The organism is Paenibacillus sp. J2TS4, assembly GCF_018403245.1.
In the GTDB taxonomy this organism is placed as follows: domain Bacteria; phylum Bacillota; class Bacilli; order Paenibacillales; family NBRC-103111; genus Paenibacillus_L.
In genome coordinates this window covers 1-57,671 of sequence record NZ_BOSH01000010.1, presented here as the reverse complement: position 1 = coordinate 57,671, position 57,671 = coordinate 1, and the positions used below count along the sequence as shown (strand labels likewise).

Annotated in this window: 51 protein-coding genes (1 of these 51 running past the window's edge); 34 read left to right on the top strand and 17 right to left on the bottom strand. The window is 48.2% G+C overall.

Features of this window, described 5'->3' with window-relative positions; genetic code table 11:
* Positions 1-931, top strand: partial view of a nicotinate phosphoribosyltransferase gene (locus KJS69_RS19845; protein WP_213585537.1) — the 3' portion only. Its footprint begins 530 nt before the window's first position; only the last 931 of its 1,461 coding nucleotides appear in the window; the start codon falls outside the window, past its left edge; its stop codon occupies positions 929-931.
* A gap of 36 nt (positions 932-967) precedes the next feature.
* Here KJS69_RS19845 and KJS69_RS19840 read toward each other — a convergent pair whose 3' ends face one another.
* The gene (locus KJS69_RS19840) at positions 968-2,113 is read right to left on the bottom strand and encodes a conserved virulence factor C family protein (RefSeq protein WP_213585536.1); all 1,146 of its coding nucleotides are present in this window, start codon (positions 2,111-2,113) and stop codon (positions 968-970) included.
* Positions 2,114-2,293: 180 nt separating this feature from the next.
* Positions 2,294-2,986: a YhcN/YlaJ family sporulation lipoprotein gene (locus KJS69_RS19835; RefSeq protein ID WP_213585535.1), complete on the bottom strand. Its 693-nt coding sequence runs from the start codon at positions 2,984-2,986 to the stop codon at positions 2,294-2,296.
* 284 nt (positions 2,987-3,270) lie between these two features.
* Between KJS69_RS19835 and coxB the strand changes: the two genes are divergently transcribed.
* From coxB to KJS69_RS19775, 12 genes are all read left to right on the top strand, one after another.
* A complete protein-coding gene (gene coxB / locus KJS69_RS19830; protein ID WP_213585534.1) occupies positions 3,271-4,278 on the top strand; it encodes a cytochrome c oxidase subunit II in 1,008 nt (335 codons plus the stop codon).
* Between the two features lie 70 nt (positions 4,279-4,348).
* Positions 4,349-6,190 (top strand): cytochrome c oxidase subunit I, encoded by a 1,842-nt coding sequence (gene ctaD / locus KJS69_RS19825; RefSeq protein WP_213585678.1) that lies wholly within the window; start codon positions 4,349-4,351, stop codon positions 6,188-6,190.
* A complete protein-coding gene (locus tag KJS69_RS19820) occupies positions 6,191-6,802 on the top strand; it encodes a cytochrome (ubi)quinol oxidase subunit III (RefSeq protein ID WP_213585533.1) in 612 nt (203 codons plus the stop codon).
* A 4-nt stretch (positions 6,803-6,806) separates the two neighbouring features.
* Entirely contained in the window at positions 6,807-7,121 is a 315-nt protein-coding gene (locus tag KJS69_RS19815) for a cytochrome C oxidase subunit IV family protein (protein ID WP_213585532.1), read from the top strand.
* Positions 7,122-7,327: 206 nt separating this feature from the next.
* The gene (locus tag KJS69_RS19810) at positions 7,328-8,248 is read left to right on the top strand and encodes a cytochrome c oxidase assembly protein (RefSeq protein ID WP_213585531.1); all 921 of its coding nucleotides are present in this window, start codon (positions 7,328-7,330) and stop codon (positions 8,246-8,248) included.
* A gap of 15 nt (positions 8,249-8,263) precedes the next feature.
* The gene (locus KJS69_RS19805; RefSeq protein WP_213585677.1) at positions 8,264-8,734 is read left to right on the top strand and encodes a DUF420 domain-containing protein; all 471 of its coding nucleotides are present in this window, start codon (positions 8,264-8,266) and stop codon (positions 8,732-8,734) included.
* Positions 8,735-9,026: 292 nt separating this feature from the next.
* Positions 9,027-9,770 (top strand): hypothetical protein, encoded by a 744-nt coding sequence (locus KJS69_RS19800; protein ID WP_213585530.1) that lies wholly within the window; start codon positions 9,027-9,029, stop codon positions 9,768-9,770.
* A gap of 30 nt (positions 9,771-9,800) precedes the next feature.
* A complete protein-coding gene (locus KJS69_RS19795; protein ID WP_213585529.1) occupies positions 9,801-10,196 on the top strand; it encodes a GntR family transcriptional regulator in 396 nt (131 codons plus the stop codon).
* A gap of 13 nt (positions 10,197-10,209) precedes the next feature.
* Positions 10,210-11,136 (top strand): ABC transporter ATP-binding protein, encoded by a 927-nt coding sequence (locus KJS69_RS19790; RefSeq protein WP_213585528.1) that lies wholly within the window; start codon positions 10,210-10,212, stop codon positions 11,134-11,136.
* Positions 11,117-12,019 (top strand): ABC transporter ATP-binding protein, encoded by a 903-nt coding sequence (locus KJS69_RS19785; RefSeq protein ID WP_213585527.1) that lies wholly within the window; start codon positions 11,117-11,119, stop codon positions 12,017-12,019. The genes KJS69_RS19790 and KJS69_RS19785 overlap by 20 nt, the downstream gene beginning before the upstream one ends.
* Positions 12,012-13,286 (top strand): ABC transporter permease, encoded by a 1,275-nt coding sequence (locus KJS69_RS19780; RefSeq protein WP_213585526.1) that lies wholly within the window; start codon positions 12,012-12,014, stop codon positions 13,284-13,286. Before KJS69_RS19785 ends, KJS69_RS19780 begins: the two co-directional genes overlap by 8 nt.
* Positions 13,287-13,709: 423 nt before the next feature.
* Positions 13,710-13,856, top strand: a complete 147-nt coding sequence (locus KJS69_RS19775; RefSeq protein ID WP_213585525.1) for a hypothetical protein — start codon at positions 13,710-13,712, stop codon at positions 13,854-13,856.
* Here KJS69_RS19775 and KJS69_RS19770 read toward each other — a convergent pair.
* Positions 13,850-15,232: an extracellular solute-binding protein gene (locus tag KJS69_RS19770; protein WP_213585524.1), complete on the bottom strand. Its 1,383-nt coding sequence runs from the start codon at positions 15,230-15,232 to the stop codon at positions 13,850-13,852. The genes KJS69_RS19775 and KJS69_RS19770 overlap by 7 nt on opposite strands.
* Before the next feature lie 427 nt (positions 15,233-15,659).
* Here KJS69_RS19770 and KJS69_RS19765 point away from each other — a divergent pair, with 427 nt between their 5' ends.
* The 10 genes from KJS69_RS19765 (at position 15,660) to KJS69_RS19720 (ending at position 26,788) form a co-directional block, all read left to right on the top strand.
* A complete protein-coding gene (locus KJS69_RS19765) occupies positions 15,660-17,150 on the top strand; it encodes an aminotransferase class III-fold pyridoxal phosphate-dependent enzyme (protein ID WP_213585523.1) in 1,491 nt (496 codons plus the stop codon).
* Positions 17,147-17,890, top strand: a complete 744-nt coding sequence (locus KJS69_RS19760) for an amidohydrolase family protein (RefSeq protein WP_213585522.1) — start codon at positions 17,147-17,149, stop codon at positions 17,888-17,890. Before KJS69_RS19765 ends, KJS69_RS19760 begins: the two co-directional genes overlap by 4 nt.
* Positions 17,890-18,705 carry an amidohydrolase family protein gene (locus KJS69_RS19755; RefSeq protein WP_213585521.1) on the top strand — a complete coding sequence of 272 codons (816 nt, stop codon included), beginning with the start codon at positions 17,890-17,892 and terminating at the stop codon, positions 18,703-18,705. The genes KJS69_RS19760 and KJS69_RS19755 overlap by 1 nt, the downstream gene beginning before the upstream one ends.
* A 191-nt stretch (positions 18,706-18,896) precedes the next feature.
* Positions 18,897-19,124 carry a hypothetical protein gene (locus tag KJS69_RS19750; RefSeq protein ID WP_213585520.1) on the top strand — a complete coding sequence of 76 codons (228 nt, stop codon included), beginning with the start codon at positions 18,897-18,899 and terminating at the stop codon, positions 19,122-19,124.
* 122 nt (positions 19,125-19,246) lie between these two features.
* Entirely contained in the window at positions 19,247-20,620 is a 1,374-nt protein-coding gene (locus KJS69_RS19745; RefSeq protein ID WP_213585519.1) for an extracellular solute-binding protein, read from the top strand.
* Positions 20,621-20,914: 294 nt separating this feature from the next.
* Positions 20,915-21,259: a PadR family transcriptional regulator gene (locus KJS69_RS19740; RefSeq protein WP_213585518.1), complete on the top strand. Its 345-nt coding sequence runs from the start codon at positions 20,915-20,917 to the stop codon at positions 21,257-21,259.
* Complete coding sequence (locus tag KJS69_RS19735; protein ID WP_213585517.1) at positions 21,260-22,018, top strand: HAAS domain-containing protein; 759 nt, start codon at positions 21,260-21,262, stop codon at positions 22,016-22,018.
* A gap of 433 nt (positions 22,019-22,451) precedes the next feature.
* Positions 22,452-22,664 carry a hypothetical protein gene (locus KJS69_RS19730; RefSeq protein WP_213585516.1) on the top strand — a complete coding sequence of 71 codons (213 nt, stop codon included), beginning with the start codon at positions 22,452-22,454 and terminating at the stop codon, positions 22,662-22,664.
* 4 nt (positions 22,665-22,668) lie between these two features.
* Positions 22,669-25,416 (top strand): DEAD/DEAH box helicase family protein, encoded by a 2,748-nt coding sequence (locus KJS69_RS19725; RefSeq protein WP_213585515.1) that lies wholly within the window; start codon positions 22,669-22,671, stop codon positions 25,414-25,416.
* A 958-nt stretch (positions 25,417-26,374) separates the two neighbouring features.
* Positions 26,375-26,788 carry a hypothetical protein gene (locus tag KJS69_RS19720; protein WP_213585514.1) on the top strand — a complete coding sequence of 138 codons (414 nt, stop codon included), beginning with the start codon at positions 26,375-26,377 and terminating at the stop codon, positions 26,786-26,788.
* Between the two features lie 60 nt (positions 26,789-26,848).
* On the opposite strand, the gene KJS69_RS19715 is transcribed toward KJS69_RS19720, so the two are convergent.
* Complete coding sequence (locus tag KJS69_RS19715; RefSeq protein ID WP_213585513.1) at positions 26,849-27,535, bottom strand: stalk domain-containing protein; 687 nt, start codon at positions 27,533-27,535, stop codon at positions 26,849-26,851.
* 353 nt (positions 27,536-27,888) lie between these two features.
* On the bottom strand, positions 27,889-28,761 hold the full coding sequence (locus KJS69_RS19710) for a LysR family transcriptional regulator (RefSeq protein WP_213585512.1): 873 nt from the start codon (positions 28,759-28,761) through the stop codon (positions 27,889-27,891).
* A gap of 226 nt (positions 28,762-28,987) precedes the next feature.
* Between KJS69_RS19710 and KJS69_RS19705 the strand changes: the two genes are divergently transcribed.
* Positions 28,988-29,968: a DMT family transporter gene (locus tag KJS69_RS19705; protein WP_213585511.1), complete on the top strand. Its 981-nt coding sequence runs from the start codon at positions 28,988-28,990 to the stop codon at positions 29,966-29,968.
* 71 nt (positions 29,969-30,039) lie between these two features.
* On the opposite strand, the gene KJS69_RS19700 is transcribed toward KJS69_RS19705, so the two are convergent.
* From KJS69_RS19700 to KJS69_RS19660, 9 genes are all read right to left on the bottom strand, one after another.
* Complete coding sequence (locus KJS69_RS19700; RefSeq protein ID WP_213585510.1) at positions 30,040-31,638, bottom strand: response regulator; 1,599 nt, start codon at positions 31,636-31,638, stop codon at positions 30,040-30,042.
* A gap of 3 nt (positions 31,639-31,641) precedes the next feature.
* On the bottom strand, positions 31,642-33,492 hold the full coding sequence (locus tag KJS69_RS19695) for a sensor histidine kinase (protein ID WP_213585509.1): 1,851 nt from the start codon (positions 33,490-33,492) through the stop codon (positions 31,642-31,644).
* 111 nt (positions 33,493-33,603) lie between these two features.
* A complete protein-coding gene (locus KJS69_RS19690) occupies positions 33,604-34,494 on the bottom strand; it encodes a carbohydrate ABC transporter permease (RefSeq protein WP_213585508.1) in 891 nt (296 codons plus the stop codon).
* A gap of 33 nt (positions 34,495-34,527) precedes the next feature.
* Entirely contained in the window at positions 34,528-35,478 is a 951-nt protein-coding gene (locus KJS69_RS19685) for an ABC transporter permease (RefSeq protein ID WP_213585507.1), read from the bottom strand.
* A gap of 139 nt (positions 35,479-35,617) precedes the next feature.
* The gene (locus tag KJS69_RS19680; protein WP_213585506.1) at positions 35,618-37,288 is read right to left on the bottom strand and encodes a type 2 periplasmic-binding domain-containing protein; all 1,671 of its coding nucleotides are present in this window, start codon (positions 37,286-37,288) and stop codon (positions 35,618-35,620) included.
* Between the two features lie 251 nt (positions 37,289-37,539).
* Positions 37,540-37,707 carry a hypothetical protein gene (locus tag KJS69_RS19675; RefSeq protein WP_213585505.1) on the bottom strand — a complete coding sequence of 56 codons (168 nt, stop codon included), beginning with the start codon at positions 37,705-37,707 and terminating at the stop codon, positions 37,540-37,542.
* Between the two features lie 34 nt (positions 37,708-37,741).
* Entirely contained in the window at positions 37,742-38,203 is a 462-nt protein-coding gene (locus KJS69_RS29745; protein WP_249730627.1) for a WGxxGxxG family protein, read from the bottom strand.
* 690 nt (positions 38,204-38,893) lie between these two features.
* On the bottom strand, positions 38,894-39,826 hold the full coding sequence (locus KJS69_RS19665) for an aldo/keto reductase (protein WP_213585504.1): 933 nt from the start codon (positions 39,824-39,826) through the stop codon (positions 38,894-38,896).
* A gap of 13 nt (positions 39,827-39,839) precedes the next feature.
* Positions 39,840-40,850, bottom strand: coding sequence for a Gfo/Idh/MocA family protein (locus KJS69_RS19660; protein WP_213585503.1), 1,011 nt, complete (start codon positions 40,848-40,850; stop codon positions 39,840-39,842).
* A gap of 113 nt (positions 40,851-40,963) precedes the next feature.
* Here KJS69_RS19660 and KJS69_RS19655 point away from each other — a divergent pair, with 113 nt between their 5' ends.
* From KJS69_RS19655 to KJS69_RS19640, 4 genes are all read left to right on the top strand, one after another.
* A complete protein-coding gene (locus KJS69_RS19655) occupies positions 40,964-41,818 on the top strand; it encodes an AraC family transcriptional regulator (protein WP_306434421.1) in 855 nt (284 codons plus the stop codon).
* Positions 41,819-42,028: 210 nt separating this feature from the next.
* A complete protein-coding gene (locus KJS69_RS19650; RefSeq protein ID WP_213585502.1) occupies positions 42,029-43,042 on the top strand; it encodes a Gfo/Idh/MocA family protein in 1,014 nt (337 codons plus the stop codon).
* A complete protein-coding gene (locus KJS69_RS19645; protein ID WP_213585501.1) occupies positions 43,039-44,028 on the top strand; it encodes a Gfo/Idh/MocA family protein in 990 nt (329 codons plus the stop codon). Before KJS69_RS19650 ends, KJS69_RS19645 begins: the two co-directional genes overlap by 4 nt.
* Positions 44,029-44,056: 28 nt before the next feature.
* The gene (locus tag KJS69_RS19640; protein ID WP_306434420.1) at positions 44,057-44,491 is read left to right on the top strand and encodes an SLC5/6 family protein; all 435 of its coding nucleotides are present in this window, start codon (positions 44,057-44,059) and stop codon (positions 44,489-44,491) included.
* Here the strand turns inward: KJS69_RS19640 and KJS69_RS19635 are convergent.
* Positions 44,450-45,559 (bottom strand): ROK family protein, encoded by a 1,110-nt coding sequence (locus KJS69_RS19635; RefSeq protein WP_213585499.1) that lies wholly within the window; start codon positions 45,557-45,559, stop codon positions 44,450-44,452. The two genes, KJS69_RS19640 and KJS69_RS19635, sit on opposite strands and share 42 nt — an antisense overlap.
* Before the next feature lie 113 nt (positions 45,560-45,672).
* Positions 45,673-47,169: a sodium:solute symporter family protein gene (locus KJS69_RS19630; protein ID WP_249730626.1), complete on the bottom strand. Its 1,497-nt coding sequence runs from the start codon at positions 47,167-47,169 to the stop codon at positions 45,673-45,675.
* A 942-nt stretch (positions 47,170-48,111) separates the two neighbouring features.
* Here KJS69_RS19630 and KJS69_RS19625 point away from each other — a divergent pair.
* The 6 genes from KJS69_RS19625 to KJS69_RS19600 all read left to right on the top strand — a co-directional run bounded on the left by KJS69_RS19625 (position 48,112) and on the right by KJS69_RS19600 (position 54,777).
* On the top strand, positions 48,112-49,017 hold the full coding sequence (locus KJS69_RS19625; RefSeq protein ID WP_249730633.1) for an ABC transporter permease: 906 nt from the start codon (positions 48,112-48,114) through the stop codon (positions 49,015-49,017).
* Between the two features lie 16 nt (positions 49,018-49,033).
* Complete coding sequence (locus KJS69_RS19620) at positions 49,034-49,918, top strand: carbohydrate ABC transporter permease (RefSeq protein ID WP_213585497.1); 885 nt, start codon at positions 49,034-49,036, stop codon at positions 49,916-49,918.
* A gap of 88 nt (positions 49,919-50,006) precedes the next feature.
* The gene (locus tag KJS69_RS19615; protein WP_213585496.1) at positions 50,007-51,650 is read left to right on the top strand and encodes a type 2 periplasmic-binding domain-containing protein; all 1,644 of its coding nucleotides are present in this window, start codon (positions 50,007-50,009) and stop codon (positions 51,648-51,650) included.
* 142 nt (positions 51,651-51,792) lie between these two features.
* A complete protein-coding gene (locus KJS69_RS19610) occupies positions 51,793-51,945 on the top strand; it encodes a hypothetical protein (RefSeq protein ID WP_213585495.1) in 153 nt (50 codons plus the stop codon).
* A 501-nt stretch (positions 51,946-52,446) separates the two neighbouring features.
* Positions 52,447-53,277 carry a helix-turn-helix domain-containing protein gene (locus KJS69_RS19605; RefSeq protein WP_213585494.1) on the top strand — a complete coding sequence of 277 codons (831 nt, stop codon included), beginning with the start codon at positions 52,447-52,449 and terminating at the stop codon, positions 53,275-53,277.
* Positions 53,278-53,286: 9 nt separating this feature from the next.
* On the top strand, positions 53,287-54,777 hold the full coding sequence (locus KJS69_RS19600) for a glycoside hydrolase family 5 protein (protein WP_249730625.1): 1,491 nt from the start codon (positions 53,287-53,289) through the stop codon (positions 54,775-54,777).
* Positions 54,778-54,991: 214 nt separating this feature from the next.
* Here the strand turns inward: KJS69_RS19600 and KJS69_RS19595 are convergent, their stop codons facing one another.
* Positions 54,992-57,148 carry a HelD family protein gene (locus KJS69_RS19595; RefSeq protein ID WP_213585493.1) on the bottom strand — a complete coding sequence of 719 codons (2,157 nt, stop codon included), beginning with the start codon at positions 57,146-57,148 and terminating at the stop codon, positions 54,992-54,994.
* Positions 57,149-57,671 lie beyond the last annotated feature (523 nt).

Genomic DNA, 57,671 nt, shown 5'->3' with positions numbered 1-57,671 from the left:
GGCTGGTTTTGACGGAACGTCCAACATGCTGGCCGGGATGAAGTTCGGAATTCCGACGAAAGGGACGCATGCCCACGCCTGGGTACAGAGCCATCCCTCCGAGGAAGACGCGTTTGAACGATTTGCCGCCGCCTTGCCGCAGCAGGTTATCCTTCTTGTAGATACGTACGACACACTTAAAAGCGGGGTGCCTAACGCCATCAAGATTGGCCTTAAGCTGAAGGAACAGGGAAAGCGGCTGTTAGGCATCCGGTTGGATAGCGGAGATCTGGCCTACCTGTCTATACGGGCGCGCAAGATGCTGGATGAGGCAGGCTTGCAGGAGGTCAAAATTACTGCATCCAATGACTTGGATGAGAATACGATTTTTAACCTTAAGGCGCAAGGGGCCCAAATAGACTCATGGGGTGTGGGAACCCAGCTGATTACTGCCGGAGACCAGCCTTCGCTTGGCGGGGTTTACAAGCTGGTGGCCCGAGAAGTGGATGGAGAGTATATACCCGCCATTAAAATATCCGGCAATCCCGAGAAAATCACGACTCCCGGCATTAAAGAAGTATATCGGATCATTAATCGCTCAACAGGCAAGGCGGATGGAGACTATATTGCATTGCAGGAGGAAGACGAGGTTCAGCAGGGGAAGGATGTTAAACTGTTCAATCCGACCCATACGTTCATCCGCAAGACCGTGTCCAACTATGATGCGGTGCCCATGCTTAAACCGATATACATAGAAGGAGAACAGGTATACTCTCTTCCCGACCTGGGACAAATCCGCAAGCATCATAAAGAGCAATTGAGATTATTCTGGCCGGAATATTTACGGAAGCTTAATCCGGAGCTGTATCCAGTTTCATTAAGCCGGAAATTATGGGATATGAAGATGGAGCTGATAGACAAGCATCTGGCCGGGAAACAGCCTCCTGAATGATTCAGGACCGGCTGTTAACCGGTCCTGAGAGTAACATTATTCGCGGGAGCGATTGGTCATCTGCTGCCAGACGGAACCGAGAGCGGCTTCTCCGCCCTCGATTCGTTCAATGGCCAGATGGATCTGCATGCTCACCTCGAATTCCGGGTCGTCCTTGGCTGCCTTCAAAGCGGGCAAGGCGGTATCGTCTCCGGTTTCGTAGAGGAAGCGGGCAGCGCGCCAGCGGACGAGCTTGTTCCGATCCTGCAACGCTTCCGCCATCGGACCGATAGCGGCTGGATCACCCAAGTCCGACAGAGTATCGCCCGCCGTTCTGCGGACGGCCACGGTGGCGTCCTTCAATGCCTTGAACAAGAGAGGCATAACTTCCGGGCCTCCAATATCGCCGAGGTATACGGTAGCCAGGCGGCGGATCGACATTTGAGGGTCATCCAATACGCGGGCTAGCTGGGGAATCGCTTCTTCGGTCGGCTCGATTCGTTCCAGTGCGGCGTAACGGATTCGCCAATCCTCGCTGTTCATAGCCGATGCCAGCTCGTCCAGAGAGGCGGCTTCTTCCGTTACCGTATCTCCCGGCGCTTGCTGGACGGCTTGCTCGATCAAGGCTTGCAGCCGCTCCGAATCATACGCCGCGTCATATTCCCGGACGATTTCTTCGAGAACGTCCTTAAGCTCTCCGTAGCGAACGCCCTGCTCCTCCAATTTACGTTCTTTAATTAAATTGGGTGAAGCGAGTCCGGCAGTCATCGCCGCCTGGGAGAACCGTTCGGGAAGCGCAGCCCGCTGCTCCTCTGTGCCGCTGCTTACGCGAATTTGCATCGGGATTCCGCGGAACGACTGCACCAGCACCTTGACTTCGCCATAAGCAGGAGCTGCCTCATCGGCGGATACGGCTTCGGCCAAGGGGCTGGCGGCCGCTTGGTCGCTCTCTCCGATAATTTCTCTCGCCTGGGCAAGGATGCGCTGCCAGTCTCCTCGCGGATGGCGGTCTATGGCAAGAAAGTCGGAGGCGTGGTACAGGCCGGTGACTCCTTCAATGTCCAGCAGCTGCCGCAGCACCTCGGGAGCCTTGGATTTATCGGCGGCGGTATATTCCTTGCGGATGCCGTCGGGAAGCTTTTCATCCAAATTGATTTTCATCGAATTAGGACTTGGAGTAGGTTCTATGGAAATGATTCTCATCAAAGGTTACCTCCTTGCATCCAATGGGTATTCATTATTAAATGATACCATATTTTCGCCAGATTACCCGAATAGGAAGCTAAATTCAGTTAAATTTTTGAAAATATCTACTATATAAGATAGGTAATCTGTGCGAATTGGATCAGGGGTCAATGGGTGTACGAACCGGCAGCCTGCCGATTAACGTACCGGTTTGTTATCGTCACGGATGAACAACTGCTTGACGGTAGTATTGAACTGCTCCACGTAACTGTCGAGTGGATAGCCTTTCCAGCTTTCTTGGGCATAAGTGTTCATTTGGTTAATAAAATCGCGATTGGCCGAAATGTAAACCTGCTGTACCGATGGGTGGGCTTCCCGGATTTTGTTCGCGATGGTTTGCTTGAAGCCATGGGCTAACCGGTCAGGTTCTTCTACCGTGTCATAATTGTTAATGCCTGTCGCCAAGTCATTAGGGTTGGCATACTGGTTAAACGTAAACGGATTATACCGGCCCAGTGAAGTGCCTGAATTATTCGTTTCCTTACGTTCGCTTGTACTGCCGGTCGTTCCCGTTGCTGAATTGTCGACGAGGATGGCGCAGTAAGCATTGTGGTCGGTCAGCATGACGATGGCGCTGTTCACTCCGTCCAGCGACTCGACTTCCCGAGACAGCTTCTGGCTGAAGACCAGGCTGCTGTTATTATGAAGTGCCGTACTCTGCTGCTGGATACCGTAAGTCCGGTTACCTTGTTCGGCACGTGGAACTTCTTTGCTGCTGCCGTAATTGTTCGCGTTCCTGCGGTCCGCATTGAGATCGTAACAGCCGCTGGTCAAGACGACCAGAATGGCGATCATAGCAAAATATAAAGAGCGATTCAAATGAATATGCATGATTTTCCTCCTTGTTGCGAATAATCGTTGTATAGATAGGATGAGTCAGGAAGTTTAATTTATGCCAGGAAGCTAACGGGAAAACCTGTATAAACAAAGCCGGCTCTCCCTAAATGCCTGAAGACGAAAACCGTGTCGTGGCAAGGATTTAGAACATTGTGTGAACTTTCCTAGGAAGATTGACAAACCTTTATAACGAATTTATAGTTAATACGTATTAGGTTTCTTGACACGGTGCGCATCCATGGTGATAGCGGTTAAAACAGAATTGGGGTTGATAAAAGATGAATCGTTGGAAATTTGTATGGCGTCTAATGCCCCTTTTGGCGGTATTGGCGTTTTTGCTGACCGGATGTGGTGAACCTAACCTTTCCGCGCTTGATCCTAAAGGGCCTGTAGCAAGAGAACAGTTGTTCATGATCAAGCTCAGCATCGGAATCATGATATTCGTGTTTGTGGTCGTTATTTCCATCTACACGTATGTTTTGTTGCGCTTTTCCAAGCGTAAGGGTGACAAGGATATCATTCCTAAACAGGTGGAAGGAAGCCACTTGCTGGAGGTTATCTGGACCGTTATTCCGATCATTCTATTGATCATTCTCGCGGTTCCTACTGTCACTTATACTTTTAAGCATTCCGAGGATTATACTCAGAACGATGACGTCCTCCAGGTTAAAGTGACCGCGCATCAATTCTGGTGGCAATTCGAGTATCCTCAACATGGAATTGTTACGGCTCAAGATCTCGTCATTCCTGCGGGACAGAAGGTTTCGTTCCAGGTGACCGCTTCGGATGTGAACCACTCCTTCTGGGTGCCTGCGCTGGGTGGAAAAATTGACACGAACCCTGGCATGATGAACGTCAGCCATTTGGAAGCCGATGAACCGGGTATCTACCGTGGTAAATGTGCTGAGCTTTGCGGAGCCTCTCACGCCTTGATGGACTTTAAAGTGGTTGCGAAGACGGAAGCCGATTTCTTGGATTGGATTGAGGCCATGAAGAAACCTGCAACGATTACCGCTGATGCTGCTCAAGGAGAGCAAATTTTCAAAGATAACTGTTTAGCTTGTCATGCGGTTGGAGCGGATGGCTTAAGTATGGGGCCTAACCTGACAGGGTTCGCTGACCGCGAGTTGATTACGGGTATCCTGGAACATAATGACGAGAACCTAAAAGCTTGGATTCGCGATCCTCAGGCGGTCAAACCGGGCAATAAGATGCCTAAGGTTAATTTGACGGAGGAACAGCTGGATCAGCTTGTCAAATACTTAAATCAGTTAACGTTGAAATAGCGGACAGCTTTGAAAAAAGGAGGTTACCACGTTGGCTCAGTCTCATGCGGTAAAACGTTACACAGGCTTAATGGATTGGATCACAACGATTGACCATAAAAAAATCGGGATTCTGTATTTCCTGGCAGGGGGAATGTTCTTCCTGATCGGCGGATTGGAAGCCCTCTTGATCCGGATTCAGCTTCTTTACCCCAATTTGGAAATATTCGTTGGAGGCACGTTTAACCAATTAATTACAATGCATGGTACGACGATGATTTTCTTGGCGGCCATGCCTATGCTCTTAGGATTTATGAACGCGATCGTTCCGCTGCAAATCGGTGCTCGCGACGTTGCTTTCCCATTCTTGAACTCTCTTGGATTCTGGTTGTTCTTCTTCGGAGGACTGCTTCTGAACTTGAGCTGGTTCATGGGAGGAGCGCCTGACGCTGGGTGGACGGCTTATGTTCCGTTGTCCACGGACACCAGCTTGTTCGGAGTCGATTTCTATGTTCTTGGATTGCAGATTTCCGGTATCGGTACGCTGATTGGAGGAATTAACTTCCTCGTTACGATCGTGAACATGCGTGCTCCGGGAATGACTTACATGCGGATGCCGCTTTTTACTTGGACCGCATTTATCACTTCGGCATTGATTTTGTTTGCTTTCCCTGCAGTTACTGTAGGCTTGGTTCAGTTGATGTTCGACCGTCTGTTTGACGGAAACTTCTTTAACGTAGCCAAGGGAGGAAATATTGTTCTTTGGCAGCATATTTTCTGGATTTTCGGACACCCTGAAGTTTATATCCTGATCCTGCCGGCTTTCGGGATTATATCTGAAGTCGTCAGTACTTTCTCGAAAAAGAGACTGTTTGGATATAGTTCCATGGTGTTTGCAACGATCTTGATCGGTTTCCTTGGCTTCATGGTTTGGGTTCACCATATGTACACTGTAGGTATGGGACCTGTAGCTAACTCGATCTTCGCGGTAGCGACGATGGCCATTGCCGTACCGACTGGGATCAAAATCTTTAACTGGCTGTTTACAATGTGGGGCGGACAAATTCGCTTTACAGCAGCCAACCTGTGGGCAGTCGGTTTTATACCGACCTTCTTGCTGGGTGGAATGACCGGGGTAATGCTTTCCGTGCCTCCGGCCGACTTCCAGTATCACGACTCTTATTTCGTTGTAGCTCACTTCCACTACACTATTGTAGGGGGAATGATGTTCGGTCTCTTCTCCGGATTTTACTATTGGTGGCCTAAGATGTTCGGTCGTATGCTAAATGAAGGACTGGGCAAGCTGCATTTCTGGACATTCTTTATCGGATTCCATCTGACATTCTTCCCGCAGCACTTCTTGGGCTTGATGGGAATGCCGAGACGGGTTTACACCTTCCTGCCAGGGCAACAGCTCGAACTGGGTAACTTCCTGAGTACGATAGGTGCCATACTAATGGGTGTTGGTGTAGTCGTATTTATATTGAATATTATTATTGCAGCTATGAAACCCGCAGATGCGCCTGCCGATCCTTGGGATGCACGCACTCTGGAGTGGACTATTCCGTCCCCTGCTCCGGAATACAACTTTAAACAAACTCCGCTTGTACGTGGTTTGGACGCATTCTTTAAGGAAAAAATGGCTGGTAACAAAGAGATGACCCCGGCAGAACCGTTAGGGCCAATTCATATGCCGTCTCCATCAATTCTTCCGTTTATCATGTCCGTTGGACTGTTCATAGCGGGTTTCGGATTTATGTTTGCACGGTATGAGTTTAGTACCAGCTTGTGGAACACACTATTTGGAAATCACATTATAGCGATTTTCGGCCTTGCAATTTTCTTCCTCTGCATGATTATTCGTTCGTTTAAAGACGATCCGGGTTGGCATATTGAACTGGAAGAACTGCAAGAAAAGGGAGGTAAGGCTTAAATGGCAAATCACATGAACGGCACACTTCCTGCCCAACCGGAAAAAGCGACCCTTGAAGGAAAAAACAAGCTTCTGGCCTTCTGGTTTTTTCTAGGGGGCGAGACGGTTCTGTTCGGAACCTTGTTTGCGGGATTCATTGCTCTCCGCAACCAGGTTCCGGAGGGGCCAACCGCAGATGAAATTTTCAAACTGGGTATGGTCGGAGTCGCGACTTTAATCCTCTTGACGAGTTCGTTGACAAGTGTTTTAGCGATGATGGCCATGCATAAGCACCAGGTCAAAGCGATGCTTGGTTGGCTGATCGTAACGGTTGTTCTCGGATTATCCTTCCTGGGTTTGGAAATTTACGAATTTGTAGAGTATGTCCATGAAGGCCATACCTTTACAAGCAGCGCCTTTGGTACGGCCTTCTATACTTTGGTCGGATTCCACGGAGCGCACGTTATCTTCGGGATCATCTGGATTTCCCTGTTGATTATCCAAGGCTATAGGAAAGGGTTAACGGTAGTTACAGCACCCAAGTTTTACGTGGCCAGCTTATATTGGCACTACGTTGACGTCATCTGGGTATTCGTCTTTACGGTAGTTTATCTAATGGGAAAGGTGGGTTAAACGGATGAGTACAGAACAGCAAAATTCTGCGATCAAAACACGTCATCGCGTAGAAGGCCCCAAAAACCATTACATTACCTATATTGTATCCATAGTTTTAACGATGCTTGCCTTCGCTGCCGTTATTTACGGCGGGCTAAGCAAAGCGTTTCTTGTATCTTTCCTCATCCTGCTGGCTGCCGTTCAAGCGGTTTTCCAATTAGCCGTCTGGATGCATATGAAGGATAAAGAGCATACGTTTCCGATTATAGGAATTATTTTCGGAGTTATTTTCGGAATGTGTGGAGTTGTAGCAGCTTTGTTTTGGATTTGGTGGTAAGGTTTATAGGGAGGAGAGGCGGATTATACTTCAACGTACCGCCTCTCCTTCTTTAAAATTATAGAATGTATAAAAATCGTTATTGGTAAATTTCGACGGTAAACGCAGACATTCCTGAATAGAGATCAAGAACATCGCAGGCGTTTATCCTTGAATACTCAAGCAGATTGAATTTTGTAAACTGGACTATAAGGGGGCTAAATCCCGTGCCGAATACAGGACATATCCATCACCAAAACCCGGATTTCTTCGCCTTGTGGAGACCTGACATCTTTCTGCTCATGGTTCTGGTCGGAATCGTCTACTTTTATTTCATGGGACCAGGACGTAAGCTGTTTGCAGAATCCGAACCAGTCAGTGGAGGAACGAAAGCATTAATGATTACTGCGCTTGGCGTGTTTTATATTGCGCAGGGAACTCCGATTAATTTTTACGGACACAGCTTTTTGTTTAGTTCTCACATGCTGCAGATGTCATTAATTTACCTCGTCTTCCCGCCTTTGTTTTATCTGGGCCTTCCACATTGGTTTGTTAAATCGATTATAGAAATTAAGTGGATCAAACCTTGGCTTTACCGGGTAACTCATCCTCTTATTAGTGTAATCATATTTAATGCTTTGTTTTCTTTCTACCATATCCCTACCATTTTTAACTACATGATGGAATATCATGGTCTCCATCTCATCTATCATTGGGTACTAATGGTAACTGCCTTCCAGATGTGGTTTCCGATCTTTGTCAAAGATCCTAAGTGGGCCAGAGTCAACGGTCTTCAGAAGATGGTGTATATGTTTGCCAACGGCGTATTGCTGACCCCGGCTTGCGCACTGCTGATCTTTACTCAAGTATTGGTGTACGATGTATATGTAGGAGCGCCGCAAACGTTATCCTTCCTTCCACCGATAGACGATCAACAAATGGGCGGAGTCGTGATGAAAATTATGCAGGAGATCGTCTATGGAATTGTTCTGGCCTATAGTTTCTTTGAATGGTATCGCTCGGAAAGGAAGAAGGAAGAACAACTGGACCTGGACATGATGGAAGCCCTACGACCTATGCAGAAATCGGAAGCATCGGAATCTCGGGATTCTGCTGTATTAAAGCCTAATCAAGTACCATCATCATAATATTAATGGGACGGGATCGAATTGAGCATTCTACTTCCAACAATCAGTACAACTTTCATTGCTATTAGTGCCATATTAGTAGCTATAGGCTGGTATCACATTCGTCAAAAAAATCGGTTGGCGCATGAACGGTTTATGGTTTCCGGGGCTATTTTTGCCCTTGCTTTTTTTATTGTATATATGTCCAGAACAATCTTTGCCGGAAATACGGCCATTGCGGAGAGCACTCCGGATTTGGTTAAAACCTTCTATTATATTTTCTTGTTATTTCACATTACTCTAGCTACTGTTTCCGCCGTATTTGGTCTGGTTACTCTTACGCTAGCTTTTAAGAAGAACTTCGCCAAGCATAGAAAAATCGGCCGCTGGACGGCCGTCATGTGGCTTGTAACAGCTCCTACCGGAATCTTCGTCTATACACTGCTGTATATTATTTATCCGGGCGGAGAAACGAAGCCAGTGATTGATGCTATTTTTGGTTGGTAATCAAATAGGGAGAGTCCTGAAGATCTGCATGTTAATAGGTGCAGATCTTTTTTGTATGGTTAAAGCTATATAAATTGAACTAAAGAATTCGTAGATCATGGAGTGGAGAAAGAAAGATGCTTAGTGCCACATATATAGACTTAATATCAAAATAGGGGAATGATGGAAAAACGGAATTAAGTATTGCACAATAAATCCCAAGTGAGTATACTGTATATGAAGATATACACAGTAAGCACAATGAAAGATTAATGTTACAGGTTATAAGAATGACAGGGAGAGGGGAAAATCTTTGGCCAGGGCTCAATTATGGAAGAATGTACAATTTTTAATTAAATATGAAAGCAGGCGAACCGGCTGGGGATGGTTTTGGACGGCCATTATCTTTTCATGCTTCGCCTTGACTGCTATTTCGTTATTAAACAACATCAGGGCCGATGACAGTAATTTTAGCCGAATCTTTAATCGATTTGTGACTGACCTTTTTTTTATGTCGATCATGGGTTCTCTAGGATTTACTTTCCTCTCCAAGGACTACAGGTCGAGCTGGTGGAAAAGAAATACGATTTCTAAAAAGCTGGTGTTGATGAGAAGTCTGCCGATTACTGTTGTCGAGATCGTTCTTAGCCGGGTGGCTGTTTTACTGATGACTTTAGTTATAATAGGCTTTTGTTTCTTTTCGGTTATTTATGGTCTGGGACAATGGGGGGCTCTCCCGCTTAGTGGAACGGAGTACATCCGATTTGTGTTCATCTGGCTTGGCTATGCATTAGCCTGCGGCGGCTTCTATATGTATATGGAATTTGCGCTTAAAGAAAAGGTCTACGTTATATGGTGCTTCATCCTCGTGATAGGCTTTATCTTAATTGCAGCGGGATTGCAGTGGGTCGGCATTAATTTGGTCGAGGGAAGTATGGAGCTTGCTCAACATTACGGCATAGCTATCCCTTTGATTAGTGTCCTGAGCGGCAGCTTGATCCTAGCGGGCTGTTCCTGGATCTCCGTTCGCAAGCTGGAACGTCGTGAATTGGGATAGAGGGTTGGAGAAGGGATTGGAGGTGGAGGGATGCGAATCCCGGTCACGATATCGAACGATAGCGGCAAGCCCCTCTATCATCAAATAAAGGAACAACTGAGGGCGATGATCTTGAGTGGAAATTTGCCTGAAGGAATACTGCTGCCCTCGATCCGGGAATTTGCCGCGGATTTGTCCTGCAGTGTCATTACGATCAGACGGGTCTATCAAGATCTGGAGCAAGAGGGCTTGCTGTATACGAGGCAAGGGACAGGTACTTTTGTAGCCAAGGTAGGCTATGTGCAGCGGGAAAGGTTTCGCAATGCAGCAGTGTATGAAGCTTTTCGCAATGCGGTGGAGACCGGAAGACAGGTGAACTGCACAGACGAAGAGATGAGGGAGATATTGAATAGTTTGCTGGAAGAGACAGATCTAATCGATGAGTAAGGAGAGAAGGCTGATGAATACGGTATTGAACGTTTCGGGGGTTCAGAAGCAGTATGAATCCGGGTTTGCCCTGGGGCCGCTAAGCTTTGTTCTCGATCAAGGCTACATTGCAGCTGTAGTCGGGCCTAACGGGTCCGGCAAGAGCACGCTGTTCAAGATGCTGATGAACCTGGTGAACCCCGATCAAGGCTCGATTTCCTTATTTGATAAAGGATATCCGCAGGACGAGACAGATATCAAGCGCCGAATAGGTTATGTTCCCGAGCTGTCCGAATGGGATGACAGTTGGAAGAAGGCCCGGGATACGATTCATTTCTACTCCCATTGGTTTCCGGGCTGGGACGAAAGACGGCTCCAGAGGCTGATGGATCGATTCTCACTAACTTCAGATCTTTCTTTCAAGGGAATGTCCAAAGGGGTCCAAAGAAAGCTCTCCATAGTATTGGCGATGGCACACGATCCCGATCTTCTGCTTCTGGATGAGCCTTCGTCCGGGTTGGATCCTTTTGCCTCCCGCGTGATGATCGATGAAATTCAGCGGTACATGGATTCGGGAACCAAGTCCGTATTAGTCGCCACCCATATTATGGAAGAGGTTAAAAAGCTGGCGGATTACGTCATCTTCCTCTCTTACGGAAGTCTGCTGGGCATTTTTGAGAAAGACACTCTATTGGACGAATGGAAGGTCATCTGGGCGGAGCAGTTCCCTCGACAGCCGAAGTCGATTCCGGGCTTGGTAGAAATAACCGGTACGGGACCTTACCAAATCATTACCCGTTCGTTCGAGCCCACTCGACACGGCTTATCTGAAGAGGGGATAACCATTATCAAAACCGAGGCACTGGAACTGGATGAAATCTTATATTATTTATTGCATTCACAGGAAAGTTCAGCCATAAGGGAAGGGGAGAAGAGCAATAATGAACCAATTGGAAATTGATCAAATCAAAAAACACTTTGGCGACCATACCGCTGTTAACGGAATCAGCCTTGAAGTAAGAGAAGGGGAAATTTTTGGACTACTAGGGGGTAACGGAGCGGGCAAAACAACAACGATGAGGATGGTATTGGGTCTGATCCTTCCGGATAGCGGTCGAATTATGTGGAAGGGGCAGCCTTATCATGACGGTCTTAGACAGTCTATGGGCTATTTACCGGAGGAGCGAGGGCTGTATCCGAAGATCAAAGTAAGCGAGCAAATTGTATACTTGGCGGAATTAAGAGGGATGTCGAGGAAAGAGGCTGACAAAAAGCTTAAAGAATGGCTTGATAAATTTGAAGTCCCGGAATATTACAATAAAAAAGTGGAAGAGCTGTCCAAGGGGAATCAGCAAAAAATCCAATTCATCGCTGCGGTTATCCATAATCCGGATATTCTCATTCTCGACGAGGCTTTTAGCGGACTGGATCCCGTTAACGTGGAGCTTCTCAAGAAAACCGTATTGGAGCTGAGGAACGAAGGGAAAACCATTCTTTTTTCCAGCCACCGGATGGATCATGTGGAGGAGCTTTGCCAGAACATCTGTATTCTGCATAAATCGAATGTAGTGCTTAAGGGAAATTTAAGGGAGATTAAGAGCACGTTCCCGAAGGAGAGAATTATTCTGGAGACGGACAAGGAAGTTCAAGGTTTAGAAGGCATTCAAGGAGTAACCGCAGTCCACCAACGGGAAAACGGGTTGGAAATCCGTATTTCCGATATCCAATCGGCTCAGCCCATATTAAAAGCTGCGATGGAGCAGGCTAACGTGTCCAGATTTCAGGTTATGGAGCCTACCTTAAACGAAATCTTTATCAAGAAAGTAGGTAGAGAGCATGAGTAATATGATGAGCGTGGTCCGTTTTACATTCAAGAATCGGTTCTTAGCGAAAGCGTCCATTGTCTCTACGATCATCTTTGTTGTATTAATCAGCGTAGTGATTAACCTGCCCTTTATTATTTCATTATTTTCCTCCGACGATACGACCAGCATCGGAATAACGCAAAGCGGCAGCTATTCTGAGCAAATGGCGGCTTCCTTGCAGCAGGAAGAAGAGAAAATAAAGATCGTGCTGCTGCCGGATGCCGGTTCTCCGGAAGCCAATCTGCAGCAAGCGAAGGAGCGGATCGATAACGGTGAATTAACCGGTTATTTGGAAGTGGCGGAGGAGAACGGGGTATTGTTCAAGGCAGTCTACCACTCCGATAAATCGCTCGGGACGAGTGAGCAGTCGATGTTGACGACGGTTTTGCAGTCCATTAAGACAGAAGCGGTCGTTAAAGAGCTTGGGCTGAGTCAAGAGCAGCTGGCGAAGCTGAACTCTCCGATCGAATTGGAAAGTATGCAATTGACTCCGGCTGAAGGGTCGGGAGCGGAGAAGGAGCCGGGAGAAAAAATGGTGGCTGTCGGATTGGTCTACGTTCTCGTGTTCCTGCTGTTCATGTCGGTAATGTTGTATGGAAATTTGATATCGACCGAAGTGACGGCGGAGAAAAGCTCGCGGGTCATGGAAATTCTCATCTCCAGCATCTCACCGTTAACGCAAATGTTTGGTAAAGTATTGGGAATGCTGCTGCTCGGACTGTCTCAAATAGGAATCTATATAGTCGTCGCCGCCATCAACATCATGCTTCCGCACAATTTAGAAATACTGAGCTCTTTGGATATCCAACTGAGCCAAATCCCGCTGTCGTTAATTGCAGGCTTTCTATTTTTCTACTTGTCCGGATTCTTGCTCTACGCTTTTCTATTTGCGGCTGTAGGTTCTCTGGTCAGCCGGACAGAGGATCTCGGTCAGGCGGTCACTCCGCTGACGTTTATTCTGTTGGCTGGCTTCTACATCGGCATGTTTGGCTTAAGCAGTCCGGACAGTACCTTCGTTGTCGTCACGTCCTACATTCCGTTTTTTACCCCGATGATTATGTTCTTGCGGGTGGGATTGGGTGAGCCGGCTCTGTGGGAAATCGGCTTATCCATCGTGATTATGCTGGCATCGATTGGTTTCTTCGGATGGCTGTCGGCCAAAATTTACCGCGTCGGCGTCCTCATGTACGGCAAACGTCCTTCCTGGAAGGAAGTTCGCAAGGCGATGAAGGCTTATAATGTTTAAGGGTTAATACAAACGGCAAGGTGCTCCCTATTGGGGGCACCCTTGTTTTATCTTTAGAATTTTGGGGAGGATATCAGAACCACGTGCTATGCTAGTGCGTCTGTTATCTAGCCCCAGTGCTGCCAGAGCCGCGAGATCCTCAAGAGCCGTAAGAGCCGTAAGAGCCGTAAGAGGCCGTAAGTGCCATAAGTGCCGTAAGAGCCGTAAGAGCCGTAAGAGCCGTAAGTACCGCTAGTACCGCAAGTCCGCAGCGCCGCCATAACTGCCACAGCTGCAAGTACTACAGCCTTTAAGCACATCCGTCTTGCTTAGATTTTGCGTTGACTGCAAAAATACAGTCGATTGGCGATTTTTGGTCTCGATTCGTCGGATCTACTGCAAAAGTGCAGTCCATTTTACCTTTTTGGACGAGAAATCGATTTTTTGAGATATTCCACTGTATTTTTGCAGCCGATGACCCCTAAAGAGCTGAAGCTGGTCAAAACTAATGTATTTTTGCAGTCGATCAGCGAAGGTGCCCTGCATTCAGGCGCATTTGGTTCCTCTTGCGGGCAGCGAGCGCGTTATTGAGGCTTGGCCCATGCACCGGCAACAGCTTTGGCAACAGCATCTGTAACCGCGTCAGCGGTTTCCAGCCCGAGCCAGAACAAAGCCAGTTCATCCTTCAGCTCATCCATGGCGGATTCGCCAAATAATTCATACAAGAACAGGTTGTTATCCATGAACGGATCCTGGACATTAAGGGCATGCAGGAGCTGCCTCGTTCTCGTCGCTTCGTTAACCTGTGGCAGCACGGACAAGAAAGGGGTGCTCTCGCACATCGTTCTCTGAACGTCAGGTTCCAGAGCAATCTGGACGAAGGCGAGGGCCAGCTCCGGATGGTTGGCACTCATCGGAATCATGAGGGAATTCGCCTGCAGCAGGGTGGCCTTAGTCGGGCCGAACGGCAGCGGGGCCGCCTCCGGTGTGAAGTCAATGCTGCGATCCTTCCAACTGGACATCTCGAAGAGCGTCGTGAGAGTCATAGCGGATTTCTCATACAGAAACGGGTTGGTGTCATGTTGTGGATACATGATAGCCGCCCGCTGATGGTACAGCAAATCCTGGATCAGAGACAACGCCTTCCGGAGGCTATCAGCGGTCAGTCCGTCGAAGGCACCGGCTTCCTGGTTCTGCAAGGCAAACACAGGCCAGCGGGAAACCTGGGGAAAGATGGACAGACCGTAGCGGATAATTCTCGCGTCCTGCTCTTGAGTCAGGCGGCGGGCCGCATCGCAAAAATCGTCCAGTGTCCAATCTTCCGTTGGCAGAGGAATCCCTTCGCTTGCAAATAGAGTCGGATTGAACGCCAAAAATGTCGGCGTAAACGTAAGGGGCGCAGCGATCAGTTGATCATCGTATCGAAAATGGTTCAGCAGCTTAGGGTAGATGAAATCCAATTGGCTACTCAAAGGATCCCGCAAATCCGTGAAGGCGGCCAAGCGATCTCTGTCCGTCAGATGCAAGTCCGATACAAGGACGACATCCGGAGTCATTCCCATATGACAGCAGGTCTGGAACGAATCCCAGAAGTGGAGAGCCGGCAAACTCAACAGCTGAACATCCACATGGGGATGAAGCTTGGAGAAGGCCTTGATAATGGAGGGGAGGCCGTTATCTACAAAATGCGCCGGGTAGGGAGCCAGAATTCGCAGCACGCTCCGGTCCGACGGTTGAATCGCCAGATCAACGGGTACCATCGTGCCCAGACCCGGTCTTTTGATAACCAGTCCATCGTTCTGTAATTGCTCCAATGCTTTGCGCACAGAGTTTCGGCTCATGCTGTAACACCTGCAAAGCTCATTCTCCGGGAGCAGGTAGTTCCCTGGCTGGATCAATCCGGTCAAGATTTGCTCCTTTAATATCCCGTAAAGTCTCATATACAAAAACTCATTTTCTCTACGCATAAGATACCCCTTCCCAATGTGGCGGCTGTCATTATATAATGGTATATGTATGGTACATGTACTATATTGTAAGCGAGGAGGATGGGTTTGCTAAAAAAGAAGATAACGGCTGTTTATCAGTTATCCTTAGCTCATATGTTCGTCAGTAAGCCTCATGATGCTACAAAGATGTGAGCAGGCCATCATATCGTTAGTCCTCATAAATAATCTCACTTTGAATTGTATCATTGTTTGGCAGGAAAAGAGAAGATGGGCCTAACTCTGTGTCTTGGCCACAAAGATAGGCTCCCTTCATCCCATAGGCCGATTACGCCAGAGAAAGTCTCGCGAAAGTGATGTAAAGGTTCACGAAATTACAATGCCGTAAAAGTAATGCGCAAGCTTCTGAATGTATCGCACATATGAAATATTATGGGAGGTGCAGGGATTGGAAGAGCAGCAAGCTGGTTGGAAGAGCAAGGATGACGACATTGGGGAAGCGTTATCAATTAAAACAAAGGGCCGTGGGCAAGGGCAAGACAAAGCGAAGTCCCCTGAATTTCGAATGGCTGTGGAAAAGGAGCTTGGGACAACAGGAGCAGAAGGCGGGAGCCCTGAATTAAGCTCCCATCTATGGTATGAACGGATGAGCCGCGTCATTCCGTGGGGGTCGAGCACATGCTCCAAAGCCCCTGTCCTTATTCCCGAGGAGCCGGGGGTTATAGTAAGAGGAAATGGCTGTCGGGTGTGGGACATGGATGGGAAGGAATACATTGATTTCCGCAACGGGCTCGGTCCGGTTACGCTCGGTTACCGGTATCCCGCTGTAGATGATGCGATTCGCGCCCAATTGGATAGCGGGATTTCCTTCGGTCATCCGCATCCTCTCGAAGGAGAGGTGGCGGAAATGCTGTGCGAGCTTATTCCGTGCGCCGAGCAGGTCCGCTTTATGAAGACGGGCGGGGAAGCGATTGCTGCCGCTATACGGCTTGCCCGTCATTACACGGGTCGCGATCATATCGTGCAGGTCGGTTACAATGGCTGGCTTAACAGTCTGGCGGCGGGCGGGTCGCAGCTGCCAGGCCAATCGGCCCCGGCTGTCCCTGGCGTACCCAGGGAGCTCAGCTCGCTTCACCATGCGGCCGGGTGGAACGACTTGCCTGCTCTCGAGCGCCTGTTCGCCGAATATAACGGGCAGATAGCCGCTGTTGTCGTTGCCGCCGATTATGCGAATATGGAGCAAGGGCGTACGTATTACCCGGCGCTGCGTGAGCTGACCCGGAAACACGGAAGCCTCCTTATCTTTGACGAAATCGTTACCGGGTTTCGCATTGCGCTGGGAGGGGTGCAGCAGTATTTTGACACTATTCCTGATCTCGCAGTGTATAGCAAAGGGTTGGCTAACGGAATGCCGCTATCGGTGTTTGCCGGACGTAAAGAGGTTATGGCTTGCTGTGATCGGGGAGGAACGGTTATTTCCTCAACTTTTGGCGGAGAAACGCTGTCCCTGGCTGCGGCCAAAGCCTGCATTAATACTTATGTGGAGCATGATGTCGTAGATCATTTATGGCACTGGGGAGAGAAGCTGTGGAGCGGTTTGAACCGGATGTTTGAACAGCATGATATTCCGCTGGAGGTTCGAGGCTTCTGGCCTTGTCCAGCAATCGTGCTTCGATCAGGGCAAAAAGCGCTTCTTCACAATGAAGGCGGGAGGCAGGCCAGTGGCGACCAGGGGGGACGATCCTCAGGTCGAGAGAGAGCCGATGTCTCGAGGGAAGAGCTTAAAGAGCGGTTTTTCCGATTCGCTTATAAGCACGGGCTATCCCTTTATAACGTCTCCTATGTCAATTTCAGCCATCGGGAACAAGATATTGTCGAGGCCCTGTCCAGAATGGAAAGAGTCTGCACGGATTTGAAGGAATGGAGGGATGGCCGGTGATCGATGCCCATATTCATTTGCACGGCTCTGAGCTTCATCCGGCCACACTGGAAGAAGGAGATCGATTAGGAGTCCGCTTGTTTATCGGCAGCTCCATTGCTAATTATATTCACCAGCCGACGTGGGATGAAGTTGTTCAAGCCAACAACGATATGGTGGCGGCTATCCGGAATTATCCGGATCGGATAGCCGGGTACTGCTATGTGAATCCTCGCCATGGGACGGAGGCGTTAGCGGATTTTCGCCGTCGTATCGAGGAGCAGGGGATGATCGGATTGAAATTATGGGTGGCGACGTTATGCAACGATCCATTGACCTTCCCCTTTATCGAGCAGGCCATTGAGTATTGTGCCCCTATTCTCATTCATTCCTGGCGCAAAACCGTCGGCCAGCTTCCATACGAATCGAAGGCTGATCACGTCGTAGATCTCGCTCGCCGCTATCCGGAGGCCCGGATCATCATGGCCCATATGGGAGGGCAAGTGGAGAGCGCAATGAATGCTATCGCCCCTTATGCGAACATCTTTACGGATACGTCAGGCACTCCGATCGGAGCGCACGAAGTGGCTCTGGCGGTCGAGCGGCTCGGTCCCGATCGTGTTATCTTCGGGTCGGATCTGCCGGGAGCATGTCTCGCCAGCAATCTCGGCAAGGTGCTGGGAGCCGGATTAGCACCGGAGCACATAAGGCTTATCACGGAAGGGAACATGAAGCGATTGCTAGAGGAGGTGGCGCAATAATGAGCAGCGGGGCATTATTCGACTGCTTTGCCAAAAGCGGCGCTGTAGATGTCACAGCTTTTATGGGCCAGTGGCCCTTTCGCCATCAGGCGCAAGCTTCGGCTGCAGATTTGATCGCGATGGCTGATCGCTATGGGCTTGCAGGGATCTGTGTGAGCCATATCGCTTCTATTTTTGGCCACGATACTCATGCCGGCAATGCAGCGTTATTTGCCGAAACGGCTGCAGACGGGCGGCTATGGCCCTTTGCTATCCTCAATCCTGCGGAATCCGACGGGTGGGAGCGAGAGCTGGAATATGCCGAGCAAAGCGGGACGCGCGGAATCCGGCTGCTCCCCGGCAATCACGGGTACGGGCTGGGTGACCAGCGGGTCGCGGAGCTTGTCAGCGCTTTACGCAAGCGACAGCTTCCGCTTGCGGTCTGTGTCCGGCTGCAGGATGAGCGATTGCAGCATCCCCGCTATCCGGCTGAGACTGTGCCTCTGCATGCCTTGGCGGAACTGATCGCCAGGTGTGAGGGCCACCCGCTGCTTATAAGCGGTCTTCGGGAGTATGAATGGAGCGCTGTGCTTCGTTTGCAGACGGAGAATTGGCATCTGGACCGGGTCATCTGCGATCTTTGGCATGTCAATGGGCCGCTTGCGGTCATCTCCCAACTGGTTGAGCGGAGATGGGCAAGTACTTTCGCCTTCAGCTCCTGCGAACCTCTGCAAGAAGCCGGTGCGACGGCGCTGCAGCTAGCCGCCGCCGGTATAAGTGACCCCGATCGCCTGGCCTTGTGCCGGGACAATGCCCTCCGCTGGCTTAACGGGTAATTACATTTCACCATAGTATTTCATGTTTGAAATCCGGCCTAACCGCCGGATTTTGGCATGAAATATGAAGGCTGCCGGAAATGCCTTGGATGCGGCGACCTTCCAGGCATTGACGCATGCTTATAACGCCCCGGGGGACAAGGAAAATTAAGTGATCTCAAACAGTTCGATTCGAATTTGAAACCCCGGAAATGCACAAGGTGTTAGCCTATTTCAAAGAAGCCGCTGCCTATCCGCCCCCGGCTTTTGTTAATGGACAGGGGGCCGAAAATTTTGGCCTCGGCCATAATAAAATCGCTATCGTTCTGGACAATGCAGGGATCACACCGATGAGTGAGTATTGCAAATTTACAAAGCCGGGCGAATCGGTGGCAGAGCGCCCTGAAGCCCTAATCAAGCTCCGTAAGTCGGCGGGATGAAGGAGGGTACTGCCTTTAGCCTAGTAAAGCCGCTGTTGTCATGCTGGGTCTTATCTAACTTGACAGGATATGAACCAGAGGATATGATTTTTTCAATACAGACACTTTAAGAGGAGATTAAGATGAGCCACAAACCAAGCCGGACGACATTCCGGGCGCGATTGGATGAGATGGTGCGCACCTTACGCAATGACATAGTATCCGGGAAGTTATCCATCGGCCAATACTTGCCTTCGGAGCGAGTGCTGGCTATAGATTTTCAGCTTAGTAAAAATTCCGTTCGCCAGGGCTTGGACCTGCTGGTTTCGGAAGGATTGATTGAGAAAGTGCCGAGGATCGGCAACAAGGTCGTACAACCTTACGCCGCGGAGAAGATAACCGTGACGTTCGGTTACTATCCTTCGGTCCTTAGAGAAGCGGATCTGCATGGGTTATTGGAAGATTTTCACCGGGAGCATCCGCATATTGACGTGCGAGCCGTTCCGCTGACATTTGGTAACGACCATGGCGTGAGCCTCGAGTATATGGAGAATAACTTGCTCGACATCTTTACTCTGAATAATACGGATTATCAGCGAATATTTGAGCAAGATCGTCTATTGCAATTGGAGCCGCTTGAGGCGGATTCAGAAGTCTATCCCTTTCTATCCCGGCTGTTTACTCAGACAGAAGACTGTTATGTCAGGCCATTTCTGTTTACTCCTGTCATTCTGTGCTATAATCGCGAGCATTTTCGGGAGAAGCAGGTATTGGAGCCGGACAGCAGCTGGACATGGGACGATGCCATGGAAGCCGCAGTGAGGTTGAGCGACGGCAAGGACAGGTATGGGTTTTATTTTCACCTGCTGTCCGACAATCGCTGGCCGGTGTTTCTGTTGCAAAGCGGGATGAAATTTGAGCGAAATGAGGAGGGCCGTTATGTAATTGGCGGCACTAAGCTGATGGAGAGCCTCGTCCACTGCCGCAGTCTCATTTATCATCAGGGAATCTTTCCGACTTTCTGGTCGGAGAGCGATGCGGATGCGGAGCAGCTGTTTCTGTCAGGCAAGGTTTCCATGATCATGACGACTTATTTAAGTCTCAATCATATGCGCCAGGCTAAATTTGATTTTGATGTTGCGCCGCTCCCTTATAAGAACGAAGCCAGGTCCTTGCTGGTCGTCATTGGACTGGCGGTCAACCGGCACTCCAGGCACAAGGAAGCGGCCAAAGTCTTTGTCGATTATCTGCTTTCTTACAACGCACAATTAAGAATTCGCAAGAAGACACTGAGTATCCCGGCCCATAAACGGGCGGCGGAGTGGAAGGGCAAAGAATCGCTAAAGCGGCCTTCACGCTTTCATATGTATCGGGAAATTGTCCCATCCTATCGGCTTGTTTCCGAGCTGAATCTAAGCATGGACGAGCTGGCGACGATCCGCAACGAATTAAAATGGTTTTGGTCCAACATGGAGGATGAAATCTCCGTATGCCGCAGGCTGGAAGCAGTGCTTTAAAGGGCGGGGAAACAGCTCTTAGCGCTGCTGTTCGACTAACGCTAAGACGCTAAGACGCTAAGAGCGCCCCCTACCAGCGTATTAATGTGCTAGCCTGGGCTAATTCCAAAGGCGCTCCCCTTCTGGCGTATTATGCGCAAGTCTTGGGGGGAATTGGTGCGGTATGATGGGAGTCAGCCGCAAGGAGCTTCGTTAGGGGTTGTAATCTGTTCAGTATCTTGCTATAATGCATTACAAGATACTGAACAGATTATTTTTTTGCCCAGCTATATTGTATTGCAAGGGAGTGGTGAGATGTCGACATCCACCCAGATGTTAAAAGGGATCCTAGAGGGTTGTTTGCTAGCTGTTATCGCTCGAGGGGAGACATATGGCTATGAAATGATAGAGAAGCTGGAGCAGTTTGGTTTCCATATGGTTAGTGAAGGAAGTATCTACCCGGTTCTGATACGGCTGCAAAAGGAAGGACTCGTATCGACTGTCATGAAAGCTTCTCCGAACGGTCCGAAGCGTAAATACTATTCCATTACTCCAGCGGGCCTCGAAGATTTAACAGATTTTCAGGCAAGATGGAAGGAGCTTTCCCGAGCTGTGGAAGCGCTATTTGATATTGATTTAACTCAAGGAGGGGATTGCTGAATGCTATCTAAAGAAGCCGAAGACTTTTTGACAAATTTAAAAGTATATTTGACATCCTATGGCAAGAATGAGAAGGAAATTCAAGAAATTGTGACAGAGCTGGAGGATCATTTAGTTCAAGCGGAAAACAGCGGGAAGAGTATCGAAGCGATTACCGGCGGGTCGCCTAAAGCTTATATGGACCAGCTCAAGAATGAGATGAAGACGGATAGAAAAGAGGTCATATCCCTCTTGCTGCTCTTTTTCCCTTTGGCTCTATCCTTTGTTATTCTGCCGGACGCTTTAAGAGGAGAAGCCGCTTATAGTCTTCTTGAAATTATCGGCAATCTCTCCGCCTTCGTGATCTCGCTGGGTGTGTTTATCCTGTTCATGCGGATGGAAAGCTCCGGATCGATGTCCAAAGGCGTCCGGATTCTAATGTATTGGATCGTGGGTGCCGGGCCATTGGCCATGTTTTTGGGAATCAAGCTTATCGACAAATCGTTGGGGTTAAGTCCTGTTTTTATAGCCACCCCTTCTCAAAGTATGGTGATTGCCGGAGTGTGTGCCTTATTTCTAATTGGCTATTCTATTTTGTCAAAAACATGGGTAACGATTATCGCTCCGTGTATTATCATAGCTCCTGATTTTATTGCAGGTTTATTTACAAGCAATCCACAGAATCAGGCAATGATCAGTCTTGGAATCATGTATGCCGCCATTCTGCTCATCGTGTTGTATTTAGTGATACAAAATAAACGCAAAAAGAGAAGCAGGTAAAGATAAAGCGCTGGTAGAAAAAGTAAGGCCAATTTGACGGACTTATCCGCCTTCGAACACTTGTACCTTGCATGCTTTGTAGATTAAGATTAAATGTAATTGATGCAGTTAATTCTCGCTAAAGCTCGCTAGATCTCCGGACTAAATGTAAAACCTACCTTTAGAAATGGGGTTAAAGAGGGATTGGATAGATTGGGGCCGAATTAGCTGTATGATTTCCAGTTAGATGGCCAAAAATCGTCTGATCTGGCTTATTTAGCTGTATAAAATCCAGTCTGTTTGGCGGCGAAAGAAAATCAAGTACTTTTATTGCCCGGGAGCCCGGCCCTAAGATCGTGTTCTGGCTGATGGACGATTTGAAGAAGGTCGATCCAGATGCTTATGAGAAGGTGCTTGGTCATATGAAACAGAATGGCTATAAGGAGAAGACGGGATGGGAGAGCATCAAGAATTTTGTTTTGACGCAAGTGCCCATGTACAAATTGAAGGGGAGGTTGCGTTTTTTGAAGAACTTCCTTCTTTAAACACCCTATTTAGCATCACCCGTTATGTAGAGCAACTGCAGCATGAACCCAAATATGATTTTTTTCGTATTATATTGAAAATAGCGAATTGCAAGCTGGATAACTGTAAGGAGACAGAATGACAACATGAAGCAATTTCCTTTAAACATCTCATTTTGCCATTCGTGGCGATCCTATCAAAAAAGGATATTGGACGAGCTGGATTACCATTTAAAAAACCGCCATCTCCATCTCGTCGCCCCTCCCGGATCTGGAAAAACCGTGCTCGGGCTGGAAGTGATGCTTCGGGTGAACGGGCCGACGTTTATTGTGGCGCCGACGCTGACGATTAAAAACCAATGGGCCGACCGTTTCAGGGAGCTATTTCTGCAGACAAGCCAGCTGCCGGAGTGGGTGTCCACCAACCTGAAGAAGCCGGCTTTTGTCACGATCACGACCTATCAGGCTTTGCACAGTTTGTATAAGGCTGGTGATGAGGCAGGGACGGATGAATTGACGGAGGAGCACGAGGCCGCAGATCTTCATTCCCGTGAAGCAGGGGAAGGGCACGTCTCCGGTACGGAGAGGGAGGAAGGTTCGGAGGCGGAAGAGATCCGGGACAAGGGGGAGGCCGGGAGCATCATGGAGGCCTTGGCACGCTTGTCCTTTACGACGCTCATTCTGGATGAAGCGCATCACCTCCGTTCCTCCTGGTGGAAAAGCACGCTCCACTTTCGTTCCGGATTAAAGCAGCCGACCGTCATTGCGCTTACAGCTACCCCGCCGTATGATGTCCAGCAGACCGAATGGCTGCGCTATATCGAGCTGTGCGGACCCATTGATGCGGAGATCAGCGTTCCGGAGCTGGTGCGGGAGTCGGAGCTGTGTCCCCATCAGGACTACGTCAATTTGTCCGTGCCTGAGAAGGCGGAATATGAGCCGCTGCGTAAATTTCGGACGAACGTCCAAGAGCTGAGACAGGAGCTGTTGCAGCATGCCGCACTGCGGGAAACGGTGGAGACCCACCCGTGGATCGTGGAGACGGAGAAGCACCTGGAAGAAATTCTGTCTACGCCTTCGTACTACTCCAGTATGGTCATTTATTTGAAGGCGATCGGTCATCCCGAATGGGAGCGGGCCGCTTCGGTGCTTGGAGTTGAAGGAGAAACGGTTCCGAACCTTAGCGAAGAGTGGCTGGAAGAGCTGTTAACCTGGTTGCTGTATAAGGAAGAACGGGCGGATTCAAATAGGGAAGCGTTTGACGAGCTGCGCCGGAGACTCAAGGGCATCGGAGCGGTGGAAAAAAGGAAGGTTTATCTACGCTCCACCCCCGAGTTCGATAAGATGCTTGTTCAAAGCGTCTCCAAGCTGCACAGCATTCGAAAAATCGTATCTTTCGAGAGAAGCGTCCTGAAGGGGAATTTGCGAATGGTCATTTTGACCGACTATATCCGGAAAGAGGTATTTCCGAAAAAACAGGGCGAAAGCAAGCCGTTAAGCCGTCTTGGTGTCGTTCCCATCTTCGAAACCTTGCGCCTTCAATGGGGCGGTGAGCTGAGACTCGGCATCCTGACCGGCTCGCTTGTCGTTCTTCCAGTCTCGGCGATGCCCCTGGTTCGGGCCGAGGCTGAACGGGCCGGGGTGCCCCTGGACTGCAAGCCGCTTCCTCATGACGAACGCTATGTTACGGCTGAGTTAAAGGATTCCAACCGTTCTGCGCTGGTAGCCGTTATTACGGAAGTGTTCTCTCAAGGGGGCTTGCAGGTGCTTGTGGGAACCGCCGCGCTGCTGGGTGAGGGCTGGGATGCGCCCTGCATTAATTCTCTGATCATTGCTTCCTATGTAGGCTCCTTTATGCTGTCCAACCAGATGAGGGGCAGAGCCATCCGGACCGAAAAAGGCAACCCCGATAAGACGGCGAGCATTTGGCATTTGGCCTGCGTCGATATGGACCAAACCGAGGGAGGACGCGACCTTGAATCCTTGAGCAGAAGGTTCCGGTCCCTGATCGGGCTGGCGGTCGACAGAGAAACGATTGAAACGGGAATCCGGAGGATAAATGTCCTCATGGACAAATATACGAGCGAAACCATAGAGGTCAAGAACGAGGATACCTTTACCCGTGCACGAAACCGGCATATGCTGCATGAGCGCTGGAAAAAGGCCATCGTTCTGCATGACCATATGACTGAGGAGTTGGTGGCCGACAGGGAGCAGGTCCCCCGGCCGTACTATTTTACCCATACGATCAAAGGGCTGCTTATATGGGGAACTGTTGTCTTTGTGTCCTTGTTTATTGATGTCCTTTTCAGTCCGAATGTGCTGTTCGGCGACTATCCGTTCTGGATAAAACTTTTGCTCGCGATGCTTGTGGCGGTCATTCCGGCCTGCCCTTCCATCTACAAAGCCGTTTTTCTGTACTTGAAGCATCGGTCCTTAGAATCAAGCATCCGCGAGGTCGGTCAAGTGGTATATGAAACCCTGTATGGCATGAAGCTTCTTACGCTCGAACCGGATCAACACCGCATTCAGGCCGAGGAGAACGGTGGAACCATCGTCTGCTGGATGGAAGGGGGAACAACGCAGGAGAAGACCCTCTTTTTGAATGCCCTTCAACAGGTCCTGGAGCCCATAAAGAATCCCCGGTATCTGCTGTACCGCGAATCCCGGTCCAGGCTGGCGACCCGAAGAGATTACCATGCACTGCCGGAGGCCATTGACCGGAAGAAGGAGGACGCGGAGCGGTTTGCCGCCTTATGGCGGAAACACATCGGTCCCGCAGAGCTCGTATACACTAGAACCACGGAGGGGAGAAAAATACTGCTTTCCGCCAGAATGAGAGCCCTGTCGGCCCGTTTTGCCGATAAATCCGAACGGATCAGCGCATGGAGATAATGAAGTGGGGACGAGCTTGAAATAAGGGTGAAGTTAGGGAGTTTTTGATGGGAAAAGATGTATAATATTATAGCTAGGTATATAGCAAGACTAATCATAACAAGTCTAACTATAGCTTTATGTCGGCACTCCCCAGTTTTGGCTTAAGAGAGATAGAGAGGTACGATCCATGCAGGTAGAGCAGCATTCGCAGTCATTCATGAAGAAAGGGATAGCATATTCTAAGGTCAAAAAGGCAAGAAGAAGCTTCCGCAGCCTTGGCTATGTTCTTCTTTTTTTTATACTGCTTCAGTAATGAAAATTTCTCATGATCCACTATTTTTGGCATGCCATTATTTCTATCAATAGATAATAAAAACAGTTATTTAGTACGATTGTATTAAATAAGAAAGAAGACTATAATTTGAATTGCAACACAGACCCATAAGCAAATAATGAATGTAAATGTAGGAGGGATGTAATTACTAAACAGAAGTAATATCAACACAAACTTGAAAAGAATTGTATCTAACACTTGTTCAAGTTTAATAGAGGAGGTTGCTAATTAAATTAATTTAGGAAATTGAGTAATTCTTTTGAGTTCAACCTAATAATCAGTGCTTGATTTTCTTTCGCCGCCAAGCAGACTGGATTTTATACAGCTAAATAAGCCAGATCAGACGATTATTGGCAATCTAACTGGAAATCATACAGCTAATTCGGTCCCAATCTATCCAATCCCTCTTTAACCCCATTTCTAACGGTAGGTTTTACATTTAGTCCGGTGATCTAGCGAGATTTAGCGAGAATTAACTGCATCAATTACATTTAATCGGACAAGGACCATCTGGAGGGCCAATCTATCAAGTGAAATTCTAATATGATAAATCTGTCAAGGATGGCCTGTCAATGTCAAGGACTGATTATGGTTTTGAGCCTTCTTTTGATAAGGAAATATAATTAAAGGAGAGAAGACCCTATGATAAGGAAAGTAACGCTGTTTGCGCTGACTATCGTAATGTCAGCTGGCGTATTGCTTGGTTTTAGCCATCAGGCGGATGCAAAAATAAGCGGAATAACAAGAATAAATAAAGATGATGTTAGTTTTTACAGGTATATGCATACGAAGAGCTTCTATACAAACGATGGTCACGTACGTCTATTGGTTAGAACTTATGGACCGCCAAAGGGAACCTTCGAGGGAGGAATCTCGAAAAGTAAGGTGCCGCATAGTTATATCGGGTCTCCCAAAAGAATCTCGGTCAATACTGGCGGAAGCACGTATTACTATGAATTCAATACCGGAAAAGCAGGAACCTACAACTTTAATTTCTTGAACGACATGTACTATAATCAGATACCGCAATACGTACAATATACTATTGTAGATTAAATCATTGCCAAACCCGCCCGGATAGCCTAAGCTAGGCCGTCCGGGCGGGTTTGGTTGCCATTACCGATAATTTCCGGTAGTGAATACTGTTTCAGAGGCGCCGGGGGAGCTCTTGAATTCTACTTTAACTTCTTTCAATCCCCCGATGTCTAAATCTACTTTTCTGTTGGATGAGCTGGACGAAAGGATTACATGCTTCAATACCGTATCTTTGGCGCCATAGACTTTAATGTCCACGTCTTCTTCAAGCTCTAATCCGAAGAAGTCGAGCTCCAGCTTCTGATACTTTCCATCCGGAACCAGTTTGAAGTCTTTTTGGGCAGAGTTCACATCGCTAACGACTGCCCCCGCTTTGTAATCGACTCCGTTCTGGACGGTATATTGCTTATCTGTCGTTGCCATTACTTTGCTGCTGTAGCCCGCATCGATCTTTTCCAGATTGATCTGAACGGTTTCCAGTCTCTCGCCGATAATCACCGTCTGGGTATCATTATCCCAATCGACAGCGGTCCCCAGGGCTTCCGCCAGGGCTCTTGCGGGTAAATACGTATCATCATTATAAGTGATAGGGGCCAGCTTGTTGCCTTCCTGATTCTTGGCCGTCCAATCCTGGCCGTTAACTTTAAATTGGATGCCCCAGTTCAGATGAGCGGAGATATTCTCCAGGACCGGCGCGGCTGTTGCGCCTGCGACTAAACCGAGTGCCAGAGTGGCAGTAGATGCCAGTACGACAACCTTTTTTTTCATTCGTAACAACCTCCCGAGTATAGATTTGATGATTTCACAGCTCCGATACGGGGACCCCTCTCACCAGGCTTGGCCTGAATCCACGCGACAGGGAAGGGAATGCTATCTTAGCGCCCGATCAGAGTCTATTGAACGAGTATCATGAAATCCTCATTGTAAGGGGGGATTTGGCAAAGTTCAAGAAAACCAGAGATTTTCAGCCAAAGATAAGACTTAGACCCTAAAGATCCTCGGGGAAAATTGCTGAATATTGCCTATTTACTGAGACTATAGGCCTTATGGCCGCCTGAACTTGAGAAGGTGCAGGATAAGCATCGCAAGCATACCCTTTGATCTTGCTCCCATCCTACCGGTTAAAGAAGGGTATCTTCTTCAGAAGAGGCCTCAATGACTTCAATAAACTTCTGAATCGAATTGGTCAGATAGGAATCGGTGGAACGAATGAATACGGTCTTAATCTGTCCAATCTCCCTAGGGACCGTAAAGGTGTTCACTTTACCAAGCTCCTGAAGTGTGGCGGCCGTCAATTCCGGAACGAGAGTAATCCCTAAACCTGCGGCTACACTGCCGAGGATCGTCTCCAAAGTTCCAAATTCGATTTTTTTAACAGGAGAGATCCCCTCTCCTTGAAGCCAATGCTCCAGCTTGGCGCGATAGCCGCAACCCGCACCGAAGACAAGCAGCGGTTTGTTTCTTAATTCGTCATGAGGATCGCTTGCACTTTTATGAGTAACCAGAACGAGATTTTCATCAAATGCTTCGTGCTGAACAATTTGAGGATGAATAACCGGTCCCGTCACAAAAGCGCCGTCTAATCGATGATGGATCACATCCTGCACCAATTCCTCCGTTACACCCGTCACCAGAGAGAGGTCGACATTGGGGTAACGGTGATAGTAGACGGACAAAATTTGCGGCAGCCGGATGACCGTCTCGACCGTTCCGATCTCCACGTTGCCGGCCGGCTGATCAGGGTCCTGAAACGCACTCTGCATTTCTTTCATAGTAAATATGATTTTATCGGAGTATTCCAGCAGCTTCTTGCCTTCCGGCGTCAGCGTCATTCCCCGGCTGTGACGATAAAATAAGGAGGTTCGCAACTCCTTCTCCAATTGCTTGATTCTTGCGGTTACATTGGATTGCACGTAGTTCAATTGACGGGCCGCTCCACTGACACTGCCTTCCTTGGCCACGCTTTGAAAAATAACGAGGTCGCTGATTTCCATTCTTCCGAGCCCCCTTCCTTTATGTATCAATAATAATGATATCTGCATTCATTTTCAATCGTTATTCATGATGAATATTTCCGTATATGATGGATAAGCATTCTGTGTTGAACTATATAAGTGCGGGAACGAGGAAAAGGGAGAGAAGCCCGAACCGATACAGGTTGGATAAACTTAATTCCCCGTAATCCATATAAATAGCCCGCCAAGAGGACAGGAGACAGAGATGAGAACCAACCGCATAGTACTAGGGGGATTGTTATGCTTGCTCGCCAGCATGTCCTGGGGAGCCATGTTTCCCGTTGCCCACAGCGCAATGAAGCATGTAGACGCGTTTTATTTTTCCTTGATTCGGTATTCTGTCGTAACCATCGTATTGATAGGCTTGCTATGGTGGAAGGAAGGGAAGAAAGCTTTTCGTATGGGGAAAGAAGGCAAGGTTCTGTGGTTTTATGGAACGATGGCCTTTACCGTCTATAACTTTTTCATTTTCCTTGGGCAGGATTGGCTTGGAGAATCGGGTATTTTGATCGCTTCGATTATGGAAGCTCTGATGCCGATGATGTCGGTTATTTTTATGTGGATTTATAAAAGGGCTCGGCCCAGCCGGTTTACCGTATTTACTATAGGTGCTGCTTTTGTTGGCGTGCTGCTTATTGTAACCAAAGGCGATTTGGGTGCCTTTATGTTGTCGGGTCATGCCTTACTGGCCGTAGGGTTGCTGCTGCTTGCTGTGTTGGGATGGCTGATCTATACAATGGGCGGGAATCGTTATTCGGACTGGTCGATTCTTCGTTATTCGGCTTTGAGCTGTCTGCTGGGAACAGGCACCTCAGCGGTCATCGTCGCCATCCTGACCGCCTTTGGAATTTTGCATGTTCCAACCGTGGAAACCCTTGTTCAGATTAGCCCTGAAATGAGCTTTATGATTATCTTCCCCGGAGTGATTGCTTTATTGAGCTGGAATTTAGGGGTAAAATGGCTGACGCCGATCAATGCCATCCTATTTATAAATTTCGTCCCCGTTACTACATTAGTTGTCAGTGTCGCACAAGGATACCAGTTGACCCTGTTTGATCTGAGTGGAACCGGTCTGGTAATGGCGGCTCTGATCGGCAACAACCTGTACCAGCGAAGGAAAGCGAAAGCTCTCAAGCCGGTGGTGCTAACGAGCCCGAGAGTGCCGGGCAATGCGAGCAGGGCATAGGAAGCAATGGACGGCGAACGCGCGCCCCGATAAGGAGCGCGCGTTATTCGATATTAGCCTGGACTTCAGCTTTAGCCTAACACCTCGCCTGGCGTCACTCCCCAGTACTTGCGGAACACTTTTGTGAAATAGCTGACATCCTTATAGCCGAGCGATCGGGCCGTTTCGACGACCTTCGTTCCGGCGTTCAGCCTTTCCATGGCCAGCTTCATTTTTTTCTCCAGAACATAAGTCGTGAAGGACTGACCGGTTTCTTGCTTGAACAATCGCGATAAGTAGAAGGAATTGACATACAGCCTCTGGGCGATCGTATGCAGATTAATAGCCTGATCCAATTCCGATTCCACGAATTTCATCATCTCTTCCACGATCTGATGGCTGTTTGAACTGCTGAGCTGCTGGGCGTATTGAGTTATGCTTCGCACTGTACTGTGCAGCCATTGGACGATTTTCTCCTTCGTTTGCAGGGAATGGAGGTTCTGAAAGTACACATAATTATCACCGACGACCTCCTGCATTGCCCAGCCTTGCGAGTGGACGGTGCGCACGAACAGGCTGCTGAAATACAAAGCGTTCTCCCGCACCTCCTCCACCGATTCCGCCCGCCCGATTCCAAGGCGAATCAGTTCGTCAACGACCTCGATAGCCTTTTCCCGATTCCCCGTCTTTAGGGCATTAGACAGCATTTTTTCCAATGGAGGGTTGAACGGAATCTCGGCCAGCTCATCCTTCTTACCGTGATAAGGGATAGCCAGATTATGACCGTATATTACCCGTTCCTGCAAGGCCCGCCGTGCCTGCTGATAGGATTCAAATACCGCTTCCTTGGACTGTACCGGATTGCCGATGCCCGCGCTGGCCGTTACTTTTAAATATTCTTCCACAAGCACTAGCAACCTCGACGTTAGCCGATGGATTTCGGTCATGAATTCACTTTCTTGTCTGTCTGTTTTATCTACAAAAAATAAGATCGTGGAATCATCATAGTCCTTCAATACATAGCAGGAGGCCTCCTGCAGATACTCCTTGGCCATTTGATTCAGCGAGAAGCGGAGCAAGGAAGTATCGCTTTCGGTAAAGCGGGTTTCTTCCTCCTCCAACGGGTCCATATCAACAACGATAACTGCGAAATGGCGGATAGCCGTCAGATCAATCTTCAGGTCCTGGCTTCGTCTCTCCAATTCCCACCCAACATATTGCCCCAAGACCCAATTCAAATAAAAAGTATCGCGTAATTGCGGCAAATGGTCCTCCCAGCTCTTTTGCAGCTGCTCTTGCTTGTACTGGGCGTCGAGCTCTTGCCTGATCAGCTGCTTCGCTTCCAGAACGGCATTCGTAATTTCCTTAAACCCGGCGGGCTTCAGTAAATATTTGATGACATTATATTCGAGCGCTTTCTGTGCATAAGAGAAATCGTCATGACCGCTGAGAATGACAATTTTGACCCGGGGATGGATGGCCGTGATCCGCTCTGCTACCGTCAAGCCATCGATTTCCGGCATTTGAATATCCAGCAGAACAATATCAGGCCGGTTGATTTGAAACAGCCGCAGCGCTTCCGAGCCATTCCCCGCCGTGGCAACGACTTCGATCCCATGCTCCTCCCAAGGAATATTGCGAGCCATATTATCGAGCAGTTGAACTTCATCATCGACAATCATCAGATCCATAGTTCAGTCCTCCTCTTGCCCGGTTTCCAGTTCATAGCAGCTTTGCAGCGGTATCGAAATGGTGATTACGGTCCCGAAATTTAACGTGCTGTCAATCGTTAAATCGGCCTGTTCTTTATAGAAGAGCTTAAGCCGCGCCTTAACGTTCCGGAGGCCAAAAAATTCATGATAAACCGGTTGAATTCCGCTAAAGCCTTTATAATCATTGTAGGAAACTTTGGCTAGTTCCTGACGGATGGCATGAAGCCTGTTGCTTTCTATTCCTTTGCCATTATCCTCCACCTTAAGGATTAAAGTTTCGTCCTGCACTTTGCAGGAAATGAGCAATTCCCCTCCTTCGGACTTCTTTTCCAACCCGTGAAGAATGGCGTTTTCGACTAATGGTTGAAGAATTAATTTGAGCAGAGGGACATGATTGCAAGATTCCTCCACATCGAACTTGACGACAAAATGATCAGCGTAGCGCAGCCTCTGGACCGTTAAATAATAATTAAGATGCTCCATCGTCTCTTGGATCGTGAACACATCTTTCCCTTTGCTAAGACTGGTTCTAAAAAATTTGGAGAGATTAAGCACCATCTCGCTAATTTCTCCAGCTTCATAATTTTCCGCCTTCCAATAAATCGAGTCGAGTGTATTATATAAAAAATGAGGGTTAATTTGCGATTGTAATAACCTCAATTCGGTTTTCGCCATCAGTAGCTGCTGCTCATAATTATTTTTGATCAAATGTCTATGCTCCTTTACCATATCGTTAAAAGATCGGGTCACGTTGCCGAAATCATCTCTTCGGTCAATAGGTAAACGAGTGTTCAAATTTCCTTGCCGCATTTGCTTCATCCCGTACGCCAGAGAGGCCAGGGGAGAGGAGATTCCACGATAGACGACCCAAGCGATGATGACGGTCAATAGAATACTTACAGCAATAATATAATAAGTAAACTTTCTTAAATTATTGGATGGGGCGTGGATAGTTTGGACCGGCTGCACGAGCACGACAGACCATCCCGTCTCCTTGGAATGGATTCGAGTAACAATGAGCTCGTGCTGGGAATCCATCGCCGTCTGGATAGTACTTCCTTGTATATTCTGGTAGTCCTCCATCATAGCGGGCATGGGCTCATCCGTCGTAGCGGCAACCAGCTGCTGGTTCTCATTGAATAAATAGACCTTTTCTTCTTTGGAATTAGATAAATTACTAATCATCTGAAGCAGCTTTTGTTTATTAATAGTGATCATGACAACATTGCTAACGTCTGGATTGAAATAGTCCATCAACCGCATCAGGGTAATGCTGGTTGGACTGAAGATAGATTGCAGCTCTATGTCGTAGCCGGGCTGATCCTGACGTGGAATCAACCAGATCCCGGCTCCTTTATTCGTGGATTGGATTTCCATGTACCAAGGCTGATTCTTTATGTTATCTATTCGTTTTCCCCCGAACTTGGTGGACAAGACCGTCCCGGAGGAGGCATGAAGGATCGAGATTTGGGACAATAACGGATTGATGGAGCTAATATTCGAGATGCTCGACAGGACCTGGCTGAAATCGTAATTCGACTCATGCCGCGTCTTGGCTTCCACTTGAGTCAATTTCTGATTGATGTTGCTGTCCATGGCGATGATCATCGACAGCTCCTCGACATTCTGCACGGTAAGGTCGATATATTCCATCGCTCCCACCATCGCATTCTGGATCCGTTCGCTAACTTGCTGCTCCAGAATAGACCTGGATTCAAAATTGGCAAACAAGCTGACAAAAACAAGCGGGACCAGAATAAGCAGAAAGTAAATGGTCAGACGAAGCTGGAGGGATTCGACCCATCGATTCGCAAACCAATTCAGAAGTTTCATAGTTGACCTCCCAACCAGAACGAATTTTCTCTAAACTATTCATTCGATCAGAAGGTCGCGAAAACCTTTTCAAATCCCGTTAAACGATTCCAACTTTCCAAATCGATCAGCTTATCCTTTAATGGCGCCAATAAGCATTCCTCTTACAAAATACTTCTGCAAAAACGGATAGATCGCGAGAATCGGCAGGATCGCAACTACAACCGTGGCCATCTTGATCGTTTCCGGCGGAAGCTGCTGCATAATCTGGGAGTTCATCAGCTGCAGTTCCTGACTGACGTTCGGATTCTGAATCATATTGCGAAGGACGAGCTGAATGGGATAGAGTGATTTGTCGCTAATATACAGAATCGCTCCGAAAAAAGCGTTCCAATGACCAACCGCATAGAAAAGTCCGATGGTCGCCAGGATCGGCATGGAGAGAGGCAGCACGATGCGAAACATCGTTTGAAAATCACCGCAGCCATCCACTTTCGCCGCATCTTCTATTTCATCCGGGAGATTCTGGAAATAGGTTTTCACAATCAGCATGTTAAAGGCGGAGACGAGTCCGGGTATAATCAGCGCCCAGATCGTATTGGTCAATCCAATTCCGCGGACGACGAGATAAGTAGGGATCAGTCCTCCGTTGAAAAGCATCGTAAACACGATAGCCAGCAGGAAATAATTGCGCCCCGGAACGAATTTCTTGGATAGCGGGTAAGCCAATAAGATGGTGGTGATCAAGTTCAATGTCGTTCCGACTACGGTTACGAATACGGTTACCCTCAAAGCTTGGGGAATGCGCTGGCTGGAGAAAATCTCCTTGTAGGCCTCAAAGGTGACGGTTTTCGGGATAATGACGAATCCGCCGCGGCTCAGCACCTCGGAGAACGGGGTGATGGACATGATGAAGACGTAATAGATCGGAAACAAACAGGCGAGCGCGAATATAGTTAAGATAATGTACAGAATGGCGTCGACTATCCGATCCGACTTTGTTTTATGCAGCACTAATGACATATCTATGCCTCCTAACCTGATGCTAATGATGTTCTACCAAATTCCGGAGCCGCCAAATTTTTTGGAAAGATTGTTAGCGCCGATAACAAGAATAAAGCCAACGATCGATTTAAAGAAGCCTGTTGCTGAAGAAATACTGAATTCCAGCTGCTCCAATCCTTGCCGGTAAACCCAGGTATCGATGATGTCTCCCACTTCATAGACACGGGCATTCAGGAAAATAAAGATTTGCTCGAATCCGGCATCCAAAATGTGACCTATGCGCAAAATTAGCAAAAGGAGGAAGACATCGCGGATCCCCGGCAGTGTAATATGCCAGATCTGCCGCCAGCGGCTGGCTCCGTCTACGACGGCGGCTTCATACAGCTCGCTGTTTATGGAGGACAGAGCGGCCAGATAGATGATGGCGCCGAAGCCGGTGCTTTTCCATAAATCGCTTATAATGAGCAGCGGCCGGAAGAAGCTCTTATCGGTCAATAAATTAATCTCTCCCCATCCCATGTTTTGATGGAATTGGCTATATAGTCCAGATCCGGGTGCGAGGAAGGCGAAGACGATTCCGAATACGATAACCCAGGATAAAAAGTGAGGACCGTAAGTAATCGTCTGGACGACGCGCTTGAACCATCCTACGCGAATTTCATTCAAGATCAAAGCCAATATGACATCGGGGAACATTCCGAAAATAATCCGGTAAATGCTGATGAGAATCGTGTTGCGCAGGATGATAAAGAAATCGGGGGAGGAAAAGATTTCTCGAAAATTATCAAGGCCTACCCATTCGCTGCCCCAAACTCCTTTAAGCAAATTGTAGTCCTTAAAAGCTATGACCAATCCGCCCATCGGCAAATAGTTGAAAATTAAATAATAGGCCAGACCGGGAAGCATCATCAAGTAAAACCAACGGGCCCGATAAATCGATTTCCACTGGACTTTCGGCCGGTTCTGTTTAGCTTTCAGCGGCACGGCGATTTCAGGTTTCATCTATATGGACTCCTTTGTCTAAGAATGTAGGGTGTTGGAGGATGGTCAGTCCAAAAATTATATATCGTAGAGAAAGCTGGCTTTCTCTACGATATATACAAACTCATGCCATCTACACCATTAGCGATCCAGCTTCATCTTACTTGTCTCGGAACGTTATATCCCGGCCATGAGCTTTCGACATTTGTTCGGCATAGGCTTCAAAGACAGCCCGGCCACCGTATTTCTCCATTAGCTCCTCGCGGTACTGCGGCCAATTGGAGGCGTCTTTTTCTTCGAATAAGATCTTCGTCAAGACCGAATAAAGCTGGTTACGGAAGTCGGCCAGGTTGTAGCCTTCCGGCGGAGCTACGTTCGTACCGATGGATGGCAAATATTTATAAGTACGCACATGCTCCAGAATAGCGCGGTCGCGATCCGTCTCTGTGGGGCGGACCACGTCCAGTCCGAACACTTGCGGCTCATCCGCTGTAGCGAAGAATTGATAAATGTTCAGGAAATCTCCCTGATCAATGACATCCCGTTTATAGGCATCCGCATCCACGGTAATGGTATTGCCATCTCTCTTGTAGTGGACACCTTCTTGCCCGTAACGGACCAGCAGGAAGCCTTCCTCGCTAGCCATCCAGTCCAGAATTTGCAGAGTTCTTTCCACATTTTCAATGGGGGTATCTTTGCCGAACATGAACGGGTTGCCAGGCAATGCTTCCGTGGCTACACCGGTATCCGCGAAAGGATGGAAGGGCTGCCAATCGACTTTTTCCGCTTCTTCCGCTTTTCCTGCGGATCTTAGAATTTCTTTTGTTTTAAATTGAACGCTGTTCGGATCGTTGTCCAAAGCAGCGGTCCGGGCGGCACCCCAGAAAATTCCGGCCTTGCCTTGAGCGGCTTTATTAATATCTTCCCCGGTTTTTTGCAGGAACCAGTCTTCATCCACAACCTTCATGTCGATGACCTTGCGAATATCATCCAGCACTTGTTCAATTTTCAGGTCGGAATACCCATCCACCAATTGATCATCCACCAGTCCAAGTCCATAAAGCCCGTTCTTCAAATATTCAGGCCAGTAGACGTAAGGAAGGGTTCCGTTACCGATCGTTGTAAATCCTTTGGTGTCATTTTTTCCGTTATTATCGGGATCTTCGAAGGTGAACGCCTTCATGACCTCGATCATTTCATCATAGTTGGTAGGAATATCGACGTTAACCCCTTTAGCTTTTAAATTGTCGATCCAGTCTTTGCGGACATAATAGGATACATATTGCTGCTTGGCAAACGGGACCGGGGCGCGCATAAATTTGTTTTGAACCTTGTAACGCTCCAGTTCATCCTCTTGAACCCAATACTTAAAGTAGTTAGGCATTTTCTCTGGAGTAACAAGTCCGGTCATATCCAAAGTCAACCCGTCTTTAATGTAGGTATTGGAGGTAGCCCCATCGGACATGAACATATCCGGCACATCCCGTCCGGCCATCATCAGATTCAGCTTGGTTATGAAATCTGCGCCCACCTGCATGTGTTCAATTTGCAGATCGACATTGAATTTCTCTTCAATAACCTGCTTTACGAAGTCCTTATCTTTAGGAGGCAAATTGGAGTTGTTGGAACCATTAACGAACCATTTCAGTGTCAACTTCTTGGCGTTGGGATCTTCTGCTTGCCCTTTATTCCCGTCTTTATCCGTATTGGTGCTGTCCGCAGGCGGTGTAGTTCCGTTCGCCCCTTTGTCGGAGTTACAGGCTGCCAACAAGAAAATCAAGAAGAGCGAGCATAGCAGCATTAATGCAGATCGGATCCTTACCTTCTTCATTCATTCATCCCCTTTACTAATAATCACATTTCTTTGAAAACGATTACAATTAAAATTGTAGCTAACGAAGCTTGGAAATCCTATAGTATTTTTTTAACTTTCGATGGTAATCTAATAACTTTTGACTTACAGCCAAAAAACAGGGGACAGTTGTAAGACAGTTGTATAAAGAGGAGGCAGGGAAAACATAATATGTAAGATGTGATTTGAAGCTAAGCAATATAGCATATTAAAACCCGCTAGAAGCGGGTTTATTCGTAAATACTATCAGCATGGTCGTACCGTATTTTCTCGGAGTTTATTTTATCCACGCCGGTTTCATGCTTTTCCATACTGTCCATACATTTACCGGCTGGTTTCCCCTGATTTAGGGCCTGTTCTCGCTGATGAATCTCTTTAGCTGAATTTTCGGTTTTCATTGATCATCGTCTCCTAGTGGCGAAGTCCCGGCGTTTAACGTTGATCTCCCCGATCCCGGTTGCGGCCCATCAATCCGGCCAATCCAACTAATCCAAGCAAGCCCAGCCAGCTCCAGTTACCGAACGTTCCCGTTTCACGGGTGGTATAGGATCTGTTTGTATAGGTTGGCGTGGTTCCGGGGGTAGTTATGCCGTCAGTGCCGCGCATTCTGAGGCCATCCACTTTGGCCCCTGGGGGATTGGTTGCTGCTGGCGCAGCCGGTGCCGCTGGCGCAGCTGGTGCCGCTGGCGCAGTCGGTGCTGCTGGCGCAGTCGGTGCTGCTGGCGCAGTCGGTGCTGCTGGCGCAGTCGTTGGAGCAACCGTTTTGTCCGTCGGCTCCGTTACTCCATACGTATGGTTCTTTAATGTAGGAGCAGGAGAAGATTCGGCAAAGATCGTGGAAGTAAACATAAATGCAAGAACTAAGGACAAGATCGAGGCACTTATCTTTTTCATTTGATCACCTCCTCACTTAGGTTATTGTTTGCTTTAAGCGAGGTTTTATAATGATCAATAACTGGCAGATGCCATAAATAACTGTCACAACCAATGGCTGCTGCCTAAACGAGAAGCCCTTTCACCGCAATATCAGACTTTCAGGGAGTGGAGAAAGCGAGATGGACAAAATCCATTATTCAAGGGTAAAAATGCACTTGAATTCTATAATTTTGTCGTTTTTGGAAAATAAGGAGTATAAGTGCACCTTGATTAACAGAAAATCGGGGTTTTCTCAAAAAGTAGCATTTTAAAGGGTAGTTTTGCACCCTAATAAGTTAAATATGGAAATTTAGCAAAATTATAGTGCATTACTGCACCTTAATCCGGCAGATCCATTTCAAATCAATAATACATAAACAAAAGGCTCTGACCGTAAGCCAGAGCCGAAAAGAATCCGAATGAACTGAAAAGGAAAATTCACAGGTAATTAATGAGAATCCAATGACCAACCAAAGAGAGGTGATGAGTGCAGAATCAATCCCCAATAATTCCTAGTTAACTATCCAGTAAATTTCATATAACTTGGAATAAGTCCACAATCAACACTCAATAAACCCACTCTAATAAATATTTCCATCAATGCCCGAGAGGTCAAATTAATTTAAACAGTAAGGTTTCCCTGCAAGGTTGCAAAAATGCCAACAAAGCTTAAGCTTCTACCTTCTCAAGCCAATCCATCTCTTCCGGCGTCAGCTGGATCCGAGTCGCTTCCGCGCACGATTCCATCTCCGCCTGATTCCGCGGACCGATCAGAGCCGCCGTGGGGAAGGGCTGATTCAGAACGTAAGCGAGCGCGATCTGAATGGCGGTGACGCCGCGCTTACGGGCGAGCTCCTCGGCGCGGCGCAGCCGCTCCCAATTGGCGTCGCTGTAGAAGACGCGCACCGTGTCGGCATCGCTGCGGTCCTCGGGACGATACCGTCCCGTGAAGAAGCCGCGGGCTTGTGACGACCACGATAACAGCGGCAGCTGGCTGGAGGCATGCCATGCGCATGTCTCGGCATCGGCGGTGACGCAGCCCTCCCAATAGGGCTCATTAGCCTTGGCCAGGCTCAGGTTCGGGCTGCTGAAAGAGAAGCCCTGCAGCCCATGAGCGGCCGCGTAATCGTTCGCCTCTTGAATGCGCCCATGCGTCCAGTTGGACGCGCCGATAGCGCGGATTCGTCCGGCCTCGATATGGCGGTTCAACGCTTCGATGATCGGACCGACGGGAACGTTCGGATCATCGCGGTGCAATCCGTACAGATCCACGTAGTCGGTCTGCAGCCGTTCGAGGCTCGTCATCAGATCGTGCTCGATGGCCTCCGCATTCACACGTGGCCCCTTCGCATCGTGGTGCGCTCCTTTGGTAAAGATCACGATATCGTCGCGCTTGCCCCGATTCTGGAGCCATAGGCCGAGGGCCAGCTCGCTTTTGCCCCCGCAGTAGATGTGGGCGGTATCGATCGTGTTACCGCCGATCTGAACATAAGCATCCAGAATGTCGCTGACTTGCTCAATCTTCTCCGGCATGAAATAATCGGAGCCCATAATGAGCTGGGATACTTTGGTTTCCAAACCTTTAATGGAGATAAAATTCATTTCTGTTAACCTCCTATTTATGAGGGATAGATACGCGGGAGCGCGTTCGAGCCGATTCCAGACAGGCATCGACCACCCGCATATTCAGCACTGCGTCTTGCGGGTCAAATACAGAAGCCGCTCCGTCCAGTACGGTGGCGGCAAAATCGTCAGCCTGAAGGGAATATTGGTTGACGGGCGGGAATTCCACCTCTTTGCGCTCACCCTTGGCGATTACATAAAACACGCTGGGAGTACCAGGATCGCATACGAAAGCAGAAGGCACTTCAATTCGCCCGTCGGTGCCCAATATCTCCAGCGTGTTCCGGCCGGCGGCCCACATGGCGCAGTCGAAGGTTAAGCCGATCCCCCCGGGAAATTCGAGCAGGCCGGAAGCCATCATGTCAACTCCGCCATGGCGCTCGGAGAAGAAGGCATGCACGGTAGCCGCTTCCGGCTCCAGACCGGTAACGAGCCGCGCCGCGCTGATCGGGTAGACCCCGATATCATAGAGGGCCCCGCCTCCCATAGCCGGATTGTTGCGAAAGTTGGTTGTATTCGCGGAGCTGTTAAAAGTAAACGTGCCATGAACGCCGCGCAGTTCACCGATTTCACCCGCAGCGATAATCTCTCGAAGATGTTCATATCGCGGATGGTGACGATACATAAAGGCTTCGGCCAGATGCACTCCTGCTTTGGCGCAGGCTTCGGTCATTTCTTCGGATTCGCGGGCATCCAGCGCAAAAGGCTTCTCGCATAATACATGCTTGCCCGCCTCTGCTGCACGGATGGTCCATTCCTTGTGCATATTGTTAGGCAGGGGAATGTAAACGGCATCAATCGAATCGTCAGCAAGCAAAGCTTCGTAGCTCCCGTATGCTTTAGCAATTCCAAGCTTGTCTGCGGTTTCCCTGGCCTTGGCTTCGTCGCGGCTTGCAATGGCAGCGACTTCCCCTCTGGCGGACGTTTGAATTCCCGGAATCACTGAACGAATGGCAATGCCGGCGCACCCCATAATGCCCCATTGCAGCTTTCTGTTGCTCATCTCCTCAGCTCCTTGATAAAAGTATATTGTTATTATAAATCAGTCATTCTAAAATGAATATAATAGGATATTGATATAGATAAAACGATATTGTCATCTATGGAGGGGAGTTTATGGTGATGCGGCAAAGGCATCTGCCGACCATTCCTAAGCATCGGTTTCTATGCCTTCCGGTTTCTGTCGGCTGGTATTGGGAAGAGCCCAATCATGTGGTTAAGCGCAGCAAGGGAGCCTTGAATGAATTCAGCATTCATTTTGTTCTGGATGGCAAAGGCTATGTTGAGATCGAGGACAAGTCCTACACGCTTAAGCAGGGGGACGCCTTTATCTATTTTCCATATGAGCGTCAGCAGTACGGCTCATCCGAGGAAGACCCTTGGAATATTCGCTGGGTGCATTTTTACGGGAACAAATTAAACGAATTTATGATGGATACCGGTTTTCACCGTTCGACGCTGTGGTCATTGAAACAATTGGGCCTGCTGGAAGAGGCTCATCAGCAATTAATGGAGGAGGCCGAGCGGCATGTTCTGCTTCACGATACGAGACTGTCTACATTGACGTATGCTTTGCTTACCGAATTTATGATGCAAGCGGTGCCCTTCATGCCGGCCAAAGCAAATGCGCCTTCCACAGTACGGATAGACGAGCTTCTCCCGCGGATGCAGGAACAGGCTTGTCAGCCTTTTGATCTGGATTATTGGGCGGACCAAGCGGGGGTAAGCACGTATTACTTTTGCAAGCTTTTCCGCAAGACGACAAGGATGACGCCGCTGTCCTTCGTTACGTTGTGCAGAATCCAGTTCAGCAAGGAACGGCTGCTGGAGCAGCCGGATTGGCCGGTCAAACGGATCGCGGAAGAGTGCGGGTATCCAAGTGCCAGTTATTTCAACAAGCGCTTCCTGGAGCATGAAGGGATGACTCCGACCGAGTTTCGCGATTTGTACAGCAGACGTTCCTTCATTTAGCATCTGGGTATTTTAAAATTTCTTCTATAAAAAACTTAGTTTTTTATCAAATGTTGTACTTTTTATCGTTAAATAGTTGTACAATGTCCATGGGGACCGATATGGTTCCCAAGAGTAGGAGAGGATCAGGCAACCTCCAACGGTACGTCCAAAGGTTTGCCCAGACAACTCTTTGAATAATCTCTTAAAGATAGAGGAGGAGTTTTCGATATGAAAGTGGCAGTCTTAGGCTGCGGAATTATGGGGAAAACTCATGCGAACGCTTACCAACAATTGTCCGGAGCGGAATTGGTCGGAGTATGTGATTTTGTTGAAGAAGCGGCCAAAGCGACCGCAGAGCAATTTGAGACGCAGCCCTACTATTCCTTTGAAGACATGCTCGCGAAGGCAAAGCCGGAGGCGGTTAGCATTTGTTTACCCACTCATTTGCACAAGGAGTATGTGATTAAGGCAGCTGAGCAGGGCGTTCATGTTATTTGTGAAAAACCAATCGCTCCGACATTATCCGAAGCACGCGAAATGATAGAGGCTTGCAAGGCTAATGATGTTAACTTGTTCGTTGCCCATGTCGTCCGGTTCTTCCCAAGCTACAGGGATATTAGCCGCCAGGTAATGAACGGCGCCGTAGGAAATGTTGGAGTTATACATACGAAGAGAGTCGGCGGTCGTCCGGGTCAAACCAAAGCCTGGTATAATGACAAGAGCAAAAGCGGCGGAGTCATTATGGATCTGATGATTCACGATATTGATTTTGTCCGCGGGATTGCCGGAGAGATCAAGAGTGTTTATGCGATGGAGCGAAGCACTGAGAATATGGACTATTCTTTAGTTACATTAAGATTTGACAATGGAGCGATGGCTAATCTGGAAGCGTTCTGGGGTTACCCCGGTCCTTTCACTACAGCAGTGGAAGTAGCGGGGAACAAAGGAGTGGTCCGCTTCAACAGCGAGCAGGCCCATTCAGTGCGCATTCATAAAACAGCGGATAGTGAAGCCGGCGCAGGAACGGCTTACCGGTCAGCCAGTCCTACGCTGCATGATCCGTATTATTATGAATTGGAGCATTTTCTGGAGTGCATCCGTACAGGCTCTGAGCCGCTCGTTACAGCGGAGGACGGATACCGTGCGGTGGAGATTTCCCTGGCAGCGCTCGAATCCATTCGTACAGGAGCGGTCATTGATATGGCCCAGTTTCAAAGTGAAGTCGGGAGGGAGAACGTATGACAGCAGCGCTTAAAGTCGGAATGATCAGCTTTGCTCATGGCCATGCCAATAGCTATTTCCAGGCTCTGATGAACATTCCCGGGGTGGTTGTCGCCGGAATCGCCGACGAAGTAAAGAGCAGGGTGGAAGCACTGACCGAGAGGCATTCTATTGCTTACTATGAAGATTATCGAAAGCTTCTGGAGACAGATATTGATGCCGTCGTTATCTGCTCGGAGAACGTACACCATGCACAGTTGACGATCGATTCTGCCAAAGCGGGCAAGCATGTGCTTTGCGAGAAGCCTCTGGGGATTTCGGTAGAAGAGATGAAAGAAATGATCCGTGTCTGCAAGGATAACGGAGTTCAGTTGATGACCGCCTTTCCTTGCCGGTATATTACTGCGGTAACCGAAGCCAAGGCAGCCATTGAACGCGGAGAAATCGGGGAAATTCTCGCGATTAAGGGCACGAACCGCGGAACCATGCCTGGCAGCTGGTTCATTGAACCATCCTTGTCCGGTGGCGGCGCGGTGCTTGATCATACCGTCCATGTCATGGATTTAATGAACTGGATCCTCGACAGCAAGGTAACGGAGGTTTATGCAGAAGCCGGGACATTATTCCATGAGATTGGGGTGGACGACGCCGGACTCGTTCATGTCAAGTTTGAGAATGGGATTGTGGCCGTGATCGACACGAGCTGGTCGAGGCCGAAATCATTCCCGACGTGGGGCGACGTGACCATGGAGATCATCGGAACCAAGGGAGTGATTTCTGTAGACTCCTTCGCTCAGAAGAACGAAGTGTTCAATGATGACAGCGTCAAAGCTAAATGGAGCAGTTGGGCAGACGGCATGGACGAGGGGCTCGTCCGAGGCTTCCTCGATGCTATTCGCGAACAAAGGGAAGTGCCGATTACCGGCGAGGATGGTTTAAGATCGGCCGAAGTAGCACTGGCCGCCTATGAATCCATTAAGAAGGGCCAGCCGGTTAAGCTGGCTTAGGGTAGAAACAATGGAGGTGCACTGTATAGTGCACCTCGTTTTTTTGCAATTTAAGGGATTCGTCAGTCCTATCACGCATTGCTCCCGACCAGGGGCCGTCGCTCATTTCATTGCTTTGCCCGCCGCCTTCTCGGCTATGCCGCTTGGCACGTTGTTCGGTGGTTTGTTCTTTGTATTCCTCGCATTCGCGGCGCTGACTTCGGCCGTATCCTTGCTCGAGGTTCCGGTTTCCTATGGAATGGAACGGTTTTATTGGAGCACGATAAAGGCCGTTTGTATCGTCATTATCATTTTGTTTGTACTAGGTATTCCATCTCTTTTATCGCTAGGCAATGTTTCCGGTCTTACATTCGGAGGCAAATCGTTTTTTGATTGGGTAGATTTTATCACTTCCCATATCATGCTGCCGATCGGAGCCATCTCATTGCTCATAATGATGAATAACCGCGACGGCAGCCCCTAAAGATTGAATATAAGGTTGTTCATTAAACTCGATTCTGGTTTGGCTTAAAGGAATCTCCAAAGCGTTGGCCCTAAGATAATCCAGCACAGCCTGCTTGAAGTAAGTATTCGAGTTATAGGGGCTGTCAATGACAATCAGACCGGGATTCATAATGTTGATAACACTGATTAATGCAGCTCCCAAATATTTTCCGTATTGCTTCTGCACAGTATCTATTTGCACCTGTGTTGGAATCTTCTCACGATCAGACATCCATTGTGAGTAGGAGCGAATGCTGATCATTTGCTCCAGACAGCCAATTTGACCGCAGCTGCACGGAGGTCCTGCAGGCTCAACAGAGAGATGTCCGATTTCTCCTGAAGTCCAACTGACCCCGTCCCATATTTGTCCGTGCTGAAAGAAGGCCCCGGCAATCCCCTCGCCAATGCGAATATAAAAGAAGCTGGGATTATGATGAATTTCTTTCGTTAATGCGGCACATAGGGCCGTCATCTTCACGCTATTCTGGATGATCAAGGACATAGAGTCGGGAAGCATGGCCGATTGTGTGAGCATGGAATGGAGGGGGACATCCTTCCATCCCAGCTTCGTAGAAACATATACGATGCCCTCCTCTGTGTTTACAATTCCGGGAATGCCAATGCCCACACCAATTAATCCGTCATGCTCTTGCTTGGTCCGTTGAATGAGCTGAGTTAGATAGGCAACGACTTCGCCGACCTGTCTGCTGTCCACTTTATCCGAGCCTTTATCGATGATATTAAGGCAATAATCCGTTACAACATAATCGATCGATTCGTTGGATAGAGTGATGCCAAGCGATTTGAAGACGTCAGCGTTAAGTTCAATTAAAATTTTGGGACGGCCCGCTTTGTGGCTATCCTTAATGCCTACTTCTTTAATAACCCCTTCATTAATAAATCGATCTACGATTAAGGAAATGGTATTTTTGCTGACGCCCATTAGCTTGGCCAAATCTTTTCTGGAAGTTTGCTTGTGCTTCCTTAATAAATGAATGAGCTTTTTTTGATTTTGCTCTCTTAATAAGGCAGGTCCTCTTACAGACACGGTCACCCCTCTTTTCTCTATCTATCCTCTAGGAATGAGGATATCAGGAAAGAGCTGTTTTGGCTAATTCCATTCGTCACCTTCGATGGCGATGCGTTTTTTCCACATAGCCACTAGTTCATTTCTTTAGCTAATTCTTCATCACTTTTGCTAATGGATTGCAGTAAATCCTCGACTTCTGCCGTCACGGGCTTACTCCGGTTGAGAAGCCCCATCCCAATGAAGATGATTCCGGCGGTGAAGACAGGTGCCCCGATCTCAATATACAAAGGCCAATTTACAAGCACCTTGGTAATGAAGAACATAACGAATCCGCCCAAGATGGAAGCGATCGCAGCTTTGGAGTCGCTGTGCTTAAATACTGGCAGCAGTCCGAGCAGCATAGGAATGGAAACCGGACCGACAAGTGCAGCAAACCAGGTGATCAGCAATCCAAGAACGCCGCCGAATACATCGGAATAGATCGCAATAATAAGCGTTAAAAAGGTAAAGGAAAACGTCGTAATTCGTGCAATTTTGAGCGAAAGCTTCTGATCAATGCCTTTAAACTTCTTGTTCATAACAGGCAAGATATCCCGTGTGATGACCGCCGAAATAGTGTTGGCATCAGAAGATGTCATGGACATCGTTGCTGCAAACAGGGAGGCCAGCACAAGTCCAATCAGGCCAACGGGAAGGAGCTCCTGAGCCAGCAGCGAATAGGACTGGTTCGGATCGCTAAGACCCGGCAGGATGATTGGCGCCGCCCACATCGGGAAGAACAAAATAAGCGGCCAAATCAAATATAGGACACCGGATAGCAAGCCGGCCCGTTTCGCTTCCTTGCCTGAAGGGGAAGAGATGTATCGCGCTGCAAGATTCCAAGTGCCGCCGTTATAGCTTAAGAAGACAACGAAAACGTATACAATGACGTAAGCGAGAGAATACGGTTCGTTAAACGGCTGGCTGTTGGCTGGCGGGAGCTGATCCCACATACCGGTAATGGAGCTTGTGCCGCCAAGAGTTTGTATAACTACAACGAACATGACAATGCCTGCGATAATTTGAACGACAAATTGGGCAAAGTCTGTCCAAATGTCCGCCCATAATCCGCCTACAGTAATATAAATGAGGGAGACAATTCCTGAAATTAAAATCCCGTAAATAATCGGGATGCCAGTAAAGCCGTTGAGCAGGATGCCGATGGCCGCCCATTTGGCGCCAACATCGAACAGCTTCAGCAAAACTCCGCTCCAAGCAATTAATTGTTGAGTTGGAATATTGTATCGCATGGCCAGATACTCGGTAGGAGATTCAATATCCAGCTTTGTTCTTAATTTGGCCCAGCGGGGCGCCATTATATAGGCCCCAATAATGACAGAGATGGTAATCGGTATAGCCCACCATACGTACAAGCTGAACCCATGGGTATAAGCAAGTCCTGCATAAGCTACGAAAACCGCTCCGCTGTAACCGGAGACGTGATGGGAAATTCCGGATAGCCACCACGGAAGCTTCCCTCCGGCAACGAAGAAATCTTTAGAGCCCTGTACTTTCTTGTAAGCGGAAAATCCGATGTAGACCATTAATAAAAAATATAAGATAATAACGCCCCAATCCAATCCACTCAATTGTCATTCCTCCTTTGATGTATGCGTTTGCAGGTTATTAGTCATAATACATGACCAATTAAAAAATAGCAAGAACGACACGGTAAATTTTTTCGGTAATTTTTTCAATTATATAAATTGAACTAATGATTGGATAGCGCATGAAGTGGAGAAAGAAAGATGCTTCCAGGGCGAGTTCCTGCATTTTGATGTAGAAAGCAAGATGAAGTATCTACGGATTGCTTAGGCAAGAGTAGTAGATGGGCTGTTCCGCCCCCTATGCCTACAGGAGACATAGGTTGCTTGCTAAGACAACTTCACAGATACTTGATATGGAGTAGATCGGGCAAATCCCTATCTACAATAGGTACATGAAGTTGTCCGTGGTAAGAAGCCCCGACTTCAACTCGCGATAGCGAGTAAGTGGGGGGGAGGTTCACGAAGATTAAGAAATGATTAAAACATAAAGTTTATCATAATTTTTTGTATTGCAAATTTCTTCCTGAACAACGATAATAGATAACAAGAATTAGAAAACGCTTTCTTGGATGCTGTTTATTAGCCTGATAATCCCCAGCTAACCCCTTGATCAGGGGGGATTCGGATGAATATTGGTGAAGCAGGACCATATTGTCGCGGGTAGAGATGATGAGAGAACCCGATGCTGATACGAACCATTAAACCACGGTTGATTTAATAGTTCGCTTTAGTACGGGATAATTCTTGTCGTCTTTTTTTGTACCCATCTTTAATAAAGGAGGGCATAAATAAATCAGATAGTTATTAATTTTTTGAATAATTAGAATATTTGGAAAAGCGAGATGGATTAAAAAAGGATCCGGAGTGCAATTTGATAACAAGACTAATGTGAATCATGCATAAATTAATTATAAAAAAGAGGTGAATGAATCGTTGGCCAATCCATCTGTTCATAAAGCTTCTACTGCGACGAAACCGTCTAAACTGGCCCGTTTTTTTAAACCGTTTCGTCGGAATATAGGGCTTTATGTTCTCATTTCGCCCGTCATAGCCTACTACATCATCTTTGAATATTTTCCGATGTACGGGGTGCAGATCGCTTTTAAAAATTTTGTAGCATCCAAAGGAATATGGGACAGTCCTTGGGTCGGACTCAGACATTTTGAAAGATTCTTTGACAGCTATTATTTTTGGCGGCTCATAAAAAATACTCTCGGCATCAGCTTGTATCAGTTGGCTGTCGGATTCCCGGCCCCGATTATACTGGCTCTGATGATCAATGAGGTTCGTTTGAAATATTTTCGTAAATTCGTTCAGACGGTTACATACGCGCCTCATTTTTTATCCACGGTTGTCCTGGTCGGAATGCTGATTATGTTTCTTTCGCCGCAGAGCGGGCTTGTGAACCAGCTCATTGTATTTTTTGGAGGAGAGCCGATTGCCTTCATGTCGGAGCCGAAATGGTTTAAGTCGATTTATGTATTTTCCGGCGTCTGGCAACAGATGGGCTGGAGCTCGATTATTTATTTGGCAGCGCTTGCAGGAATCGATCCCCAGCTTCATGAAGCGGCCAAGGTGGACGGAGCGAGCCGGCTTCAGCGGATATGGCATGTGAACCTGCCCGGCATACTCCCGACTATCGTTATTCTGCTTATTCTGAATGTTGGATCGATTATGGGCGTCGGATTCGAGAAGGTATTCCTGATGCAGAACTCGCTCAACATGGAAGCATCCGATGTTATTTCCACCTACGTATATCGAAGCGGGATTCTGGGCGCGCAGTACAGCTTCTCGGCTGCGGTCGGTCTGTTTAACGCAGTCATTAACTTCATTCTGCTTGTACTGGTGAATTTTACGGCCAGAAAACTAAACGAAACGAGCCTATGGTGACAGGAGGGCGGAGCTTATGGTAGATCAAAGCCGGGGAGATAAAATATTCGACTTCGTCAACACGATGCTGCTTGTTCTTTTAACCGCCATTGTGCTGTATCCGCTCGTCTTTGTGCTAAGCGCATCGATCAGCAGTCCCAGCGCCGTGGTCAAAGGGGAGATATGGCTGCTGCCCAAAGAGATTACGTTTGTCGGGTATGAGAGAATATTTGAGAACAACGATATTATAACGGGGTATCGCAATACGATTTTTTATACATTGCTTGGCACGGCCATTAATCTGGTCATGACGACTTGCGCTGCATATCCGCTGTCACGGCGGGATTTTAAAGGACGCAATGTCATTACCGCCTTCATTGTATTTACGATGTTTTTTAGCGGCGGCCTGATTCCGCTGTACTTGCTGATCAAAAATCTTGGAATGCTTAATACCTTCTGGGCGCTTGTCATTCCGAACGCCGTTTCCGTCTGGAACATTGTTATTATGCGGACGTTCTTCCAGAACAGCATCCCTCTTGAAATTCAGGAGGCGGCCTCTATAGACGGATGCAACAATTTCCAGATTCTGTTTCGGGTCGTGCTGCCGCTTTCCATGCCGATCATTGCCGTTATGATTCTGTTCTACGCGGTCGGACACTGGAACGCCTTCTTCAACGCTTTGATTTATTTAACGGATCGGGCCAAATATCCGCTTCAATTGATACTTAGGGAAATCCTTATTCAGGGGCAGATGCAGGATATGATCGATATGGCCGATGATTCTCTCGCCAAGAAAGTTATGGAGGTAGAGGCGATCAAGTATGCGGTCGTCGTCGTTGCCAACTTGCCGGTTCTCGCGTTGTATCCTTTCCTGCAGAAGTATTTCGTCAAAGGGGTTATGATCGGCGCATTGAAAGGCTAGGCCGTATGAACTGCGGACGGCCGTCCTGCTGAAGCAGCCGGTCATTCCGCTTCATAAATAAATTGCTCTATATCGGGGAGGTCTTGGAATGAAAGTGAACAAGTGGGGAGCCGTTATGATGACGACGGCTATGTCTGTGTCGTTGTTGGCAGCTTGCAGCGGGGGCGGTGATAACGGCAGCGGCAACGGCAAAGATAACGGAGGTGCCGATGGAGGGGCACCCAAGGAGGAAAGCAGCTTTAATGCCACCGGATTTCCTATTATGAAGGAACCGGTTAACCTGACTTTCTTCACGGGGAAATCGGCGACGACCGCGAATAACTGGAATGAGACGATGCTCTGGCAGGAATATGCCAAGATGACGAACATGAATATTGATTTTCAACTGGTTTCCTTCGATAATCTGGCGGAACGGAGGAATTTGGTTCTGGCAGGAGGAGACTACCCCGACGCCTTTCATACCGCTCGATTTACTACTCAGGATCTGGCGAAGTACGGTTCCCAGGGAATTTTTATACCATTGAATGATCTGATCGACAACCATGCCCCTAACCTCAAAAAATTAATGGAGGAAAATCCCGATCTGCGCAAGGGGATGACTTTGCCCGATGGCAATATATACGGACTGCCGACCATTTATGACCCGGATTTTACTTCCGTTCTGATGGGAGCGAAGATTTGGTATAACCAAGAATGGCTGGAAGCCCTCGGCATGAAGGAGCCGGAGACGATAGATGAATTTTATGAATATTTGGTCGCTGTGAAAAATACGGATTTGAATAAAAATGGGAAGCAGGATGAAGTTCCGTTCGGTTCTTCCAGTATTGCCGATGTGATCATTAAGCTAAGCGGTTCTTGGGGCTTGTTGAACCGCGGGGTGGCCAATAGCAATATCGATATGAATCCGGAGACGGACAAGCTTCGCTATATTCCGGCGGATGATCGGTACAAAGATTTGCTGCAATTTTTAAATAAGCTGTATACAGAAGGATTGTTGGAGCCGGAAATTTTTACTATGAAGTCTAATGAGTTCTTTGCCAAAGGTGCGGAGAATGTCTACGGTGTTGTTCTGACAACAAGCCCGGAGACGCTGATGAACCTGAAGAGCTTCGTTGGCGTACCCGCACTGGAAGGGCCATTTGGAGATCGGCTTGTCCCCAGCCGTTCTTCGCTTACCAAGGCAGGAGCCTTCGTCATTACCGATAAGAATAAATATCCGGAGGCGACTGTCCGCTGGATGGATCATTTCTACGGCGAGGAAGGCAACAAGATGTTTTTCATGGGCTTCAAGGATAAGAGCTATGTAGAGACGGCGGATGGGAATCTCGAATATACAGAAGAAATCAAAAATAATCCGCAGGGACTTACCTTGGAACAGGCGCTGGTCAAATATGTGACCTGGCCGGGAGGCAGCTATCCCGGAATTGTTCGACAGAAATATTTCAAAGGGGCGGAATCTTTGCCGGCTTCTATAGAAGCTACCGATAAGCTAAAGCCGTACTTGACCGAAGAGGTGTGGCCGGTATTTACATTTACGGAAGAGGAAGCTGAAAGATACCAGTCGCTGCACTCGGATATCAATGCTTATATGGAAGAGATGCGGGCGAAATTTGTTTCCGGGGCAGCCCCATTCTCGGAATGGGATACCTATGTCGATACGCTTAAGAAGATGGGATTGGACGAATATTTGGAAATCTACAACACGGCATACGAAAGATATAAATCAAGCTAACAGGGCACGTGACGCTGCAGTCCGGGATTTGAATTCCGGGCTGTTTTTTTATGCAGGATTCAGGAGCCATAGACCGGTGTATAGAAGCATCCAATAATAACCATCCTAATGAAAGAATATTTCATTCGTTAGGAGGAACAAGATGGAATATAATGAAGAGGATTCTTCCTTGCTAGGATTTTTGTCTTTCCTGATAATTGTTGGCTATATTGTCATTACTTTGGCCCACGGCACCCCATCCGATGTTCCGGTTTCTCAAGAATCGGCAACGGAGTCGGAAGCAGCCGGGCCTTAGCTCAACCATAAAAAATAGGCTGTCCCTGCCAGGGGAGGCCGCTGAACGGTTTATACAAAAAACAGGCGTCTTTCGCACATCACCATAGATTGTGCAAAGATGTCTGTTTGATTTTTCGAGGCTTGAAAAAAATGAATTGAACTTGGAGTTACTCCATGGATTATAATAGGGCCATGTTGCATTGGATCCTCTATATACTCGGCACTAAAGATTTCAAAGCTCATGAAGTGGAGAAAGAAAGATGCTTCCAGGGCGAGTTTTGGCTTTGTATTCCTACTATCCGAAGGCCGAACCAATAAAATAAGGAATGATGGGTTGGATCGGGGTCCCCGAAAAGTATCTGGAATTGCTTCGAAGCCCATCTTCACTTTTTGGGGAAGGAGTATGATGTTTGAAGCTTCGGAGGCACTTTCCTTCGGAACGGAATGATAGCTTTCTTTAGTGCCACATATATAGATTAAGAAAGAGAAATTTAGCAATTTTGCCAGAAGGGGTGGGGGAATGAAAGAATCGATGTTGAAGCTTAAATTCAAGATTGGTGAAGTATCCCAAATATTGGACATCCCCATGGATACGCTGCGCTATTATGACAAAATCGGACTGCTCTCTCCTCGCGAACGGAACGTGAACAAATACCGTTATTATGACCTGGAACAATTCGATTCTCTCATTACGATCAGAATGCTTCGAGCGCTGGATGTTTCGATTGAGCAGATTACCAAGCTGTTATCCGACGATCATCTAGTGGAAATTCGTCAGTTGCTCTCCGACAAGAAGAAAGATATCGAACATAAGCTAACCTATTTGCGGCATTTGTCTCAAAAGCTTGATGTTTGGGGTGAGCAGCTTCAACGATTTGAGGAAACGGATGTCATTGAGCTGGTGAGAACGAATCCGTGCTGGGTGCTGTTGACAGATTCAATAATGGAAAGCGACGATCACAGGCTGGGGAACAAAATACAGGAGAGAGTACGCCAAATCAAGGCGCATCAGGAATGGCTTGCTTTCAGTCATATTATATCCGTTGTATCCAAGGACAACCTCTTGTCAGGACATTATCACCATTATTTGAATAACGGAATTTTATCTACGTTTCCTATGGAGGATGAGGACGGCACCTTTCTGAAGCTGGAGCCTCGCTATTGCGCCAGAAAATACGTGGTTATCGGGCGCGATGGCTACGCCGAGCTGGATGCTCATTACGATCAGATGAAGCGATTCATTGACAAGAGAGGCCTGGAGATTGCCGGCAATTCTCTTGAAATTAATCTGTATAACCAGTATGCCAACCACTACATTGAAATCAATATCCCTGTAGCAGAAAAACAATAGGAGGATGCGATGATGAAAAAATTGATGATCGACGGACAGCGGATAGTAACTGAAGATGGGGCACAGGTTATATTGAATGGCATAAATCTGGTCTGCAAGGATAAGAAGAAAGGTTATGTAGAACCTTGCACGGAAAGTTTGTTTGCCTGGTTTCACGAACAGGGCTTTAATGTTATCCGCTTAGGTTTGATTTGGGATGGAGTGGAGCCGGAGCCGGGTGTCTATGACGACGAATATTTGGCAAAGATCAAGCAGCAAATCGTCTGGGCAGAGCGGCACGGAATTTACGTGTTCCTTGACATGCATCAAGATCTGTATAGTTCTCTCTATGGTGATGGTGCCCCCCTTTGGGCAACGATCACCGACGATCTCCCCCATATTATTGGTGCTATATGGAGCGACGCTTATCTGGAAAGCCCGGCTGTGAATCGGGCGTTGGACCATTTCTGGCAGAACACGCCTGCGTCTGATGGCGTCGGCTTGCAGGACCACTATGCAGCGATGTGGAAGCATATTGCACAATTTTTTGCCGATTGTTCCAATATCATCGGCTATGACATGATGAATGAGCCGTATCCGGGCTCAAGTGGCCGGGAAGTACTCGATGCCATTATTATCGCTTATGCCCAACAAGCCATGGGACTGAACGATCTCAACATGGAAGAACTCGCCGGAAGTTGGTTTGACGAGGAGAAGAAACAAGAGCTCCTCCTTGGCATAGCGGATATGGATATGTACCAGATATTAGTCGACAGCGCCCAAGAAGCTTCTCAAAGATTCGAACGGGAAATGCTGGCTCCTTTTTTCAATAAAACGGCTTCAGCGATCCGCTCGGTTGCTCCAGATGGCTTTCTGATGCTGGAAACAAGCTATTTTGCCAACATGGGAGTCGAGTCCGGCATCGAGCTTGTACGGAATCAGGACGGGAAGATCGACTCCAATCAGGTATACACTCCCCATGGCTACGATCTGACCGTCGATACAGAACTCTATGAGATTTACAATCAGAGTCGTGTCGAACTTATATTTTCCACCCATCGCAAAGTACAGGAGCGTCTGAATATCCCGGTTCTGATTGGGGAGTGGGGAGCCTTTACTAACCATTCTTCGACCTTCGATTTGTCCAAATCACTTATTGCGATCTTCGAACAGTATTTGTGGAGTAACACCTATTGGTGCTGGACGAAAAACTTCGAGAATTCTCCTTACGCCAAAGCATTGAACCGCGCTTATCCGCAAGTAACAGGGGGGCAGCTTGTGGGGTACCACTATGACTACGATACGAATATTGTATCCGTCAACTACATTTCTACCGGCCGCGAGACATGGATCTACCATCCTTGTGCTGCGCTGCTCTCCAAGGAGGACGTAGTTGTCTCGGGGGCAGAACATTGTCAGATCGAGCTTCGACCCTTCCCGAATGTGGCGAGCGGGATCGTGTCGATTGTCGCGCCACAAGGGCAGAATATGCTCTCGGTTGAGGTAGGTCGCAAGGCTTGAGGAAATTTAGCGCTAATGGGCATGATTTACCCTACAGGTACTTGATGTTTTCCTTTTGTGCATAGACTGTGACTCCAATCAATGGATCCCAAAAAAACGGAAAAAAAGGTGCAGTCTCCTCATAAATGGAGGGACTGTACCTTTTTCTCATAAAAGAGGACTTGCTCAGTGCTCTCTATCCGGGCAGCGGGTCTTATTTCCGGATCGCCCGTCTTTATGGATGGACGTATTCGACAAAGTCTTCGTTCATCCGTTGGAGCAGAGGAGAGGCCTCCCCTTCGTATAGCACCCATAGTTCATGAAGCGCTCTTGTCGCTCCTACATAGAGCAGCTTGGCATCCTGCTCTCCGCGATCGTAATGGAAAGAATCGATGTCGAGCAGAAGAACAGCATCGAATTCGAGCCCCTTAGCCAAATAGACAGGGAGGATAGAGATCCCTCCCTTGTACTCTGTCTTATCCGCCTCAATTAGCGCGGCCTCTATCCCGACAGTGTCCAGGGCAGCGTGAATCTCTGCCGCTCTCTTCGCGGTCCGGGCAATGATGGCCGTCGTTTCCGAGGAGCCGTCGCGAATTCGTGCGACGATTTGCTGCACGGAGCTGATCGTCTTTCCCGAGGGGACATTCGACAGCTTTACCTTCTCTCCACTGCGAAAAACCGGAATTGCCGGAGTAAAGACACGGTCGGATGCCGAGAGTACGGCGTTGGCGAAGTGAATGATCTCCATCGTGGAGCGGTAGCTTCGATCCAGTCGATAGAATGCCGTTCTATCCTCAGGGAACAAAGCCGTAAAGTCGTCCCAACGGTCAATTCCCTGGTAGGAATGGATGCCTTGGGCCAGATCGCCGAGAATGGTAAAGGAATCTCCGGGCGTGTGAAGTCTCAGCAGCTCTACCTGAAACGGAGAGAAATCCTGGGCTTCATCAATAACGACATGGTCAAATCTGCGGCCGCTTAAGCCGTGGAACCGGTGGTGGATATAGACGAGCGGGGCCAGGTCTTCCCACATCACTTGTTTTTTCTTTAATGTTCGGGAGGTAGACTCTGCTACAGATCGAGGAATCCGATCCAGCAAGGACTGCGGGAAATCGACTGTCCGTTTAGCCGGGTTAAAGAGCTGGGAATAGAAAGTTAGCGGAGTGAGTTCCGTCCAGGCTTTGGCGTAGGCTCTCCACTTGGCGTTTGCTTTCTTTTTATAATCTTTCTTCACCTCGGCTTCCCACAGCCGGTCAAGCTCCATCTCCTGCCATCTCTTAATTCGGGCCAAGGTCCGTTCCCGCCTCTTGGCCAAAGGCTCATGCCGGTTATCTACGTAGTACCATTGACGGATTGTAGCGGCAGGCAGGAGGCTTCCGGGCCAAGGCTCGTAGTTATGCTCCGGAACAGCGTTAGCCTCATAATGCTGGAGCATGTCGTCGACCAACTGCTTGAAGGCGATCGATCCCTTATACAAACCCGGCACTTGCTGATGAATCGCTGGCCGCTCGGGTCCGGCCGCGAACCAGTAAGCGAGAGCAGGGGCGGGATCGGCGGGGGAGACTTCGTTGTCCAGCAGCTCGAGTGCCCAATCGGTAAAAGTCGTCTGCTGGATGTCTCCGACTCCCAGCTCGGGCAGTACGCCGGAGATGTAATCAAGGAACATCCGGTTGGGGGCAAAGATGATCATGCGTTCCGCGCGGATGTTTTCCCGATATTGATATAGTAGATAGGCAAGACGATGCAGAGCGACGGTTGTTTTACCGCTGCCCGCAACTCCTTGGATAACCAGTGCGGTGTTTTTGGGAGAACGGATGATTTGATCCTGTTCTGATTGGATGGTCGATACGATATCTCGAAGCCGATGGTCCTTGTTTTCGCTTAACCGATAGAGCAAAAATTCGTCCGTTACGGCCACATTCGTACTCCCCCGGACATAAGTGTCCACAACCCTCAACAACTCCTGGCGTCTCACTACAAGATTGCGTTTAAGATGGACTATACCTTCTACCGGACCGTCTGGAGACAAGTAGGAAGCCGGGCCGTCTCCACCGGTAAAGGAGTAGAACAAGCTGGCCACCGGAGCCCTCCAATCAATCACAAGAGGCTGTCCGGTCTCCCTGTTCTCCGTACCTGCCTTGCCGATATAGAGCGACTGGCTTTGAGCATGGCCATCCTCCTTAAAGTCAAGGCGGCCGAAGTAAGGCTCCAGCATCCCTTTGGCCAACTTTTCTCTTGATGCTTGCCTGGCGGATTCCAGGGCTTGCTCGTTGAAGTCCGTCCCATAATAACGTGGAATCGCTTCCAGTTCTTTAAGCTGGGACTCCAAGACGGTCAGAGTCCGTTCCAGATGATGACGTTCCTCTTGATAGGCACTTTGACGGTTAGATTCCAAATCAGTTACCTCCATGCGGGAAACATTAGACATTCTTTTGTATCTATATATGTGGGACTAAAGAAAGCGATCATTCCGTTCCGAAGGAAAGTGCCTCCGAAGCTTCAAACATCTAAACTATCCCCCAAAAAGTGAAGTGATGCTTCGTAGTGAAGTCCTATTACTTTTCGGGAACCCCCATCCAACCGATCATTCCTTATTCATTGGATAGGCCTTCGGATGGTAGGAATACAAAGCCAAAACTCGCCCTGGAAGCATCTTTCTTTCTCCACTCCATGATCTATGAATCTTTAGTTCAATTTATATAGCCTAGAATATCATGCTTCGCCATCGTTTTTTGGGAAAGATTACACTATATCACAATCTTCCCCGTTGAGCAAGAGAGGAGCAAGAGAGTGTTATTGTGCTGTGATAATGTCATCCCATAACTGTTCTGAGATAATGTCACTATGGGACAGGAGAAGATTACATTGAGCAGAGCAGAACTGAAGAAGATCTATGTGGTGGAGAAAATTATCGATGG

What these genes read in the sequence shown, in the direction of transcription:
- KJS69_RS19840 (WP_213585536.1), bottom strand. Translation starts at nt 2,113, where the DNA reads ATGAGAATCATTTCCATAGAACCTACTCCAAGTCCTAATTCGATGAAA.
- KJS69_RS19835 (WP_213585535.1), bottom strand. Translation starts at nt 2,986, where the DNA reads ATGCATATTCATTTGAATCGCTCTTTATATTTTGCTATGATCGCCATT.
- coxB (WP_213585534.1), top strand. Translation starts at nt 3,271, where the DNA reads ATGAATCGTTGGAAATTTGTATGGCGTCTAATGCCCCTTTTGGCGGTA.
- ctaD (WP_213585678.1), top strand. Translation starts at nt 4,349, where the DNA reads ATGGATTGGATCACAACGATTGACCATAAAAAAATCGGGATTCTGTAT.
- KJS69_RS19820 (WP_213585533.1), top strand. Translation starts at nt 6,191, where the DNA reads ATGGCAAATCACATGAACGGCACACTTCCTGCCCAACCGGAAAAAGCG.
- KJS69_RS19815 (WP_213585532.1), top strand. Translation starts at nt 6,807, where the DNA reads ATGAGTACAGAACAGCAAAATTCTGCGATCAAAACACGTCATCGCGTA.
- KJS69_RS19795 (WP_213585529.1), top strand. Translation starts at nt 9,801, where the DNA reads ATGCGAATCCCGGTCACGATATCGAACGATAGCGGCAAGCCCCTCTAT.
- KJS69_RS19790 (WP_213585528.1), top strand. Translation starts at nt 10,210, where the DNA reads ATGAATACGGTATTGAACGTTTCGGGGGTTCAGAAGCAGTATGAATCC.
- KJS69_RS19785 (WP_213585527.1), top strand. Translation starts at nt 11,117, where the DNA reads ATGAACCAATTGGAAATTGATCAAATCAAAAAACACTTTGGCGACCAT.
- KJS69_RS19780 (WP_213585526.1), top strand. Translation starts at nt 12,012, where the DNA reads ATGAGTAATATGATGAGCGTGGTCCGTTTTACATTCAAGAATCGGTTC.
- KJS69_RS19770 (WP_213585524.1), bottom strand. Translation starts at nt 15,232, where the DNA reads ATGCGTAGAGAAAATGAGTTTTTGTATATGAGACTTTACGGGATATTA.
- KJS69_RS19755 (WP_213585521.1), top strand. Translation starts at nt 17,890, where the DNA reads ATGAGCAGCGGGGCATTATTCGACTGCTTTGCCAAAAGCGGCGCTGTA.
- KJS69_RS19750 (WP_213585520.1), top strand. Translation starts at nt 18,897, where the DNA reads ATGCACAAGGTGTTAGCCTATTTCAAAGAAGCCGCTGCCTATCCGCCC.
- KJS69_RS19745 (WP_213585519.1), top strand. Translation starts at nt 19,247, where the DNA reads ATGAGCCACAAACCAAGCCGGACGACATTCCGGGCGCGATTGGATGAG.
- KJS69_RS19740 (WP_213585518.1), top strand. Translation starts at nt 20,915, where the DNA reads ATGTCGACATCCACCCAGATGTTAAAAGGGATCCTAGAGGGTTGTTTG.
- KJS69_RS19735 (WP_213585517.1), top strand. Translation starts at nt 21,260, where the DNA reads ATGCTATCTAAAGAAGCCGAAGACTTTTTGACAAATTTAAAAGTATAT.
- KJS69_RS19730 (WP_213585516.1), top strand. Translation starts at nt 22,452, where the DNA reads ATGGGAGAGCATCAAGAATTTTGTTTTGACGCAAGTGCCCATGTACAA.
- KJS69_RS19725 (WP_213585515.1), top strand. Translation starts at nt 22,669, where the DNA reads ATGAAGCAATTTCCTTTAAACATCTCATTTTGCCATTCGTGGCGATCC.
- KJS69_RS19720 (WP_213585514.1), top strand. Translation starts at nt 26,375, where the DNA reads ATGATAAGGAAAGTAACGCTGTTTGCGCTGACTATCGTAATGTCAGCT.
- KJS69_RS19715 (WP_213585513.1), bottom strand. Translation starts at nt 27,535, where the DNA reads ATGAAAAAAAAGGTTGTCGTACTGGCATCTACTGCCACTCTGGCACTC.
- KJS69_RS19710 (WP_213585512.1), bottom strand. Translation starts at nt 28,761, where the DNA reads ATGGAAATCAGCGACCTCGTTATTTTTCAAAGCGTGGCCAAGGAAGGC.
- KJS69_RS19705 (WP_213585511.1), top strand. Translation starts at nt 28,988, where the DNA reads ATGAGAACCAACCGCATAGTACTAGGGGGATTGTTATGCTTGCTCGCC.
- KJS69_RS19700 (WP_213585510.1), bottom strand. Translation starts at nt 31,638, where the DNA reads ATGGATCTGATGATTGTCGATGATGAAGTTCAACTGCTCGATAATATG.
- KJS69_RS19695 (WP_213585509.1), bottom strand. Translation starts at nt 33,492, where the DNA reads ATGAAACTTCTGAATTGGTTTGCGAATCGATGGGTCGAATCCCTCCAG.
- KJS69_RS19690 (WP_213585508.1), bottom strand. Translation starts at nt 34,494, where the DNA reads ATGTCATTAGTGCTGCATAAAACAAAGTCGGATCGGATAGTCGACGCC.
- KJS69_RS19685 (WP_213585507.1), bottom strand. Translation starts at nt 35,478, where the DNA reads ATGAAACCTGAAATCGCCGTGCCGCTGAAAGCTAAACAGAACCGGCCG.
- KJS69_RS19680 (WP_213585506.1), bottom strand. Translation starts at nt 37,288, where the DNA reads ATGAAGAAGGTAAGGATCCGATCTGCATTAATGCTGCTATGCTCGCTC.
- KJS69_RS19675 (WP_213585505.1), bottom strand. Translation starts at nt 37,707, where the DNA reads ATGAAAACCGAAAATTCAGCTAAAGAGATTCATCAGCGAGAACAGGCC.
- KJS69_RS29745 (WP_249730627.1), bottom strand. Translation starts at nt 38,203, where the DNA reads ATGAAAAAGATAAGTGCCTCGATCTTGTCCTTAGTTCTTGCATTTATG.
- KJS69_RS19665 (WP_213585504.1), bottom strand. Translation starts at nt 39,826, where the DNA reads ATGAATTTTATCTCCATTAAAGGTTTGGAAACCAAAGTATCCCAGCTC.
- KJS69_RS19660 (WP_213585503.1), bottom strand. Translation starts at nt 40,850, where the DNA reads ATGAGCAACAGAAAGCTGCAATGGGGCATTATGGGGTGCGCCGGCATT.
- KJS69_RS19655 (WP_306434421.1), top strand. Translation starts at nt 40,964, where the DNA reads ATGGTGATGCGGCAAAGGCATCTGCCGACCATTCCTAAGCATCGGTTT.
- KJS69_RS19650 (WP_213585502.1), top strand. Translation starts at nt 42,029, where the DNA reads ATGAAAGTGGCAGTCTTAGGCTGCGGAATTATGGGGAAAACTCATGCG.
- KJS69_RS19645 (WP_213585501.1), top strand. Translation starts at nt 43,039, where the DNA reads ATGACAGCAGCGCTTAAAGTCGGAATGATCAGCTTTGCTCATGGCCAT.
- KJS69_RS19620 (WP_213585497.1), top strand. Translation starts at nt 49,034, where the DNA reads ATGGTAGATCAAAGCCGGGGAGATAAAATATTCGACTTCGTCAACACG.
- KJS69_RS19615 (WP_213585496.1), top strand. Translation starts at nt 50,007, where the DNA reads ATGAAAGTGAACAAGTGGGGAGCCGTTATGATGACGACGGCTATGTCT.
- KJS69_RS19610 (WP_213585495.1), top strand. Translation starts at nt 51,793, where the DNA reads ATGGAATATAATGAAGAGGATTCTTCCTTGCTAGGATTTTTGTCTTTC.
- KJS69_RS19605 (WP_213585494.1), top strand. Translation starts at nt 52,447, where the DNA reads ATGAAAGAATCGATGTTGAAGCTTAAATTCAAGATTGGTGAAGTATCC.
- KJS69_RS19600 (WP_249730625.1), top strand. Translation starts at nt 53,287, where the DNA reads ATGATGAAAAAATTGATGATCGACGGACAGCGGATAGTAACTGAAGAT.